This window comes from Trichococcus sp. ES5 (assembly GCF_900067165.1).
Taxonomy (GTDB): domain Bacteria; phylum Bacillota; class Bacilli; order Lactobacillales; family Aerococcaceae; genus Trichococcus; species Trichococcus flocculiformis.
In genome coordinates this window covers 1-57,671 of the sequence record NZ_FJND01000013.1, presented here as the reverse complement: position 1 = coordinate 57,671, position 57,671 = coordinate 1, and the positions used below count along the sequence as shown (strand labels likewise).

The 57,671-nt window shown below is 39.2% G+C and carries 60 protein-coding genes and 3 pseudogenes (1 of these 63 running past the window's edge); 33 read left to right on the top strand and 30 right to left on the bottom strand.

Annotated features, from left to right (window positions below):
• The 6 genes and pseudogenes from TES5_RS10455 to TES5_RS10430 form a co-directional block, all read left to right on the top strand.
• On the top strand, positions 1 to 151 hold the 3' end of the coding sequence (locus tag TES5_RS10455) for a helix-turn-helix domain-containing protein (RefSeq protein WP_068561820.1). It extends 461 nt beyond the left edge of the window; the window shows 151 of its 612 coding nt (coding positions 462-612); its start codon lies off the left edge, out of view; it ends in the stop codon at positions 149 to 151.
• Positions 152 to 299: 148 nt separating this feature from the next.
• Positions 300 to 557 (top strand): helix-turn-helix domain-containing protein, encoded by a 258-nt coding sequence (locus TES5_RS10450; protein WP_068561819.1) that lies wholly within the window; start codon positions 300 to 302, stop codon positions 555 to 557.
• 193 nt (positions 558 to 750) lie between these two features.
• Positions 751 to 2,082 carry a PDDEXK family nuclease gene (locus tag TES5_RS10445; protein ID WP_068561818.1) on the top strand — a complete coding sequence of 444 codons (1,332 nt, stop codon included), beginning with the start codon at positions 751 to 753 and terminating at the stop codon, positions 2,080 to 2,082.
• A 398-nt stretch (positions 2,083 to 2,480) separates the two neighbouring features.
• A pseudogene (locus TES5_RS14995) lies at positions 2,481 to 2,642 on the top strand (toxin zeta); the annotation flags it as partial.
• Positions 2,643 to 2,900: 258 nt separating this feature from the next.
• A complete protein-coding gene (locus TES5_RS10435) occupies positions 2,901 to 4,238 on the top strand; it encodes a PucR family transcriptional regulator (RefSeq protein ID WP_068561815.1) in 1,338 nt (445 codons plus the stop codon).
• A 72-nt stretch (positions 4,239 to 4,310) separates the two neighbouring features.
• Positions 4,311 to 6,248: an oxidoreductase gene (locus TES5_RS10430; protein WP_068561814.1), complete on the top strand. Its 1,938-nt coding sequence runs from the start codon at positions 4,311 to 4,313 to the stop codon at positions 6,246 to 6,248.
• Between the two features lie 556 nt (positions 6,249 to 6,804).
• Here TES5_RS10430 and TES5_RS10425 read toward each other — a convergent pair.
• The gene (locus tag TES5_RS10425) at positions 6,805 to 8,055 is read right to left on the bottom strand and encodes an IS110 family RNA-guided transposase (protein WP_198143338.1); all 1,251 of its coding nucleotides are present in this window, start codon (positions 8,053 to 8,055) and stop codon (positions 6,805 to 6,807) included.
• A gap of 300 nt (positions 8,056 to 8,355) precedes the next feature.
• On the opposite strand from TES5_RS10425, the pseudogene TES5_RS10420 reads away from it, so the two are divergent.
• Positions 8,356 to 8,646: pseudogene (locus TES5_RS10420) on the top strand (DnaJ domain-containing protein); the annotation flags it as partial.
• 36 nt (positions 8,647 to 8,682) lie between these two features.
• Here TES5_RS10420 and TES5_RS15600 read toward each other — a convergent pair.
• Positions 8,683 to 8,796: an ATP-binding protein gene (locus TES5_RS15600; protein WP_274875485.1), complete on the bottom strand. Its 114-nt coding sequence runs from the start codon at positions 8,794 to 8,796 to the stop codon at positions 8,683 to 8,685.
• Between the two features lie 222 nt (positions 8,797 to 9,018).
• On the opposite strand from TES5_RS15600, the gene TES5_RS15230 reads away from it, so the two are divergent.
• The 4 genes from TES5_RS15230 to TES5_RS10410 all read left to right on the top strand — a co-directional run bounded on the left by TES5_RS15230 (position 9,019) and on the right by TES5_RS10410 (position 11,198).
• Positions 9,019 to 9,195 carry a hypothetical protein gene (locus TES5_RS15230; RefSeq protein WP_157080409.1) on the top strand — a complete coding sequence of 59 codons (177 nt, stop codon included), beginning with the start codon at positions 9,019 to 9,021 and terminating at the stop codon, positions 9,193 to 9,195.
• Positions 9,196 to 9,198: 3 nt separating this feature from the next.
• A complete protein-coding gene (gene tnpB, locus TES5_RS10415) occupies positions 9,199 to 9,555 on the top strand; it encodes an IS66 family insertion sequence element accessory protein TnpB (RefSeq protein WP_068561810.1) in 357 nt (118 codons plus the stop codon).
• Between the two features lie 101 nt (positions 9,556 to 9,656).
• Entirely contained in the window at positions 9,657 to 9,884 is a 228-nt protein-coding gene (locus tag TES5_RS14990) for an IS66 family transposase (protein WP_083546565.1), read from the top strand.
• Complete coding sequence (locus tag TES5_RS10410; RefSeq protein WP_083546564.1) at positions 9,885 to 11,198, top strand: IS66 family transposase; 1,314 nt, start codon at positions 9,885 to 9,887, stop codon at positions 11,196 to 11,198.
• A gap of 201 nt (positions 11,199 to 11,399) precedes the next feature.
• Here TES5_RS10410 and TES5_RS10405 read toward each other — a convergent pair whose 3' ends face one another.
• The 17 genes from TES5_RS10405 to TES5_RS10325 form a co-directional block, all read right to left on the bottom strand.
• The gene (locus TES5_RS10405; RefSeq protein ID WP_068561808.1) at positions 11,400 to 11,951 is read right to left on the bottom strand and encodes an ECF transporter S component; all 552 of its coding nucleotides are present in this window, start codon (positions 11,949 to 11,951) and stop codon (positions 11,400 to 11,402) included.
• Positions 11,930 to 12,352 carry a DUF4430 domain-containing protein gene (locus TES5_RS10400; protein WP_068561806.1) on the bottom strand — a complete coding sequence of 141 codons (423 nt, stop codon included), beginning with the start codon at positions 12,350 to 12,352 and terminating at the stop codon, positions 11,930 to 11,932. Before TES5_RS10400 ends, TES5_RS10405 begins: the two co-directional genes overlap by 22 nt.
• A gap of 168 nt (positions 12,353 to 12,520) precedes the next feature.
• Complete coding sequence (locus TES5_RS10395) at positions 12,521 to 13,234, bottom strand: MIP/aquaporin family protein (RefSeq protein ID WP_342746128.1); 714 nt, start codon at positions 13,232 to 13,234, stop codon at positions 12,521 to 12,523.
• 515 nt (positions 13,235 to 13,749) lie between these two features.
• A complete protein-coding gene (locus TES5_RS10390; protein WP_068561804.1) occupies positions 13,750 to 14,181 on the bottom strand; it encodes a GlcG/HbpS family heme-binding protein in 432 nt (143 codons plus the stop codon).
• 27 nt (positions 14,182 to 14,208) lie between these two features.
• Entirely contained in the window at positions 14,209 to 14,724 is a 516-nt protein-coding gene (locus TES5_RS10385) for a cob(I)yrinic acid a,c-diamide adenosyltransferase (RefSeq protein ID WP_068561802.1), read from the bottom strand.
• A 17-nt stretch (positions 14,725 to 14,741) separates the two neighbouring features.
• Positions 14,742 to 15,092, bottom strand: coding sequence for a glycerol dehydratase reactivase beta/small subunit family protein (locus TES5_RS10380; protein ID WP_068561800.1), 351 nt, complete (start codon positions 15,090 to 15,092; stop codon positions 14,742 to 14,744).
• Positions 15,082 to 16,932, bottom strand: a complete 1,851-nt coding sequence (locus TES5_RS10375; protein WP_068561798.1) for a diol dehydratase reactivase subunit alpha — start codon at positions 16,930 to 16,932, stop codon at positions 15,082 to 15,084. The genes TES5_RS10380 and TES5_RS10375 overlap by 11 nt, the downstream gene beginning before the upstream one ends.
• 26 nt (positions 16,933 to 16,958) lie before the next feature.
• A complete protein-coding gene (locus tag TES5_RS10370; RefSeq protein WP_068561797.1) occupies positions 16,959 to 17,381 on the bottom strand; it encodes a diol dehydratase small subunit in 423 nt (140 codons plus the stop codon).
• 21 nt (positions 17,382 to 17,402) lie between these two features.
• Entirely contained in the window at positions 17,403 to 17,978 is a 576-nt protein-coding gene (locus TES5_RS10365) for a propanediol/glycerol family dehydratase medium subunit (protein ID WP_068561795.1), read from the bottom strand.
• Between the two features lie 18 nt (positions 17,979 to 17,996).
• A complete protein-coding gene (locus TES5_RS10360) occupies positions 17,997 to 19,661 on the bottom strand; it encodes a propanediol/glycerol family dehydratase large subunit (RefSeq protein WP_068561794.1) in 1,665 nt (554 codons plus the stop codon).
• Between the two features lie 429 nt (positions 19,662 to 20,090).
• Positions 20,091 to 20,735 (bottom strand): dihydroxyacetone kinase subunit DhaL, encoded by a 645-nt coding sequence (dhaL, locus tag TES5_RS15375; RefSeq protein ID WP_072763841.1) that lies wholly within the window; start codon positions 20,733 to 20,735, stop codon positions 20,091 to 20,093.
• A 69-nt stretch (positions 20,736 to 20,804) separates the two neighbouring features.
• Positions 20,805 to 21,797 carry a dihydroxyacetone kinase subunit DhaK gene (gene dhaK, locus TES5_RS15370; protein WP_068561851.1) on the bottom strand — a complete coding sequence of 331 codons (993 nt, stop codon included), beginning with the start codon at positions 21,795 to 21,797 and terminating at the stop codon, positions 20,805 to 20,807.
• Positions 21,798 to 22,091: 294 nt separating this feature from the next.
• Positions 22,092 to 23,261 (bottom strand): iron-containing alcohol dehydrogenase, encoded by a 1,170-nt coding sequence (locus tag TES5_RS10345; RefSeq protein ID WP_068561793.1) that lies wholly within the window; start codon positions 23,259 to 23,261, stop codon positions 22,092 to 22,094.
• 31 nt (positions 23,262 to 23,292) lie between these two features.
• Positions 23,293 to 23,667, bottom strand: a complete 375-nt coding sequence (gene dhaM / locus TES5_RS10340; protein WP_068561792.1) for a dihydroxyacetone kinase phosphoryl donor subunit DhaM — start codon at positions 23,665 to 23,667, stop codon at positions 23,293 to 23,295.
• A complete protein-coding gene (gene dhaL, locus TES5_RS10335; protein ID WP_068561791.1) occupies positions 23,664 to 24,245 on the bottom strand; it encodes a dihydroxyacetone kinase subunit DhaL in 582 nt (193 codons plus the stop codon). The genes dhaM and dhaL (TES5_RS10335) overlap by 4 nt, the downstream gene beginning before the upstream one ends.
• Positions 24,246 to 24,291: 46 nt before the next feature.
• Complete coding sequence (dhaK, locus tag TES5_RS10330) at positions 24,292 to 25,281, bottom strand: dihydroxyacetone kinase subunit DhaK (protein WP_068561790.1); 990 nt, start codon at positions 25,279 to 25,281, stop codon at positions 24,292 to 24,294.
• 38 nt (positions 25,282 to 25,319) lie between these two features.
• Entirely contained in the window at positions 25,320 to 26,459 is a 1,140-nt protein-coding gene (locus tag TES5_RS10325) for a glycerol dehydrogenase (protein ID WP_068561789.1), read from the bottom strand.
• Positions 26,460 to 26,695: 236 nt separating this feature from the next.
• Here TES5_RS10325 and TES5_RS10320 point away from each other — a divergent pair, with 236 nt between their 5' ends.
• Positions 26,696 to 27,244 (top strand): TetR/AcrR family transcriptional regulator C-terminal domain-containing protein, encoded by a 549-nt coding sequence (locus tag TES5_RS10320; protein ID WP_068561788.1) that lies wholly within the window; start codon positions 26,696 to 26,698, stop codon positions 27,242 to 27,244.
• 84 nt (positions 27,245 to 27,328) lie between these two features.
• Positions 27,329 to 28,834: a glycerol kinase GlpK gene (gene glpK / locus TES5_RS10315; protein WP_068561787.1), complete on the top strand. Its 1,506-nt coding sequence runs from the start codon at positions 27,329 to 27,331 to the stop codon at positions 28,832 to 28,834.
• 815 nt (positions 28,835 to 29,649) lie between these two features.
• Here the strand turns inward: glpK and TES5_RS10310 are convergent.
• The gene (locus tag TES5_RS10310; protein ID WP_068561786.1) at positions 29,650 to 30,366 is read right to left on the bottom strand and encodes a Fic family protein; all 717 of its coding nucleotides are present in this window, start codon (positions 30,364 to 30,366) and stop codon (positions 29,650 to 29,652) included.
• Between the two features lie 1,153 nt (positions 30,367 to 31,519).
• Between TES5_RS10310 and TES5_RS10305 the strand changes: the two genes are divergently transcribed.
• Together TES5_RS10305 and TES5_RS10300 are read left to right on the top strand one after the other, a co-directional pair.
• Complete coding sequence (locus tag TES5_RS10305; protein WP_016172615.1) at positions 31,520 to 32,338, top strand: ParA family protein; 819 nt, start codon at positions 31,520 to 31,522, stop codon at positions 32,336 to 32,338.
• Positions 32,339 to 32,368: 30 nt separating this feature from the next.
• Complete coding sequence (locus TES5_RS10300) at positions 32,369 to 32,779, top strand: hypothetical protein (protein WP_016172616.1); 411 nt, start codon at positions 32,369 to 32,371, stop codon at positions 32,777 to 32,779.
• 927 nt (positions 32,780 to 33,706) lie between these two features.
• On the opposite strand, the gene TES5_RS10295 is transcribed toward TES5_RS10300, so the two are convergent.
• Positions 33,707 to 34,903: an ATP-binding protein gene (locus TES5_RS10295; protein WP_068561785.1), complete on the bottom strand. Its 1,197-nt coding sequence runs from the start codon at positions 34,901 to 34,903 to the stop codon at positions 33,707 to 33,709.
• Between the two features lie 407 nt (positions 34,904 to 35,310).
• Between TES5_RS10295 and TES5_RS10290 the strand changes: the two genes are divergently transcribed.
• Both TES5_RS10290 and TES5_RS10285 read left to right on the top strand, forming a co-directional pair.
• Positions 35,311 to 35,622: a BRCT domain-containing protein gene (locus tag TES5_RS10290; protein WP_068561784.1), complete on the top strand. Its 312-nt coding sequence runs from the start codon at positions 35,311 to 35,313 to the stop codon at positions 35,620 to 35,622.
• A gap of 267 nt (positions 35,623 to 35,889) precedes the next feature.
• Positions 35,890 to 36,342 carry a DUF305 domain-containing protein gene (locus tag TES5_RS10285; RefSeq protein ID WP_068561783.1) on the top strand — a complete coding sequence of 151 codons (453 nt, stop codon included), beginning with the start codon at positions 35,890 to 35,892 and terminating at the stop codon, positions 36,340 to 36,342.
• A 169-nt stretch (positions 36,343 to 36,511) separates the two neighbouring features.
• On the opposite strand, the gene TES5_RS10280 is transcribed toward TES5_RS10285, so the two are convergent.
• On the bottom strand, positions 36,512 to 36,748 hold the full coding sequence (locus TES5_RS10280; RefSeq protein ID WP_068561782.1) for a hypothetical protein: 237 nt from the start codon (positions 36,746 to 36,748) through the stop codon (positions 36,512 to 36,514).
• A 135-nt stretch (positions 36,749 to 36,883) separates the two neighbouring features.
• Positions 36,884 to 37,420 carry a hypothetical protein gene (locus tag TES5_RS10275; protein WP_068561781.1) on the bottom strand — a complete coding sequence of 179 codons (537 nt, stop codon included), beginning with the start codon at positions 37,418 to 37,420 and terminating at the stop codon, positions 36,884 to 36,886.
• Between the two features lie 307 nt (positions 37,421 to 37,727).
• Here TES5_RS10275 and TES5_RS10270 point away from each other — a divergent pair, with 307 nt between their 5' ends.
• The 4 genes from TES5_RS10270 to TES5_RS10250 all read left to right on the top strand — a co-directional run bounded on the left by TES5_RS10270 (position 37,728) and on the right by TES5_RS10250 (position 43,532).
• Entirely contained in the window at positions 37,728 to 38,183 is a 456-nt protein-coding gene (locus tag TES5_RS10270) for a CopY/TcrY family copper transport repressor (RefSeq protein ID WP_068561780.1), read from the top strand.
• Positions 38,184 to 38,198: 15 nt separating this feature from the next.
• Positions 38,199 to 40,658: a heavy metal translocating P-type ATPase gene (locus TES5_RS10265; RefSeq protein WP_068561779.1), complete on the top strand. Its 2,460-nt coding sequence runs from the start codon at positions 38,199 to 38,201 to the stop codon at positions 40,656 to 40,658.
• Positions 40,659 to 41,010: 352 nt separating this feature from the next.
• Positions 41,011 to 41,214: a heavy-metal-associated domain-containing protein gene (locus TES5_RS10255; RefSeq protein WP_068561777.1), complete on the top strand. Its 204-nt coding sequence runs from the start codon at positions 41,011 to 41,013 to the stop codon at positions 41,212 to 41,214.
• Positions 41,215 to 41,435: 221 nt separating this feature from the next.
• A complete protein-coding gene (locus tag TES5_RS10250; protein WP_068561849.1) occupies positions 41,436 to 43,532 on the top strand; it encodes a heavy metal translocating P-type ATPase in 2,097 nt (698 codons plus the stop codon).
• Positions 43,533 to 43,706: 174 nt separating this feature from the next.
• Here the strand turns inward: TES5_RS10250 and TES5_RS10245 are convergent, their stop codons facing one another.
• Together TES5_RS10245 and TES5_RS10240 are read right to left on the bottom strand one after the other, a co-directional pair.
• A complete protein-coding gene (locus TES5_RS10245; RefSeq protein ID WP_232309358.1) occupies positions 43,707 to 44,345 on the bottom strand; it encodes a TIGR01906 family membrane protein in 639 nt (212 codons plus the stop codon).
• Between the two features lie 13 nt (positions 44,346 to 44,358).
• Complete coding sequence (locus tag TES5_RS10240; protein ID WP_068561776.1) at positions 44,359 to 44,568, bottom strand: adhesion protein; 210 nt, start codon at positions 44,566 to 44,568, stop codon at positions 44,359 to 44,361.
• 260 nt (positions 44,569 to 44,828) lie between these two features.
• Between TES5_RS10240 and TES5_RS10235 the strand changes: the two genes are divergently transcribed.
• The 4 genes from TES5_RS10235 to TES5_RS10220 are packed head-to-tail and all read left to right on the top strand — an operon-like array spanning position 44,829 to position 47,740.
• Positions 44,829 to 46,145: a M23 family metallopeptidase gene (locus TES5_RS10235; protein ID WP_068561775.1), complete on the top strand. Its 1,317-nt coding sequence runs from the start codon at positions 44,829 to 44,831 to the stop codon at positions 46,143 to 46,145.
• Between the two features lie 43 nt (positions 46,146 to 46,188).
• The gene (gene lgt, locus TES5_RS10230; protein WP_068561774.1) at positions 46,189 to 47,031 is read left to right on the top strand and encodes a prolipoprotein diacylglyceryl transferase; all 843 of its coding nucleotides are present in this window, start codon (positions 46,189 to 46,191) and stop codon (positions 47,029 to 47,031) included.
• Positions 47,032 to 47,066: 35 nt separating this feature from the next.
• On the top strand, positions 47,067 to 47,300 hold the full coding sequence (locus TES5_RS10225) for an SHOCT domain-containing protein (protein ID WP_068561773.1): 234 nt from the start codon (positions 47,067 to 47,069) through the stop codon (positions 47,298 to 47,300).
• 23 nt (positions 47,301 to 47,323) lie between these two features.
• The gene (locus TES5_RS10220; RefSeq protein WP_369813493.1) at positions 47,324 to 47,740 is read left to right on the top strand and encodes a NusG domain II-containing protein; all 417 of its coding nucleotides are present in this window, start codon (positions 47,324 to 47,326) and stop codon (positions 47,738 to 47,740) included.
• Between the two features lie 66 nt (positions 47,741 to 47,806).
• On the opposite strand, the gene TES5_RS10215 is transcribed toward TES5_RS10220, so the two are convergent.
• Both TES5_RS10215 and TES5_RS10210 read right to left on the bottom strand, forming a co-directional pair.
• Positions 47,807 to 49,210 carry a sensor histidine kinase gene (locus TES5_RS10215; RefSeq protein WP_068561772.1) on the bottom strand — a complete coding sequence of 468 codons (1,404 nt, stop codon included), beginning with the start codon at positions 49,208 to 49,210 and terminating at the stop codon, positions 47,807 to 47,809.
• Complete coding sequence (locus TES5_RS10210) at positions 49,207 to 49,893, bottom strand: response regulator transcription factor (RefSeq protein WP_068561771.1); 687 nt, start codon at positions 49,891 to 49,893, stop codon at positions 49,207 to 49,209. The genes TES5_RS10215 and TES5_RS10210 overlap by 4 nt, the downstream gene beginning before the upstream one ends.
• 331 nt (positions 49,894 to 50,224) lie before the next feature.
• On the opposite strand from TES5_RS10210, the gene TES5_RS10205 reads away from it, so the two are divergent.
• Entirely contained in the window at positions 50,225 to 50,791 is a 567-nt protein-coding gene (locus tag TES5_RS10205; protein ID WP_068561770.1) for an adenylate kinase family protein, read from the top strand.
• A gap of 135 nt (positions 50,792 to 50,926) precedes the next feature.
• Here the strand turns inward: TES5_RS10205 and TES5_RS15225 are convergent, their stop codons facing one another.
• Positions 50,927 to 51,103 (bottom strand): hypothetical protein, encoded by a 177-nt coding sequence (locus TES5_RS15225; protein ID WP_157080408.1) that lies wholly within the window; start codon positions 51,101 to 51,103, stop codon positions 50,927 to 50,929.
• A gap of 313 nt (positions 51,104 to 51,416) precedes the next feature.
• On the opposite strand from TES5_RS15225, the gene TES5_RS10200 reads away from it, so the two are divergent.
• The 7 genes and pseudogenes from TES5_RS10200 to istB all read left to right on the top strand — a co-directional run bounded on the left by TES5_RS10200 (position 51,417) and on the right by istB (position 56,561).
• Positions 51,417 to 52,106 (top strand): hypothetical protein, encoded by a 690-nt coding sequence (locus TES5_RS10200; protein WP_068561769.1) that lies wholly within the window; start codon positions 51,417 to 51,419, stop codon positions 52,104 to 52,106.
• A 20-nt stretch (positions 52,107 to 52,126) separates the two neighbouring features.
• On the top strand, positions 52,127 to 52,366 hold the full coding sequence (locus TES5_RS10195) for an SHOCT domain-containing protein (protein WP_068561768.1): 240 nt from the start codon (positions 52,127 to 52,129) through the stop codon (positions 52,364 to 52,366).
• Between the two features lie 198 nt (positions 52,367 to 52,564).
• Positions 52,565 to 52,846 (top strand): hypothetical protein, encoded by a 282-nt coding sequence (locus TES5_RS10190; RefSeq protein ID WP_068561767.1) that lies wholly within the window; start codon positions 52,565 to 52,567, stop codon positions 52,844 to 52,846.
• A gap of 282 nt (positions 52,847 to 53,128) precedes the next feature.
• A complete protein-coding gene (locus TES5_RS10185) occupies positions 53,129 to 53,728 on the top strand; it encodes a YdhK family protein (protein ID WP_068561766.1) in 600 nt (199 codons plus the stop codon).
• A gap of 176 nt (positions 53,729 to 53,904) precedes the next feature.
• Positions 53,905 to 54,108: pseudogene (locus TES5_RS14980) on the top strand (TIGR01906 family membrane protein); the annotation flags it as partial.
• 123 nt (positions 54,109 to 54,231) lie between these two features.
• Complete coding sequence (gene istA / locus TES5_RS10180) at positions 54,232 to 55,797, top strand: IS21 family transposase (RefSeq protein ID WP_068561765.1); 1,566 nt, start codon at positions 54,232 to 54,234, stop codon at positions 55,795 to 55,797.
• Positions 55,794 to 56,561 (top strand): IS21-like element helper ATPase IstB, encoded by a 768-nt coding sequence (istB, locus tag TES5_RS10175; protein ID WP_068561764.1) that lies wholly within the window; start codon positions 55,794 to 55,796, stop codon positions 56,559 to 56,561. Before istA ends, istB begins: the two co-directional genes overlap by 4 nt.
• 348 nt (positions 56,562 to 56,909) lie before the next feature.
• Here istB and TES5_RS10170 read toward each other — a convergent pair whose 3' ends face one another.
• Both TES5_RS10170 and TES5_RS10165 read right to left on the bottom strand, forming a co-directional pair.
• A complete protein-coding gene (locus TES5_RS10170) occupies positions 56,910 to 57,200 on the bottom strand; it encodes a hypothetical protein (protein ID WP_068561763.1) in 291 nt (96 codons plus the stop codon).
• Between the two features lie 210 nt (positions 57,201 to 57,410).
• Positions 57,411 to 57,671: transposase (locus TES5_RS10165; protein ID WP_068561762.1), on the bottom strand; the 261-nt coding region annotated here is incomplete at its 5' end.

Sequence of the window (57,671 nt, the reverse complement as noted above, 5' to 3'; positions counted from 1 at the left end):
TTTGGGAGACTATTATAAATTAGCCAATCTGATTATCAGTAAAGAAGAATTGTCTGATTTCATGAAAGAAATGGATTTAGAGGGTGCCAGTCTTTCAGATGTTTTCGCGCACCTTTATCTTTACTATCTAACCTCGGGTAAAGTAAAGTAAGAAATACTTCCATCGATTCAGACAAAACGGGGTTTTTGGGACGTTTTATCCTTCTATTCAAAAAAAACAAATCCGAAATAACGCATTTTGAGGTGATTTCAGATTTTTTTGCCGGTAAGCCATCATTAAGAAATGAAAGGGTGATTTCATGATTGACTATCGTTACCAAACATTCCTAGTTTTAGCGGATTCCTTAGACTATGCAAAGGTTGAGGAAGAACTGTGCCTATCAAAACCAGCGATTACGCAGCATATCCACTATCTCGAAACGGATTTGGAAGTTAAATTATTCCAGAACCAGGGTGGCAATTTGGTGCTGACTAAAAAGGGGCAATTATTGAAAAATCGTTTGGTTATCATTAATGATCACATTGATGATTTATTACGCTCATTGGCTACCAAATAACTACTGAGTAGTCACAGTTACCTGAATTTCGTCATTATAAACATTTTTGTTTAACAAGATACGGTATAATCTAGCTCGAATTTGATTATGATCATTTATAACTTTAGTAACTGGAATCCTATGAATGAAGGTAGGATTTTTTTAATAACTGAGCAAAAAGCTGACACATATTCAAAATTATAAGGAGATAAAAATGGTAAATTCACTTTCAATTGAAGATATGAAGGAAGCCGCTAGATTGAGAGGCGGGTGGTGCTTGTCAGAAAGATATACTAATCAGCTAACAAAATTAACTTGGAAATGTGCTGAAGACCACATTTGGGAGGCTCTCCCAAAGCATGTTAGGAAAGGCTCTTGGTGTCCTGTGTGTGCTCGAAAACGAGAAAACCGGAAACAACATCCGGATTTAAATATAGAAAGTATGAAAATTATTTCTGAAAAGTTAGGGGGGGTATGTTTATCAGATCGTTATGTAAATAAATCGACGAAACTAAGATTCAAATGTGAAAAAGGCCATGAATTTGAGACGAGACCAGCAGAAATACAAAGAGGGACATGGTGTCCGTATTGTTCGGGAAAATATGAATATTCAATCGAAAAAATGCATAAGATTGCCGGAGAAAGAGGCGGAAAATGTTTGTCGACTTCTTATGTAAATGTTTTTACTCACCTATCCTGGGAATGCGCAAATGGCCATCAATTCAACGCTATTCCTAAACATGTCCTCAATGGTCATTGGTGTCCAAATTGTACTATATATTTAAATGAGCAATTGTGTAGGTATATATTAGAGACATTATTCGATGTTAAATTCATCAAAGATCGTACTGTATTAAATGGTTTTGAACTTGATGGCTATAATTCAGACTTAAAATTAGCTTTTGAGTATAATGGAAAGCAACACTATGAAGAAATAGATTTTTTTTATTCAAGAGGCGATACGAATTTATACGATAGAATACAAAGAGACAAATTAAAAGAACAGATGTGTAAAGAGTTAGGAATTACGCTTCTTATTATCCCTTATACTATTGACTCTAAAAATCTTGTTTTCTTTATAGCAGAAGAACTTACTGACAGGGGTTTTCAGTTTAAAGTTAGCCCTAAAGATATAAATTACGATAATTATTATCCTACTAAACAAGAATTAGAGGAAATACTAAAGATAGCAAAAGATAAGGGAGGAGAATGCTTATCAACCGTCTATATAAATGTAGATAGTAAAATGGAGTTCATTTGTAATAGAGGACATTATTTTGAAAGTACAGCATATTTAATAAGAAAAGGTCAATGGTGTAAAAAATGCTTCTACCTTGATAAGGCCGGTGCTTCTCAGCGACTTGACAAGAATGAGATGTATAAAATTGCAGAACAAAAAAACTGGGAATGTCTTTCGACAGAATATAAAAATGCAAGAAAAAAGCTAATATGGAAGTGTGAAAAAGGCCACCTCTTCGAAAGATCTTTGTCTCATGTTAAAGAAGGAAGAGGATGCCCTATTTGTAAGAAAAAAATCAATACGTAGATTATTCTATACAATAAAAACCTGCTTCAGCAAATACTGATAGAAAGATAAGTTAGTAAACACTATATTATTTTAATATGATCTTTGATAATTTCAGTATTTGGAATCCTATCAAAATAGGATTCTTTTTAGTTTCAATTTAAAGAAGGGGTGAAACGCATGATAAAAGGAAGAAAGTTAGTGTGGGCTATGAGCAGTATGATGTTGCTCAGCGCTTGTACCCCAACCGAAGCAGTAACTGAAGAAGAAATAACACGCCAAAAGCTTTTACAGAGGGTACACTTTTAACAGCTATGAAAACGGCGAATAAAACGGTTGATGATGAAGAAGCGATAAAAATTTTACAAGAAGTTGAGGGGATTGGAACAGAAGCAACCTATCACTATCACGTGAAGCAATTCGGGAAAGAAATTCAACCGACTTTGGAGAGAATAGAGCAAAAAATGGTTCAAAATCAACACCAAGAAACCCCTGAATTTAAAGCAATTCAATAAAAAATGGAAAGCTTGCAGCCACCTACACCACCAATACCTAAGACACCTAAACTTCCAGGACTTTAAACCTTAAAAAAGGGGTTCTATAATATTTGGTGTTGTTACTCAATGTGAGTAACAACACCAAATATTATAGAACCGTAATTCCTTACTATGTTACTTGCTTTTTTTTATGAAACTTACGATACTAACGAGTTGACTTGGTTTTACGAGATGTATCTGGACATTCACCTTTACTGCTAAACTAACTCCTTTCTGTGTTCACAAGCGACGTGTGATTGTGATATAATGAACGATAGAAAACTCAAAAGAGAGGCGTTCTTGATGGAAGATCTTATTCAAATGAAAGCTGGCATGCTAGACGTGTATCTGGGTAGTCCGACGATAAATGAATTTTTGGAAAAAAGTGCGAATGTATTGGGGAATCCCTTGGTATTACTGGATAATTCCTATAAAATCGTGTCTCATTCGAATGCTGAAAACATTACTGATCCTTATTGGCAATCCTATGTGAACAGAGGGTTTTGTTCAGTTGAATATGTTTTTAAAGCAAAGCAGTTAGCTCATGTGACGGTTAGTGATGAATCGCCTTATTTTTTTCCATGTCAGATTTCTCACGACACGAAATTAGTGAACGTTGTTAAGAATAGAGGAGTAGAACTAGGCTTTTTACTTATGTTTGACTCTCAACGCGAATTGACATCAGATGATAAAATACTGATTGATATTTTAGGAAAGATGGTCTCAGAGCTACTATCCAAGAATGAGCGAAATCGGTTATCCACTCATAATACTGAAATGATTGTGATTGACTTATTAGACCAATCCATTCATTCATCAAAGGAACTAGCTGAACGGATAGAAAATAAGCAACTATTACAAATTAGTAATTGGCGACTACTAATCATTGATTTTTGGCAACAGTCGCATTCAACAAGCCGTTCACGTATGACGTTGAGAGAGATTCAGGCTAGATTTCAGGAGTTACTTCAAATGAAAACAGCGGCTGTCTATCAAGAGAAAGTAGTGATTCTTTTTGATAGTATAAGCTTTCAGACCAACAAAGAAAGCCTATCTGCCTTTGCAACAAAGCACGGACTCAAAATTAGTGTCAGTGCGGATTTTTCGGATTTATTACAGACAAACCAAGCGTATATAGAGGCATTGGAATGCGATCGACTGGCACGATTTTCACTACCGGTTAAGCCCCTTACAGAGTACTATGAGGTCAATCTTTATGCACTGTTGCCAAGTATGCCAATTGAACAAGTGAAGCAAAAATATTTCCATCCAGTACTTCAAAAGTTAATCCACTATGATTTGGCACATCATACAGACTTATTTGAGACGTTGTATACGTATTTATTGCAACATGAAAATGTCAATCATACAGCTATTTGTCTGTCCATCCATAGAAATACTGTCCGTTATAAGTTGAAACGAGCGAGCGAAATAGGTGAATTTTCCTATTCTAATTCCGTCATCCTTGCGCAATTATTGATTTCCTACCAAATATTTTCTTATTATGTCGTCTGTTATCAGGACGAATATAAAAATTTTGCTAAAAATCAACTTTTACAATTGGCTTTTCACGCATTTGAACGCATCTCTAGTACGAAGTGTGCATCATGTACAATTCAGGACTGTGATTTTAGACTTTAGCACATAGTCAGATTTCCTTGTATTGTGATAAAATGAACTTGTTGAAGTTCTATTTTTTTAGGAGGAAATCGTATGTATGAAAAACTATTTGCTACTGGAATGATCGGATCAGTAGAAATCAAAAATCGAATTGTTATGCCGCCTATGGGTACAAGTCTTTCAAGTTTTACCGGTGAGGCGACGGATGAAGTCATTCGTTATTATGAAGAACGTGCCAAAGGGGGATGCGGCTTAATCATTACTGAAATCGCTCGTATTGATGATGTGACTGGTATTGGTGAACCTGGACAGTTGAGTGTGACATCAGGTAAATACATTCGTAAACTGGTTCAATTAACTGAGGCTGTGCACAAATATGATAGTAAAATCTTTTTGCAATTGCATCATCCTGGTCGCCAGGTGTCAAGAAGTTTATTAAATGGTGTTCAACCTGTCGCACCCAGCGCGATTCCTTGTGGGGTAGTAAAAGAAATGCCTCGTGCATTAACAACTGAAGAATGCGATGACCTCGTTGAGAAGTTTATTAGAGGAGCAGTGGTTGCTAAAACGGCGGGGTTCGATGGTGTAGAGCTTCACGGAGCACACGGCTATCTAATTAATGAATTTTTGAGTCCTTATACAAATAAGAGAACGGATAAATATGGCGGTGATTTCTTTAAACGACTAACGTTTTTAACGAGTATTGTCAAAGGGATTCAAGCTGCATGTGGTCCTAAGTTTCCTGTATCAGTCCGCATAAGTGCCGATGAGTTCATCGAAGGTGGCCTAAAGCTTGAAGATACCATTCAAATCGCAAAAATACTAGAAGCGCAAGGCGTTGCTGCCATTGATGTAAGCGCAGGGACTTACGAAACTGGGTATGCAGTCATCGAACCACAATTTTTACCAGAAGGCTGGAAAAAACATTTAGCAAAAGCTATTCGTGAAGAAGTATCGATTCCTGTTATTGCAGTAAATAATTTAAAATATCCGAAAACAGCTGAACTGTTCTTAGAAGAAGGAATTTGCGACTTTGCATCATTTGGTAGAGCCTTTTTAGCTGATCCATACTGGCCTAATAAGGCGAAAGCACGTCAAGAGGAACTCATCCATAAATGTATTGGTTGTTTGGAATGTTTTAAAGCGGTCTCTAATGGTAAGCCAATCGAATGTACGGTCAATCCGATTGTTGGAAGAGAACTACGGTACAACGACCAAACTCTGATAAAAGATGGGGATGGACGTGAGGTAGTTGTTGTCGGTGCAGGGCCTGGTGGAATGCACGCAGCTATTGTATTGGCTAAGCGGGGGTATCGGGTGACGTTAGTCGAAAAAACTGACTCACTAGGTGGGACATTAAAAACAGCTGAACAACCACCAGCAAAACAAATGATTGGTGAGTTAATTAAGACTCTAGCCGCAGAAATAAGAGATGCTGGAGTGACAGTTATATTGAATCAGGAAGTCACAATCGAATGGTTACAAGAGATGAATCCATTTGGTGTTGTCGTTGCGTGTGGAGGTAGCCCAATTGTTCCTCGAATCGAAGGTGTCGAACAAGAACATGTCGTTACTGCTGAAGATGTTCTATTAAAAAAAGTGACAATAGAAAATCAAAAGGTCGTCATCATCGGTGGTGGTGTGACAGGGCTAGAAACAGCCGAAGTCATGGCAATGAATAATCACGTCACCGTGGTTGAAATGTCAAATAGTGTAGGTAACGCGTTGTATACAAGTAATAGAATGATGCTTTTAAATCACTTGAAAGAAGCAAATGTTTCTATTCAAACCAATCGGATGTTAGATAAAATCAATGGCAACCATGTATTGCTCAAGGAGCCTGATATGGGATTTGAACATGAGTTGCCATGTGACTCAGTCGTCCTCGCTCTCGGTGTGACTCCTCGTAGATCATTTGTAAAATCAATTCAAGAATCTTTTGCTCATGTAATGGTGGTCGGAGACGCTAACAAACCAGGGCAAATAGTCGATTCGATGAAAGAAGCTAATGATAAAGCGTATGTTTTTTAAAAAATAGTAGTTACTAGTGGTATATCATGCATCATAAGAAAAGAGTAGTTACCAAAAAACGGTAACTACTCTTTTTTTATAAAAAAATTTCCTCATTTTTTAAAAGCAGATCGAGAAATAAAGCACACAACAGCATTCTTTCTTTTTTCAGTTGCTACATTTTGCATTCTGTAACGTGTCATTTACTGTTTGTTACCTTAACATATCCAGTCGAAAATACAAGGGTATATAAACGAGCAAGCTCGCCCTTGTGTTTTCTTTGTGTCTATGTTGCGTTCTCGTCACAGCAAACGACACGAACAGACTGGCGAAAATGAACCAACTAAACGAAAAAAGAAAGGAACATACACTGTAATTTATTTCTAGCTTTTAAAACATGAGGAAAACAGCTTCACTTCCTCAAACGCCTAACAAAAATGGTTGTCAAAAAGCCAAAAATCAAAAAGAAAAGGAATGATAAGTTTGAAAATAATAATTAACAAGATAGAGCTTATATCGTATAAAAAGGTATTCCAAATAAACCTATAAACACTTACGAAAAATAAGCGATAGGTTTTCATATAACGGATGTAATTTTATAGCCCTGTCTCTTAATTAATTTAAGAGCTTGTTCTGTGGTTATTTCTCGTGAAGTAGGGATATCGATCATATCGGAAAACAGTTGAGCCTGATAAACTTCCTGGTTTTTCAACATATGATAGATAGCCGTTAAGAGTTTACGGGCTATAGCGATGATTGCTTTTTTATGGCCCCTTCTTTTTTTGATATTGAGATATTTATTTCTAATTTCAGGATATTTTGTACTTTTGACAACGGCATTGGCTATTTGAACCAGTAATGGTTTGAGATAGCAGCCAGCTTTGGAAATCCTTACGGATTTTTTCTTCCCTGCACTTTCATTATTTGTGGGTGCTAATCCTGCCCAAGAACAGAGATGTTTAGAGGAATGAAATTCAGACATATCAACACCAATTTCCGAAATTAATGCGACTACGGATAGTTCATTTTTAAATCCAGGAGAAGTTTGAATGAGTTGGATTTCATTTTGGTAAGGCTGGGCGAGTTCGAGGATAGTTTCTTCTAAGTGTTTTTTGCATAGTGTTAATGCATCAAAGTGTTCTTTAATGATCTTCAGCTTTATCTTTTGTTCCGGTGTAATAAAACCGTCCACTGCTAATTCAAGTTCGGGTAATTTCTTTATTAGGCGACCGTGAATCAAGCTCTCTAATTCTTCTGCCGTAAGCATGGACTGCTCAGGATCTTCTAGGATGCGTTCGATAATTTTCAACGCACTTTTTCCGAATGTGTCGGAAACAACACTAGCGATCTGAATATTGGATACGGTTAGAGAATTTTGAAATCTGTTCTTTTCACTGGACGCAAAATTGGTTAATTTGAACCGGTAGCGCATTAAATCACGCAATTCACGAATCGCTAGTGGTGGCATGAAACTACCTGCAACCAAATCGTGTTTGAATAACTCAGCTATCCATTGGGCATCCTTTGTATCTGTCTTTTTTCCGCGAATTGCTTTCACATATTTCGGATGGGCAAGGGTAATATTAACCGAAGGTTCCAGAATATTGTATACAGGGATCCAGTATTTCCCCGTAGATTCCATACAGACATCAAAACAAGAGAATAACTCTAGCCACTGTAACAGCTCTCTCAATCCTTGTGTGAATGTCGAGAAGCGATGGCGTTTGTAAGTTGTGATTCCCTTGTTGTCTGTGATGGCAATACAGGCTACCACGAACGTTTTGTGGACATCTATTCCACAACAAATAGGATAAACAATTTTCAACATCAGTTTTTCCTCCTTTCTTTAAGGATAGTAGAGTGTTGCAGTGACTATTATTCCTAAATATATGGATCGCTTTTGCAAAGATAAGTTTACGTGCTCACTGTCACACTTATTTGTACTTGAAGGAATAATGACACATATAAAAATGCAGTCCTATAGAATGTCAAATAGGGCTACTCACTCCTCCGTGATTTGTAGTGTACAACTACTCTACAGGGGAAGAATACAATAATATACGCCGAAGGCGCAACGATTTTCATTTCGTTTTGTGCCTTGAGCGAAGCGAAAGGAATGCTTATAAAAATGAAATACATTAAAAACGTTGAAACATTGGAAGAATTGAAAAAAGCCTATAAAAAGTTAGCTTTGAAGTTACACCCCGATTGTGGCGGTAATGAAGAAGAAATGAAATTTTTGAACAATGAATATGACGAACTGTTTAGCAAACTTAAAAACACTCATAAGAATAAAGAAGGTGAAACTTACACCAAAGAAACAACAGAAACACCCGAACAGTTTAAGGATATTATTAATAAATTGTTCAATCTAAAAATGGAAGGTGTAGCAATCGAAGTAGTAGGAACATTTATATGGTGTCAGCGTCAAGTAGAATTGAACAGTTAACGCCAATTAATTTTGAACACTTTCGCTCACAAACATGCTCTGGCGATGTTTCATACGGTAGCTAGCTTCATTCATGTGAACGACCTCCGCTCGATGCAGAATACGGTCTAAGATAGCCATTTTTTATTCATACATGAAATTAGATAAAATCATGTATCCGGAACCCTATACCTATAGGGTTATTTTTTTATGAAGGCTATGAACACACGATTATATGGTAAACTCAAATGAATTCGTGTATAGAAAAGGTGGGAGTAATGTAAGCGCCAAATAATCAGGTAGATTTTCGGGAGGAGTTTTTCCATTTATACTTCAGTTATCATATATAACGGAGGTACCCAAATGGAAAGACAGCCGGACATTGTTCCTATTCAGTTAGATAATCAAATTGATTTTGATCCAATACCGCACGAACGACAACTTGCTTTTGAAATAAAGGATACAGTTCGAAACCGAACGGTTTCAGTATATCAAGGCATTGAAAAATACATCCTGTACGCTTTGTTGAAGGAGCTGTGACGGATGATTGTTGATTACACCAAGGTTAAGCACATTTACCTTGTTTGCGGAAAAACCGATATGCGTAAGTCAATTGATGGCCTGGCTGCTCTTGTTCAGGATCAATTTGATATGGATGTATTTGATGACTGCCTCTTCCTATTTTGCGGAGGTGGCAGGAATAAATACAAAGCACTCCATTGGGATGGAGACGGGTTTATATTGCTGTACAAGAGTTTAGAGAACGGCGTCATTCAATGGCCGCGATCGAGCTCAGAGGTGAGAAATATTTCTCAGCAAGAGCTGCGGTGGTTATTGGAGGGGTTATCCATAGAACAGCCGAAGGCAATTAAAAAGGTAACCCCCGGATATTTCCATTAAAAATAGCCACAACTGTTGATTAGACAACATTTGTGGCTGTTTTCAGTGTCATTTCTTGGTATAATAAGGAGGCTATGAATCGGAATGGAGGTGTGTTGGGAATGACTGAGATGGAAAAAATGTTGCTTGAGCAAAATAAGCAGTTGGTTACGCAAATTGCTCTATTGACTGAACAAGTCCAAGTACTAACGCAGAAACTTTATGGTCATTCCAGCGAAAAAAGCACGCCTGCCGATGAAAATCAAATCAATCTATTCAACACTGAAGAACTCAATATTTTCAATGAGGCCGAAATTGTAGCCGACAAGTCTGCAGTAGAGCCCAAATAAGTGGAACAGTTTGGGCGTAAAAGAAGAACTCCTGGGCATAAAGCGCGATTGATCAAAGATCTGCCAGTGATAGAGGTCGACTGTATTCTCCATAAGGATGATTCCAACTGCGAATGGTGCAATACCGACTTGCGACCAATTGGTCGCGAATACATCCGCGAAGAGGTAGAATTCATCCCGGCACATCTAAAAGTTAGAAAAATCTATCGCCATGCCTACGAATGCCCTTGTTGTAAAAAAGACGGTGCAGACGCCATCGTTAAGGCAGAGTTGCCGAGACCTGTCATTCCTAAAAGTTTGGCCTCCGCTAGTTCGGTGGCTTGGCTATTTCATCAAAAATATGAAATGTCCTTGCCGTTCCATCGTCAAGAAAAAGAATGGCAAAATTACGGTATTGCCTTGAGCCGAACTACAATGGCCAATTGGGTAATCAAAGCTGCCGAACTTTGGCTGAAGCCGCTCTATAACCTGCTTCACCAGAAATTATTGACCGCCAACTGCCTATTTGTTGACGAAACAACCACGCAAGTTTTGAACGAACCCAATAGGAAAGCCACTTCAAATTCGTATATGTGGCTCTATCGGAATAGCACGGATGTCGATCAACAAATCATTCTTTACCAGTATTCGCCTACGCGTGCAGGGGAAAATGCGGAGAAATTTTTATCGGGGTATACGGGTTATATCCATTGCGATGGCTATGAGGGGTATAACAAGGTAAAGAATGTGACGCGTGTAGGTTGTCTTGCGCATATTCGGCGAAAATTCCACGAAGGAGTTCCTAAAACTAGTACCGGCAAAAAGTCACAATGTGAAATTGGACTGGATTATTGCAATGCTCTTTTTAGTATTGAAAAAGAGATTGCACATCTGCCACCTGAGGAACGCTTGAAGAAAAGGAAAAAGAAGGCGATTCCGGTACTTAAGGCATTCTGGGGATGGGTTGAAACGACCAACGCGCTGCCAAGTTCCGTTCTTGGAAAAGCTCTTAGCTATGCCAAGAAACAGAAACCGTACCTGATGAATTATCTTTTGGACGGTGAATGCCAAATTTCGAACAATTTGGCCGAACGTAGCATCAGACCATTCGTGGTCGGCCGTAAAGCCTGGAACTTTTATGCCAGCCCTAAGGGCGCTGAATCAAGCAGCATTGCCTACAGCATCATTGAGACTGCCAAAGCAAATAATCTGAATGTATTCAAATACCTGACGTATTTGTTCAAGGAACTTCCGAACACTCCCTTCAAAGAGGAGCCCGAACTTCTTGAGGATTATTTGCCATGGAATGAAAATGTCCAGGTAAACTGCAAATAACCCTACTACGATATGATATCCATATTGTAGCAGGGTTATTCGTGTTGCAGTATATACCTGATTATTTGGCGCTTACTTCATATCACTGTCTAGTAATAAAAACTATCACTAGTGATAGTTTTGGATGGTAAATATCATGATACCTTAAAAATACATAGAAGGTTCTCTTAAACGAGAACGCTCTCCTCATAGGATTTTTGTTCAATATCTTTTTTTATATGCTGCTAACAAGGGCACCAAAATCGGCTCCAGAATCAGATAGAATCCGGCATTCCCCAGTCCGTGAAGGAGATCGAAAGGAATGCCGGCGATGTAATAGGCCCAAAAACTATTGATACCCATCAATTTTACGGAAATGACAGAGATGACGAATCCGTACAGCAGTCCTCCGAAAAAGGCAAACAGTGCAAATAGGATTCTGTGGATCTTTTTTTGATTTGTGCAGTAGAACGGCTTGACGAACACACCCGTGACCACGATCAGAAAGCCGAAACTGGCGATCTGTGCAATCGTCCACGGTCCCATTCCCAGCAGGAAGTTGGTCAAAACAATCGACAGGATGGCTACAATAAACCCATCCGCCATGCCCAATGTAAGTGTCAGGATGATCAGCACGGCTGTCACCGGCTGCACATTCGGGATGAACTGGAACACCATCCTCCCGACGTAGCACAAAGCCGTCAAAATCGACAACAGTGCTAGCCGCCTCACCCCGAAACCCACAGTCTTCTTTACATTTCTGTCAGGTTCCACACGATTACGTCTCCTTCTTGGAGCGCCACATCAGCGGCTCCGACCATCGAAGACTCGCCATTTACATCAAACAACCAATATTTGGCTTTTGTTTCGGCTGTCTCTTCCACTTGTGTTTGGCCGTCGATGGCAGTGATAAATCCGTCAGCTTCTTCGATTGCATAATTTTCTCTCATGACAGCCAACAAGTTTGCGCCTGCTTCGACCTCAACCGTTTTTTCAGATCCTGCGATGACTGTGCCGCCATCCGTCAAAGAGATTGTAACACTAACTGTCTCCGCTGCTTCCGAGCTGACTTCCTCGGATAAAACGATTCCTTCAGATGATGTGTCTAATGTCTCTGTTGTTGAACAGCCGTACAAAACAAAACTTAAAGATAATACAAGTAATAATTTCTTCATATTTTACACCCCTATTATTTTCCCATACTGCCAAATTTTAGCTCTGACAAATGTCTATTTTTATATTTTTTGTTTCTATAAAAGGATTATCGAAAAAACAACTTGCCCCTTTAGGTTTTGGACAATAAATCGAAATCCATTTTTTAATCTGCATAAACGTTGTGTTAATTAAAAAATATTATTAAAAACTACCGCTGCAGTCATTCCTCCAATGACAGGGCCGATTACTGGAATCCAAGCATACCTCCACTCTGAATCTCCTTTACCACGTATAGGTACAATATAGTGTGCCAGACGAGGACCAAAATCTCTGGCTGGATTTATTGCATAACCTGTAGTTCCCCCTAAAGAAATTCCTATTGACCAGACGATAAGACCCGAAGCCACAGGTGCTAGTCCATTGACCATTGGTGTATTATTAAGACCTAACGAAGCAAAAACTAATAAAAATGTACCAATAAATTCGCTGAAAAAATTTGATAACGTATCATTGATTGCTGGTCCTGTACAAAATACAGCAAGTTTTGCACCTTGATCATCACCTTCATTAAAATGATTTTTATAAAATAACCAAACTATTAATGCACCTAAAAATCCACCTATAAGCTGAGCAGCAATATACCCAGGAACACTGCTCCAAGGGAATTTCCCTATCATTGCAAGCCCAAGTGTTACAGCTGGATTAATATGAGCTCCACTGATAGGACCAAATATAAAAACTGCTATAGTAACACCTAAACCCCATCCTGTTGTAATTACAATCCACCCGGAATTTTGCCCTTTTGTTTTATCTAATAATACGTTAGCAACTACTCCATCTCCTAGGATTATTAGAACCATAGTTCCTAACATTTCCGCTAGATATTTTGACATCCTTGTCATCCTTTCAATTCTGAGGTAAATATTAATTTTCTTCTTAGCACAACTTTTGCAGCTGAGAATATAAGCTACCTCGTTGCTGTATTTGATTCTCTGAATGTGTGATCTACAAAATATGTGCAAAAAGACACCTCTCTTTAAATAAATGTAATCATTACATAAGAATTGTTAAGGAGAGATGCGCTGTGGCCACTATATTTACAAAATAATCATACAAATCAGGAATTGAGTTCTTCTGCGATTCATTTTTTTGAGCAGATATTTGGTATTTTACTAAGTCAGTCAAATTTTCATAATGGTATCGGGATTTCGCACGATATGTTATGATTGACATCCGTATTAGCGAAAATAACGATTCTCCGATATTCTACTGTATTGTAATTAACTGGAAAACATTCTTTTCGCATAAAAAACCTTGCTAGTGTTGGATTGGCGGAAACTAACCCTTACGGCTTATCCAACCGCTTCAAAAAAAATGGTCGATTCGTTTTTTTGAATGCAAACGTGAATTTTTAATATTAAAACTGTTTTTCAAAAACCTCTATAGCGGCCTTTGCTATCGCCATATCTTCTTGAACGGTTCCACCACTTACTCCAACTGCACCTACAACTTGTCCATCAACTATTATTGGAAGGCCTCCACCAAACGGTACTATTTTGCAGTTATTTGTTAACTGCAGCCCATAAAGACTTTCTCCTGGTTGAATGTCTGGAGTCACTTCATGCGTTCCTTTTTTTAAGGCCGCTGAAGTAAACGCTTTATTTATAGCTATTTCTGTACTTGTTATAAAGGCATCTTCCATCCTATGCATAAGCATTAAGTTAGCACCTACATCTACTGCCGCAAATACTACTTGTACATTTATGTCACCTGCTTTTGCTTCTGCTGCTGCAGCCATCTCCTTCACAATCTCCAAGCTTAATTGTTTCATTTCTCTTAACTTTTTCATGACTCTTATCCTCTCATAAACAGATTTTTACTTTTCTTCTTCAAATCTGGCCATAGCATATAAGGCATCTGTCAGGCGATTTACATATTTTTTTATTTCTTCTCTTACCTGATTTTCTCTGTTCAAGGTTATTATTGCTCTCTCTGCCCTTCTTGCAACAGTTCTTGCTACATGGAGCATTGCTGATGCGGTACTCTTACCAGGAGTTACAAATCCTTTAAAAAGCCCTGCTTTCTCCATATATTTATCTATAATTTTTTCTAACTCATCTATATCGTTCTGCTGAATTATTTCCTTTAGATTCTTTAGACCTTTTTCATCACTAGCGAGTTCTGCACCTAATACGAATAACTGCTTTTGGATATACGCTATTTCATTTTTAAGTTCTTCATCCTGTATAAAGGAATAGGCAACTCCCATGGAAGAGATAACTTCATCTATAGTTCCGTAGGCTTCTACCCTTAAATTATCTTTTTCTACTCGACTACCTCCAAATAATGCTGTCGTACCCTTATCTCCAGTTCTAGTATAAATCCGACTCATACAATCCCTCCTGAAATTTATTTAAACGATATCCCCTTAACCAACCTTCCTGCATTCGCACCTAAATTTCTCAGAATGTTTTCTCCAGAGTTCAGATGTGCGCTAAATAAAGGTTCGTCCTTTTTCAGCTTATTAAAAGTTAATGCTATTTCTCCACTTTTATGGATTCCTATGCCAACAGCTAACCTTGACTCTTGTGCAGCTCGATAGCTTAACTCAGAGGCATCCGACTCTTTTTTCCTTTTAATTTCATACGGAATACCTTCTTCTTCTATACCAAAGAACAAATCACTAAAATTTGATATGTCCTTGATTTCCGAAGAGCAAAAAATACATATACTTGGTTTCTCGTACTTATTATTTTTCATCAGCTTTCTGCCTACTTCCGTTTAACGCTAAAACAAGTCCTGTTGCTACAGCATTTCTTGGCCCCTCTATTCCTCTTATGTTGCCTCTTCCCGCTACTATTCCATACTGAGAGAGGGCATCGGTAACTAGATGAGGCACCTCAAAATCTAGAGAAGATCCTCCTACCAATACTACAAACTCTATATCTCTTATATTTCCAGTTGGAGACACTATATTTAGTGCTCTGATACAATTCTCAACAAATACTTTCTCTTTGGCTGATTTTCTTATGGTTCTTATTTTTTCTAAAGAGCTCTGTCCATCTATTGGAATCAGCATGCCATCTTTTAATATAACAACTTTTGCAAATTCAGAAGGCTTTAGTGGATTTTCAAAGAACTCTACAGTACCATCTTCATGCCTTATATGGAACAAACTTTCTACCTTTGCTAGCGGATATTTCTTAATATCTTCTGCTAAGTCAAAATCTTCTAACCCTAATTCGGATTTGATCAGCATTGTTACCATGTTACCAGCTCCAGCCAAATGGATAGAAGATATTTCTCCTTGTTTATTTATGACAGATGCATCTGTAGAACCTGCTCCCATATCTAGGATTGCAAGGGGAGAGCTAGTTCCTGGTGTAGTGAGAGCCCCTCTTATGGCCATGTCCGCTTCCACTCCTCCAACTTCTACCGCAACCTTTAATTTATCCTGGAGTTTGTCCGCAATCATCTGCATCTGAAGCTTATCAGCCTTAACCATAGCAGCTATCCCTACTGCATTTTCCATAGAGAACTCTTCTGCTAGACCGCCCTTTATTTTCTGAGGTATAAAAGTATCTACGGCTAAAAGATCCTGAATTTTTATATCCGCTATTTTCTGATTTGTTAGCCCAGCCATCACTTGTCTTACTCTCTCAAGCATGCCGCCAGCATTTGTACCAGCTTCACCCTTTATATCTTGCACAGGAGCACATAATTTAACTGATTCCATTATTTTTGAAGCTCCATCTTGCACATCTGCCATTTCTTTACGCCTTAATCCGTCTATATAGATTTTACCTGCCGGAATTCTTTTTTCCTGTACATCTCCTTTGGGAGTCCTTATAACCACTGCAGATCTGTTTCCAATTAGAGCTCTAGATACAGGAACTATAAGTTTTGTTTGTTCTGATGATAGTCCGAAGACGGTAGCAATACCATAAGGATTTGATAAAGTTTCTACTACGCCTCCTTGATCTGCTACCTCTACTGCTGCTTTCATTGCTATTGGAACTCTTTCTAATAATGTCACTTCGTCAACAATAGGTATTTTTCTTTCTAATCTATTACTTATTAAAACCCCATCATCTTTCTGAACTACAGCTGCTGTTATATTTATTCCTCTTTTTACGCCTGCATTTATCCGTGCAGCAGCCTCTAGAAAATTTATATCCTTCAATATCAAAACTATAAATTGATCATCTTTAGTGAGATTTTCTACCTGAATTGAGTCTAAATCTTCTATGTATATAGTATTCCCTATTCCAAGGCCTACTCCCCCTGGTGTAGAAGGATTATGCCCTATCATAGTAGATTCAGTTATTATCGTTTCAGTTATAGTTTCCATTGCTACATCCCCAATAACCGGAGCAGCTTCATTGACTCGCACTAGATCAAGATCTTTAAGCTCCATGGAAACTTTCTTTAAAGCCTGCTCTAAGGAATTGAAAACTCCTTGTGTATTTTCTTCTGTACCCTTTATTCCTGTTGTTGGAACTATTCCACTAGAAAGGAATTCTATCTTGCCATTATCCAATTTAGACAATGCAACTTCTGTTGTAGCATTCCCAATATCAACTCCTGCAATAATTTCCACATGTTTCTCCTTCCCTTAAAGCTTGCTTACTCTTGTCGTAGCTTTCCTCTTTGTTCATAAACCTCTGCCGCTTCTCTTACGAAATGTGCATTCACTTTTGCGTTGTATATATTTTCAAGTTCTTCTGCTATAACCAAAAGTTCTTCTTTTGTAGAACGATATGGCCTTAAGCAGTTGTATATCACCAATAACCTTTCATCTGGAACCGCTATCAGCTCTGATGCTCTTCTGAAGTTTCTAGCTACAGCATCTCTATTCATTGATTCAGCAATCTGTGCTTGCATTTCTAATGTTTCCCGAGATATTCTCACGTCTTCAGGTTTAATTTCTCCATTTATCACCTGTTCCAGCGTTATGTCTTCCAATTTCTTTCCAGTTGGCGTTTTTATAAATTGAGGACTTTTAGTCGCTAAAGGATAGTCTTGCGAATTCATATTTCTTTTTTCCATTAAATTTTTCCTCCTTCCAATTTAAAATTTAACTTCTATTTCTATAGGTTTTCTGCCCACCATTACGTGCTTGGTTTCTTTTATATGAAGCAATGCTGCTTTTGCCATAAACTTAGGTCTTGCCATTTGATCGTTTACAATTGGAACTGGGGTTGGTGATTCACCTTTAGCATATTTTGCTGCATTTTTTCCTATCAACCTATAAGTCTCAAGTGTTATCAATGGGGCCTGTGAAAAAAGCTCCAGATTATTTAAAGGAAGTAAGTCTTTGTGGTGTATAACCGTAGTTCCTTTTGATTGAATCCCTATGCCTATTCCTGATCCACTTAATTTGGCTGCATCATTAGCTATAAATGACACATCCGATGTTCTAATTATTCTGACTACACGAGCATTTAATCCTTCTTCCTCAATTCCTGCTATAATTTCTTTCAGTACATCACTGTGAGGGATACTAACTATCGTTTTATTCTGGAACTTATGGAAAGCTGGAGCAAGTCCTATAACAACCTCACTTTCTTTTGTACCAGCTTTTGCTTCTCCTACTTCTAAGAGCTCAAGCTCTGGTATAGCATATTTATTTTCTGTATTGTTCATAATTTTCACCTCCATTACTTACTCAATATCTTCTGGTCTTATTATGTTGGGAATGTTTTTAATCTCTTCCCATCTCTCTTCACTGATTCTATACCCCGTTCCAGGTCCCATATAATTATTTATATCGTTAACTGCGCTTATAACATCAAAATTTTTATCCAATATTGCAGATGTCTGCAAATAGTCTCCAGTCACTCTCTGCTTAAGCATATTTAATACGTTATTTGCTACATCATCAAATCCATTTCTACTTAATGCTTTAACTATATCCAGACCAGTAATTCTCTTTTTAAGCATCTCTTCTGCAGCTTTCAAATCTTCAACTACATTTCTAGCCGGCATATCTTTACTGCCATGAGCGTACGTTGCTGCTTCTACCTCTTCATCAGTAATAGCTGGGAACCCAAGGTCCATAAATACTGCTTGTATTGCTTTTGCAGCTTTATTCCTTATTGCAATAGTTTCTTCTTCTGAAACTGGTCTTAATCCGCCATCTACCTTTAAATCTCTTTGGAGCACATTATAATCATCAAAATCCTCTGCATCAAAATTTGACCCAGCGAACATATTGTCGTAGTTTGGAACTGCACTGTATCCAGAGAATATAAAATCTGTTCCAGGAAGCATCTGCATAAGCGTCCTGGCAGTTCTCCTTATATCTGAATGCGAGAAAGTTTGGTCATTTGCTGAAGCTACTTCTAAGTCAAGCATAGTAGTTATAAGGTTTTCGGCAAGTACTGCTCTTATTCCAGATGGAACTGCACCTGTCATTCCTATACAGCTGACTGCACCATTTTGAAGCCCCTGAACGCCAGCTCCTTTTGTTAAATATATACACCTTGCTTCCAAGTAAAGCATTGACTTTCCTTCTGAATATCCCATTAGTGCTTCTGAACCTGTCCCTGATGTAAATCGCATTTTAAGTCCTCTTGAAGCATAGGCTGATGCTAAAAATGCTTTTGACCACGGAGTGTCGTCTCCATCTGTAAATGCTTCTTCAACTCCGTATACTGAAACGGTTTCTGCGTAACTTGTAAGCCCTCTCATACCTAGGTCAAGTTCTGTAGCTTCTTCAACAGAACATTGGGTTAAAATCCCTCCACGACCTACTTGAGAACCTACAAGAAGCGCTAATGCATTAAATGGCGCATATCTTACTATCCCAACTGTCGTTTCCTGTTCCGAGAAGCCTCTGATGCCTGCTTCTGCTGCATCTGCTGCAATCTGCACTGGGTTATCCTTTAAATTTGTAACGTGACACTGATTTGATGGAGTTTTTCTAGCCCTCATTTTTTGAAGAGCCATCATCATTTCTACTACATTCATGTGTGATACAACTTCTACTATTTTAGCTGGAGTTACAGATGTTGTTATTTTTATAATTTCAGCTCTACCAACATTTATATCTACAAGCATCTGCGCTATTTTAAGCGATTCTAAGCTCATAGACTTCTCAGCATCTTTTAGATTAATTGCATAGTCAGCTATAAATCTGTCTATGATATCGAAGTCTTCTCTTTTTTTTCCATCAAGTTCAACTATTACTCCATTTTCAATCTTTATAGATGCGTCAGGATCGTTTGGGCTTCCCATAGCTATTAAGCCCTCTTCTGACCATTCACCTATAAGACCATCTTGATTTACAGGCCGCTGAGCCAACACTTCAAATCGCTTTGATCTCATCATTATTCCCCCTTTTTCTAAAAACTGCTTTTTGTCTATTGTTAAATCCTAGTTATGCAATGATGGTAATCAGAAGATGCTATCTCTTCATAATTATTTTCAATCTCACTAAGATAGCTTTTTTTACAATAAATTAAAACCCACGATACTCTTAATAAATACCTACTGAATAATTTTAAAACCCTATCGTAATAGTTTTTTTATTTATTTTTATATAGAAACTTGAAACAGATCAGAAAGCTACACTATGAAAAAATATGATCCATAATTATTGGCCCCATCACTTTTGTCCGTTGTGTGGGAATTTTTATACTTGCCCTCACACATTGGGCTTCAGAAATAAAATTTCTACATGATACCGAACTATTGTATTAAATGAATACAATAAAATTTGAAATGTATTCAATGGCATTGATTACTAAAAATATACTATGCTTCTTCTGCTTTAAATTTTTGTATTACTTCGTTAAATATAACCCCGATAGCAGTAGCTCCAGCATCCGGAAAATTAATGCTTCGCTCACCGACATAAGTGGCCCTACCTTTAGAAGCTATCATTTCTTTTGTTTTTTCAGCACCCTTTACAGCTTCTTCTGCACTATTTCTAGCCGCCTCTACGAAAGGCTCTCCCTTTTCAGCACTCAGTTTCAAGGACTCAGTTGCTGGAATTAAAGCATCAAGCAACGTCTTGTCACCAAGCTTGGCTCCTCCACGTTTCTGTATTCCCTCCACAGCACACTGGAAAAGTTCTGCAATCTCTTTTAAATTTAATTCTGTTTTACCCTTTGCATATTTTGCTGCACTTCTAAAAGCCGAACCCCATATAGGACCGGAAGCACCTCCGCAGTGCTCGGTGATAATCATTCCACACGCTTTAAGAAATGCCCCAATATCTTCCTTAGGAAGCTCTTCCCATTCGTTCTTTAATACTTTGAATCCCTTAGCAACAGACATCCCGAAATCGCCATCTCCTGCAATCGAATCCAATTCACAGAAATAAACTTCATTTTCAATAATTACATCGCTCATATAATCCACAATTTTCACTACATTTGATACTGATAAATTTTCCACTATATATTCCTCCCAAGAAGTTGAACTATCTTTATTTAATTATCACTCACGAATATCTCACCTAAGCATCTATACCTTAAAAGCAGGAGCATCCGATGGATAATCCAATAACTCTTTCAGCTCTTCATCTAATTTCATAAGGGAGATTGATGCGCCACTCATATCAATTGCTGTCATATAATTGCCCACAAAAGTTTTGTACACATTTATATTCTTATTTTCCAAAATTTTGTTAACCGAATTATTTAAAAGATATAATTCTTGTAATGGAGTCGATCCAAATCCGTTTACCATCAGCGCTATGTCGTCGCCAGATTCATAAGGCAAATCTACAATAATTCGATTAAGCATTTTTTCCGCAAGTTCATCTGCTGATACTATTTTTTCACGCGCTATACCAGGCTCCCCATGAATTCCTACACCAAATTCCATTTCATCGTCACCAAGGGTGAATGTAGGTGATCCTTTTGCTGGAACAGTGCATGAGGTAAAAGCAAATCCGATGGATCTTACATTTTGTATCGCTTTTTCTGCTGCAGTTTTGACTTTTAAAAGTTCATGTCCCTTTTCAGCAGCTGCACCTGCTATTTTATGAACAAATACAGTGCCTGCAACACCTCTTCTTCCAATGGTATAAAGGCTGTCTTTTACTGCTACATCATCGTTTACATAAACCTTTTCAACCTTTATATCATCATCTTCAGCCATTTCTGCAGCTCCATCAAAGTTCATGCAGTCTCCAGAGTAGTTCTTTATAATCAAAAGTGTTCCTTTATTTGATTCGGTTTCTGTAATTGCATTATAAACCTGTATCGTTGAAGGAGAGGCAAACACATCTCCACAAACTGCAACGTCCAGCATACCTTTACCTACAAATCCACCATGAGCTGGTTCATGACCACTACCACCACCGCTAATCAAACTTACTTTATTTTTATTTAACTCTTTTCTTGTTATAAGTTTATATTTTTTGTTGAAACTTAATTGTTCTGGGTGTGCTTTAACCATACCTTCACACATTTCTATTACAATATCTTCAACTTTATTAATGATTTTTTTCATTATTCGCTCTCTTTTCCTTTTAATTCTTATTTCGTTTATCTGATATTTCTTAAAAAATTGTTGGAAATGACATAGCATAAATACATTCTATTTGAATGCGTACTTGATTAATAACTCCCTTTTTTGTAAAAATAATTAAAAAAAACAACAAGAATGAAAGTCTTTGAACTCGTATTACTTAATATACTGAATAAAATTATAGGTAAAAATAAATATAAAAGGAGGCTAGGATGATTGTATTCCAGCCTCCTTTCATACATTTATTCAAGTCTGATACCTGAAATAAGTTAACCTTTACGCATCGTATGCTTGTTGGTACAATTTAATAATATCTTCTTTTCTACCGACCCTAGGATTAGAAAATGCATTCCCATCTTTCAAAGCATTTTCTGCCATCATATCAAAATCTTCAGGTAATGCACCCAGAGATTTAATGTTCGTTGGAATACCGACATCTTCGGAAATACGAACCATTGCTTGGATAGCTTTCTCAGCAGCTTCCATCACTGTTAACCCCTCGATATTTTCACCTAATAATTGAGCAATATCAGCAAACCGTTGCGGATTACTGATAATATTCCATTTTTCAACAGTCGGCATTAAAACGGCACAACAAACACCATGAGGAGCATCATACTGACCACCTAATTGATGAGCCATTGCATGAACATAACCTAAGTCTGCATTATTAAAGGCCATTCCAGCCAAAATTGAAGCATACGCCATATTTGTTCTTGCTTCTATGTCATGTCCATTAGCTACTGCACGTCTCAAATACTTAGCAATTAATTTTATCCCTTGAATTGCTTGAGCATCAGTAATAGGATTTCGATTCACAGATACATAAGACTCCACACAGTGCGTCAGTGCGTCCATACCTGTTGCAGCTGTCAAAGCAGTCGGGACATCTAGCATTAGCATTGGATCATTAAATGATACCAGGGGAACATTCCGCCAGGAGACAACAACGAATTTTAGGTGTGTTTTTTCATTTGTGATTACAGCATGTCGCGTAATTTCTGAAGCTGTTCCAGCCGTAGTATTTACAGCCATCAATGGTGGTAAAGGATATTCCAATGTTTCAATCCCTGCACATGCAGCTAGGTCGTCTCCATTTGACAAGACAATACCGATTCCTTTCCCACAGTCATGAGCTGACCCCCCACCGATTGTAATAATTGAATCACATTGATTTTTAAGGTATAGTTTCTTCCCATCCTCAACATTTCGGATTTTTGGATTTGGTTCTACACCATCAAAAATCACATAGTCAACATTGGCCGCTTTAAGAGAGTCTTCTGCCTGCTTAACGGGACCATTAGCCAATTCTCTTAAAAATTTATCTGTAACAATTAACACTTTGTTCATATTCAACATTTTGGCTCTTTCTCCGACCTTTTTAACTACTCCAGGTCCAAAGAAATTCACATTAGGCATCATAAAATCATAGTTTTCTTTTGTCATATTTATTCCTCAGTTCTGTAAAATCCTTTTTTTACTTATAAATATGTAATTCTTTTAATTGTTGTTCGATAACATTGTTAGCCACATCTGCCTGCAAAAGTGCTGCTGCAGTGTATGAACCTTCAACTATTGGTACATCGTAAATTGTAATCGACTTTTCACTGAGCTCTCTCGCCATTTCCAAATTCATCTTTGCACTGCCTAAATCATAAAATGCCAATAAATTATCAGACGGATGTTGCTCAATCAATTGAAGAATATTATCAAAACTAGTACCAATTTCAACTTCAGATATGCCACCGACCACTTCAATATTGACATCACTGGCGACTTCTTGGAGTAATCGATTGATTCCTTTTGCGATTTCATAAACGTGAGAGACAATAATAATTCCTGTTGTCATCATTCGGCCTCCGCTTCTAACATAGCGTGAAATAGCAATGCAGAGGAATATGCCCCTGGATCGATATGTCCAATGGAACGTTCACCGACATATGAAGCACGACCTTTTTTAGCCTTTAGAGGTTTTGTTGCTTCAACTGCCTCATCAATAACCTCATCTGTTAATCCATCATTTTCTAATGCCAAAACAACTGGTGCCCAAACATCGATCATTGTTTTATCACCAACTTCGGCTTTCCCACGTTTTTGAATGCTTTCTAAGCCACCCTGTAATATTTTTCTCCATGATGATTCACCTTCTTGATATGTTTTCAACATACCCATAAATGCTGAACCATATAATGGGCCTGACGCACCCCCGACCTTGCTTAGTAAATTAGCCGTAACTATCTTCAAAAGCGCTTCTAGTGAATCGGGAGATTGTGTATCGATTGCTTCGACAACGTGGATCATACCTCGTGACATGTTATTCCCATGATCGCTATCCCCAATTGGTGTATCAAGCTGGGTTAGATAGTCTTTTTCCTGTTGAATTTTCTCATTAAATAATTCCATCCAACGAATTCCTGTTTGTATATCCATTATGGGTTCGGACCCCTTTCGTATGACCTACAATCTGATATAATATTTACCAACTTATAGTCGTAACTGGTGCTTTTAATGCTTCAATATAAAAATCATTTTCCAAATGGAGTAAAGTTAAGGACAACCCTTGCATTTCAAGTGATGTCATAAAGTTGCCTACCTTGTAAAAGTCAACAGATAATTCACGATTGCTCAAAAGCTGTTGGACATCATTTGTAAAGACATATTGCTCCATTAATGGCGTTCCACCTAGCCCGTTGACTATCACTGCAAAACGGCCTTTTTCCTTCGCGCCAAATTCATTTACTAATTTCGTTAATAGTTCATTTGCAAGATCCTGAGATGTTTGTAATTTTTCCCTGCGATATCCAGGCTCACCGTGAATTCCTACTCCGTATTCAATCTCATCTTCGGCCAATACAAAGCTTGGCTGATTGCTTCCTGGTGTAGTTACACCAGTCAGTGCGAGTCCGATCGATTTGATACTCGGAATTAAATTCTTGGATAATTCTTTGATCTCTGTGATCGACTTTCCTTGCTGAGCTGCGTAACCTAATATTTTATGAACGAGAATCGTTCCGGCTACTCCCCGTTTTCCTTGGGTATATAAGCTATCTTCAACAGCGATATCATCATCTACAACTACACTCGCTACTTCGATACCTTCCATTTCAGCTAGTTCTTGAGCCATTTCAAAATTCATAATATCTCCAGAATAATTCTTGATCACCAAGAAGACACCAGCACCTTCATCTGATACCTTGATCGCCTCTAAAATTTGATCTGGCGTTGGGGAAGTAAATACTTCACCACAGATTGCAGCAGATAACATGCCTTTGCCGACGAATCCAGCATGAGCCGGTTCGTGTCCGCTTCCGCCTCCAGAAATAATAGCCACTTTTCCATTTTTTTCCTCTTTACGTTGGATAATCCCAGTCTCAGGTATCCTTTGGATTAAGTCAGGGTGGCTCACAATCATACCTTGTAACATTTCATCAACAATATTACTGGGATTGTTCATGATTTTCTTCATCTATTTCCATCCTTTGATCCATATTTTTAGAATTATTTTTATTTTGCTTGTTTGCGTAGTTTATAATTGCGTCCCAGTGCGTCAGCTACCATGATGGCTGCTTTTACTTGTTCAACATCAACTGTAAATGGCATAGAATGAATTGATTCTTCTGGAATGCAAGATTTCTCTGCTACTTCAGTTAATTGCTCATCAGTGATGCTCTTAACTCCGATGTCTTCTAGACAAACTGGTAATCCAATCGATAACGAGAAGTCTAATACTTCGTACAACTCTTTCGATGGTGCATTTTCAAGAATCAATTGGCAAATCACACCAAAAGCAACCTTCTCACCATGAGTAGCTCCATGAGCATCATGTAGAATGGTAAGTCCATCATGAATCGCGTGAATGGCAGCTAAACCGCCACTTTCGAATCCAAGCCCGGACAATAAAATATTTGCTTCAATAATATTTTCTAGTGCAGGTGTAACGATATTTAGATCTGAAGCTTCTTTTGCTTTATGACCATCCTCTAATAAGGTTTCATAGCATAATTTAGCAAGGGCTAAAGCTGTATTTGTACTTTTAGCAGGCGGACATACACCTTCTCGTGCACCACAGGGTAGTCCCGCGTTTACATTTGCGAATGCTCTGCTTGTTGCTCTAGCTTCAAAGTAGGTAGAGAGTGCGTCTCCCATACCAGAAACCAAAAATCGTGTAGGTGCTTGGGCAATAATAGTCGTATCGATCAAAACAACTGAAGGACTTTGCATAAAATATGCATAATCATCAAATTCACCAGCTTCTGTGTAGAGTACTGCAGAGTGACTGGTAGGTGCATCTGTCGCTACAATAGTCGGCACGATAATCAAGTTCTTCCCTTCAGCTACAACCTTAGCAGTGTCAATAGCTTTGCCTCCACCAAGACCGATAATACAGTCACATGACTCTTTCTTAGCTAGCTCTTGCAAACGAGAAGCCTCCACCCGAGAAGCCTCGCCGTGAAAATTAGTTTCGATAAATTCGACACCAAATTTTGCTGCCGTCTTTTCTAGTTTTTCTCGTACGCGGTTTACATCGTCTTGATTAGCAATCAACAAAGCTTTTTCCCCAAATGTCTTTACAAAGTAACCTAAATTCAATAACTCATTTTCCCCTTGGACATATTTTGTTGGACTAATAAACGCTTTTCTCATTTTTATTCCTCCTAATTTTTGTTGAAATACAATAACTCATTGAATTACTAACCAAGTAACCCCTTACATAATTCAGATGATTCCCTTCCTTGAAACTAGAGTCATCTTAACAAGTAAGCGTTATCAACTCAACAGACAAACAACATCATTTGTCCGATTCAATTGTTTTAAGGATGATGTATAATGAAAAATAATATAATATGATAGTTAATACGTTTTCGAAGGGGCCACAAAGCATGAACCGACAAAACGCAACGAAGGAAATCATTGCTTATTCCTTCAAATATCTCGCACGTGAAAAGGATATTGATAAAATATCAATTACAGATATAATGGACCAGACAGATTTCCGCCGTCAGACTTTTTATGATCATTTTGATGACAAGTACGATTTAATTACTTGGATTTTTTCATATGAAACCTCTAAATTAATTCAATCACTTACGGTTTGGGAAAAGTGGCAAGAAGGATTACTCTATCTATTGAATTATCTTGAAGAAAACAGTAATTATTATAAGAAGGTTTTCTCAAACATGAAGTTCGATTCATTTAAGGAGTATTTTGCGTATTATATTAGGCAAATTGTTAAAAAAGTCGTGAATGACTATTTTCGAATACACGTTATTTCTAATAAGAACCAAGCTATTATTGAGACAACAGCTGACTTTTATGCTTATGGATTGTCAGAAATGCTATATCGCTGGGTTCTCGGAGGCTGCGAGCTTAATAGTGAAATATATCACAAAATAATTATCCAAGTGATTGGCTATAGAATTCAGCCTTAAATTGCTTTATTATTATGTATATAACTTACAACATATTAATGAAAAATATTGACTATGCACTGCTTACGAAGGAAGTGATTGGTTATGCAAGAATATATTTTAGCTATTGATCAAGGAACATCAACAACTCGTGCAATTATTATTGACCGCCAAGGAAATTATATTGGCACTGCATCTCAAAAATTTGAACAACTTGTTCCACAATCTGGCTGGGTGGAACAAGATCCGAATGTGATTTGGCAATCAGTCTGTACTGTGATTCATAAAGTTATGGAGGGGTCTTGTATATCATTCCATCAAATTAAAGCTCTTGGAATTACAAATCAACGCGAAACATCTATTGTATGGGATCGACAGACTGGGCAACCAATTTACAATGCCATTGTGTGGAGCTCTAATCAATCACTAGATATCATTAACAAATTTAAACAAGATGACGTTGAAAATTACATACATGAAAAAACTGGATTAGTGCTTAGTCCCTACTTCTCTGCTAGTAAAATTCGCTGGATCCTCGATCATAAATTAGGTTCACAAGAAAGAGCAGAACGTGGAGAGTTAGCTTTTGGAACAGTTGATAGTTGGCTTATTTGGAAACTTACAAATGGGAAATTACACTGCACCGATCACACAAATGCATCACGGACGATGTTATTTAATATTCACACCTTGGAATGGGATGATTACTTACTAAATCTATTTAATATTCCAAAAAATATGTTGCCGGAAACTTATCCAAGCTCTTATGTTTATGGACTGACCGATTCAGATATTTTTGATGGAGTGAACATTCCAATTGCTGGCGTTGCGGGAAATCAGCAAGCAGCGTTATTCGGTCAATTAGCCTTTCATCCTGGCCAAGTAAAAAGCACTTATGGTCAAGGAACTTTTATTGTCATGAATACCGGATCTGAACCGAAAATGTCTAAACACAGGTTACTCACCACAATTGGTTATTCGATTGACAATCAAATAACTTATGCACTTGAAGGATCTGCTCTTATTTCAGGTAGTGCAATTGAATGGTTGAAAGAAGGCTTGAATTTATTTGAATCAATAGCGGATTCAGAAATTTTTGCACTTGAAGCTGAAACTAATTCCGGAGTTTACGTTGTCCCTTCCTTTCGAGGAATAGGTGCTCCATATTGGGATTCAAGCGCACGAGGATCTGTTCTGGGAATCAATGAATTCACAAGTCGACGAGAATTGATTCGAGCAACTTTGGAATCCCTTGCCTATCAAGTCAGTGATATTATTGAATTAATGGAATTAGATACTGATATCGTAATAGATATCCTTTACGTTGATGGTGGAGCTGCACAAAATAATCTATTAGTACAGTTTCAAGCAGACATTCTCGGAAAAACAGTCGAGCGTACCGAACGCTTAGAGACCACTGGATTAGGGGCTGCTTACCTTGCTGGTTTAGCAGTTGGTTATTGGCGTAATCAAAACGAACTTGCTGCTTTAGTATCTGCAAACGAACAGTTTAAGCCTAATATGAGTATTAAAGAACGTCAAGAACGACTGCACGGTTGGCATAGTGCTGTTAAAGCAACACTCTATTATGCTAAGTTATTACACAAATAATTATTTTCATAGAAAAGTTATATACTCTCGCTGAGTACTTTTAAATACGGATTTACCGGCACACTTTAGTTTCAGTTCGCACTCACAAAGCGTAATCAAGCAGGCTGGGTCATAACTAGCTGAAAAAAGGTTCCAATCACCAAATTTGGTGATTGGAACCTTTTTTTGAGAACCAAGGTACAGATTATTTTCTAAGGTTAGCTCTCCAAGGAATGCATTTTCATGTTCACTACAACAAGAGCAAATCTCAATTCATTGCGCACTTCTTTTTCCTCTGCCTGAAAAATGAAAAAGAAAAGTATTTGCACTAATTTATTCACCAAAATATATGCCTCCACAGCTAATCACCATAATAATCAACTACAAACAAATCTAAAAGAGGAAAAATATCAAAACTACCTTAAGCAATCAAGAAACTATAAGTCTTTTAAAATATATATGGCTAACCTCGTATCACGATTAGCCTATTAGAAAAAAATAAAAATAGGATTGGGTATATCAGTGAGTGTCCTTAATAAATGAGATGAGATATATTTCACATATTTTACGTATTTGCAGTTAGGCGGTGAAAAAGATGCACTCTTATGAAATGTATGTTTAATTAGAACCAGCGTTTGAAAATTTTATTGAAACAATTAGTATCTATTTGATAAACAACTATCATATTACCGCAACGTACCAAGATATTATAGAGAACGCAGCGATAGTTTTATAATAATAATTACATAAATAACACGAAATATATGAACAGTATTCTCACAAGGTCTTGAGTCACTCCGCCAACGAATAAAACCTACTAAGTTGTTTAGTAGGTTTTATTCATATAAAATTTTCTCTTGATCCATATTTTGGAATGCCTGCATACGCTTCTGCTCTTTTGCTAAAATTTCTTGTGCAAAAGACATAAACCCATTTAAATCTTGTTTTGCAAGCAATTCGATATAAGTTGCTTTGGTTTCTTTCTCAATAATCAAAGGTGGAAATCCTTGCTGTAACAAGGAGTAATTCAAGATCATACGCCCTGTGCGTCCATTCCCATCAGAAAATGGGTGGATCCCCTCGAGTTGAATATGTGTATCTAAAATACTCTCTAACTGCTCTTCTTCAGTAGCTGCATTCTCCAACCCGTATTCTAGCTTATCCACCAACTGTTGAATAAGAAATGGCGCTTCCCCTGGTGTAGCTGTTTGGAATTCTGCACCTATAATCATGTTTTCTTTCTTTTTGAATTGGCCTTTATCATATTGAAGGCGATCGGTTAAATCAGCATGAATCTCTTTGATAATGGCCACAGAAAGTTTATCATTATTCTCTAAATGATCCAATAGATTAAAAAAAGCTATTTTATGATTTTCAATTTCGTAAAATTCACGTACAGTCGCCCCACCGCTAACTGGCAGTATGCCATTCAAAATAATTGAGACTGTCGCAGGCAATGATATCGTATTTCCTTCGATCCCTGCTGAGTGGTGAGCAAGACGCACCAGCATATCATCTAAATAATCTTGTGGTATTTTTTTCAAACAAATCATATGGCCTCTCCAATAATAAAAATAAGTTTCTACTGTCAAATAATATAAAATAAAGTTGACTAAACACACTAAGTATACTAGCAGAGGAGAGGGAATGAGCAAGTGAGCAGAGTTGTACCCTAATATCACTAAAAAAATTTTTTTGAGTGAATTAGAGTACAACATGCTTATGCAAGTCCGTTCTAGCGTCGGATCGGTCAGTCGCGTGTTTCGCATCTGTATGCGTTGGTGTCTTTTCAACACACCTGAAACCCTCTTAAAATCCTCCCTAAGAGCATTGTTTCCGGTTACCGGGCTTTCGGCCCAGGATTACCACCCCCGCCGTTTACGGCCGCGGACGCCATTCGGGGAGAGCACGCATACAGTAATGCCCTTAATCCCCTAGCATTAGTTATTGCAGCGGCTAATGCTTAACCTTTCCACTTGGTTTCTAAATTAATAGATCGCTGCTTGGCTCCAACGATGTTAAAAAAGCCTTTGCCATTTGTCCAGGTGCTTGGTATAATGACAGTACATAAATGCTAAGTTATGTTTTGTCCTGCGAACGTCAATTCGTGGGGCTTTTTTGTATTCAATTTTTAACCTCTATCAGGCTCTATAGGATACTCACAGAAAGCTTCTTCAATATTTTAAATACTTATAAAGTTACCTTAACCTAACTTATTTTGTAAGTAAACCCTTTAATGCTCTTCAAAACTACACAAAAGTATACTGGTATACCAAAAATACTACGCAGAAGTATACCAGTATACTTCTGCGTAGTATTTTTAGGTTCAAAAACGTCTATAAATAACTACGCAAGAGTATACCAGTATACTTCCGCATAGTTATTTATAGGTCAAATCACGCTTATGAAATTTAAAATCGCCCATATAACTTGTTTTCATTTCCTTTCATTCCGGAATATAAAGTACACATAAGTATACTGGTATACTTACGCACCAGTATACCAGTATACTACGCACTAGTATACTGGTATACTGGTATACCAAAAAAACTATGCAAGAGTATACTAGTATACTCTTGCATATATTACATTTTTGTTACATCCTTACAAAAGTATCTTTCAAATGAGTATACCGTTGCATAGTTTTTTATGAATGGTATAATCTATACATGAGTATACTATTGAATATTTTTCGGAGGGACATACATGGACGGAAAAGTATATGTTGTAGGAAATTTTAAAGGTGGCGTAGGAAAAACAAAAGTCGTCACAATGTTAGCGTATGAAGCAGCTACACAATTTAAAGATCGCACTTTAGTAATCGATTTGGATCCACAAGGGAATGCCACACGTGTCTTAGCCAAAACGGGTAATATTGATAATATAGATAAATCTATTACTGACGGATTTCGTGTAGGTAATTTAGAGAATGAAGTCATATCCATTATGCCTAAACTTGATTTGATACCAGCCAATACTTCCTTCAGGAACTTAACAAAAGTATTGTTCGAAAAGTTTCCAGAAGATGAAATTTCTCAAATTTCTTATTTAAAAGAGTTAATCAAACCGTTGAAAGGAAAATACGATCGTATCTATATTGATGTTCCACCAACCATTTCGGATTACTCAGACAATGCAATGATGGCAGCAGACTACTGTATCATTGTCTTACAGACGCAAGAATTATCACTAGATGGTGCGCAGACATATATCGCTTATATGCAGTTTCTCTCTGAAAAGTACAACGCACATTTGCAAGTACTGGGAATCATTCCTATGATGTTACGACAGGGAGGACGTGTTGATACAAAAGTCCTCGATCAAGCAAAAGAAATGTATGGGAATAATGTATTGGGAACAATTGTAAATTACCAGGAACGCTTGAAAGTTTATGACGTGGAAGGTATCCATGTAAACAGAAATATCAGTGGAACAATAGAAATGTGGGACGGAAAGGCACACCAATTATTCATAGATGTTTTGACAGAGCTAGATGAACACGAAAGGTACTTGGAAAGCATTTAGATTATTATCGTGTAGGAAAGGAGTCGTTTTATGAGTAAATCATTTGAACCACTTATCAAAAAGAATAAGAATAGCCTACTAGAAAAAAATGTCAGCATTAAAGGAACCAATGAATTCGATCGGACACCCCTTCGGCCTATTATAACGCCCTCAAAAATAGACAGACCTTCTGAACAAAAAATAGAACAACAATCACAAGAAAAAAGTATTCCAGATAATTTTTTTAAGGCTACAAAAACCGCAAAGTTATCACCCGACGTATTACTTCGATTAAATACTTTGAAACCATTTATTGAAGAGTTAGAAGAGACAGATAAGTCTACAGTTAATGATATGATGCAAATGCTGATTGAATGTTATGTGAATACACGACTCACTACTCGTCAAAGAGAAGGATATAATCAAATGTATGCTCACCTTTTTGAGCACTCAAAAAAGTAAAGCTTCTGATAAATATGCCCTGCATTTAATGAAAAGCATGGATAACTGTCAATAAGCACCTTATGATACGCAGTGCTCTTATTTAAGAGTATCCGAGACAACGGAAGTTTGAAATTCTTTATTCCTTAATACGTATTTAAAAGTAAACATTTTATCACTACTAATGACTAACTTATGATTCTGTAATTCAGTGAAAAAAATATTTTTGACTCAGCCTAATTCGTTAAAGGTAAGTCTAAAGTTATTTTTCCATGAGCATAAGGAGGTCACTCCGCTGCGGTTTTCTCAATCTCTCGAAAACCGCGGCAGATCAGGCAAAGCCTGATGCGTCCTCTACTCCGCTCAAAACGACCCAAAAAGGCCTATTTTAATAGTTTTTAATAGGAATTAATAGTTTTTAATAAGACTAAAACACATTTTTAATAACAATTAATAAGAGGATGGAAGTCACCTTAATCAAGAAGTTCTCCCCTCGCTCTACATAATTGAGTAAAGAATGCCGCAGTCCATTCCTATTCTTGCTTTGCTTAAGAATAGGATAAAAGATTAGAGACTTTTCATATCCAATAGTCTATTGAGACAAAATTTTGTAGGATATACTTTGAGGAAATTTGAATTTTCTTGATAAATCGTAGACATATCCGATTAAGAACATACATTCAATAAAACAAATATCTGCTGCAAAGAAAACACACAGGTACTATTATTTGCAAACAGATTTCCTTTCCTTTGATTGAGTATATGAGTAGGTTGTTTTCTTGATTATGAACTTCTAGTTCGTCGTTTTCCTACTTATATTAATTTCAACAGGACTTATTTCACGCTAATTATCATAAGAAAGCGACTCTTTCTACTAGACCAGAAAGAGTCGCTTTTCATTAACGGAAGAAAGAAAAGAAGTGTTGTTCACGGGTTTATACGTGGCCGCTATTCTTCCAGTAGAAAATCAAAAACATTTTTGTGTAGAATCCCATTTTGGGACATATCCAGTCGATCCATCGTGATCAACCATTTTGGATAATTGTCTGTAATTTTGTCAAAAGCTTTAAATTCTCGCTCTTTTGTCTGCTCGTCCATCACCGAAAGAGAGACTTGAATATACATTTTTGTATCCGATCTTTCCGCAATGAAATCAATTTCGGCGGTCCCATTTTTCCCAACAAAAACCTGGTATCCTCGTCTGATTAACTCTAAGAACACAATATTTTCAAGATCATGTCCCATATTGGAAGACTTATAGCCGATCAATTGATTGCGTAACCCCATATCGATAATATAATACTTTCCGTTTGTTCTTAAGAGCTCTTTCCCGCGTATATCATAACGACTGCACTGGTAAAGAATATAAGCATCACACATCAACATCAAGTAATTATCCACTGTGTCATGGCTGATTTTTGATCCCTCAGAACGTAACGTATTGGCTATTTTATTGGTAGACAGACTATTGCCGATATTATCAAATACAAATTTTGCGACCTTGTAGAAGCCACCAATTTCTCTTATTTCACCGCGGCTAATAATATCTCTTGAGAAAATAGAATCAAAGAGTCCTTGGTTAATCGTTCGAATCAAATTTTCGTCTTCCACCAGGTTCACTGCGGGGAAGGACCCGCTGCGGATATACTGTTGATAATGTTGTTCTAGGTTATTTACCGTATCGTACTGTTTAAACTCCAAAAACTCACGGAAAGACAAGGGGTAGACCTTTATTTCAATATACCGTCCGGATAAGTAGGTAAGATATTCTCCAGAAAAAAGACTGGAGTTTGATCCTGTCACATAAATATCCGCATTTAACGTCACCTTGAGACTATTAATAACCTTAGCCCATTCCTGAATTTCTTGCGCTTCGTCAATCAGCAGATACACCCGCTTCTGTCCTGGAATCCGTTCCCTCAGATAAGCATGGAGGCGGTGGCCGTCTTTCAAAGGTTCATTTTCCATCTTCTCATAACTGATTTCGACAACTTGGTCTTCTTGGACGCCACGCTCCAGTAGCCAGTCTTTATACAGCATTAAAAGGGTTGATTTCCCACAACGCCGGACACCAGTCAATACTTTCACAAAATCGCTGTCTTTTACCTGAATCAATTTATCTAAATAACTCTGACGATTAAACATACTGTTCCTCCTAAAATCCTGTGACATAAGCGAAATATGTCTCATTTCCAAATATTTATTCGAGCATACGCTAATAATTTTATTTTTATGCATATATTTCGATTATACTCTAAAAACTTATTTATTTGTTTGGTTTTTCGATTATACTCGAGGAATTTTTTTTTTGTCGCTAAATTTAGTAGATTTGAATGGGAGTCGTCCATTCTTCAATCTGAAAGTGTCTTGAAACCCTTTATTTTCCCACCCACTTTAAAGTAAAAAGGGGTCTAAGGTTAGGTTGAGAGCAATATAAGGCCTTTTTCTGCAAAAAGAATACACGTTCGCTAATCGTTCTTGATAAAAGTCTTTCGAGAAGGGTAAAATAGAGAAAAGAACACTTCCAGCTGAGGGGAAAGGCAGGTGATACTATGTTGCGGGGCGAAAAAATTGTATTTACAGGTAAATTGGATACGTTATCTCGGAAACAAGCGCAGGCATTAGTCACTGCCTTAGGAGGCAAGCCGCAAGCAGCTGTCACCAAAGATACCACCATCCTTGTGGTCGGAAAGGCGAACACCAATCTCTTTCAAGAAGATTCGCGAAGTCTGAAGATGCAAAAAGTGGAAGCTTTGCAACAAGAAGGCCACGCTGTTTGTGTTTTGTCCGAGCAGGCATTCTTGGAGAAAGCCCTGTTACACCTAAATCAAGTGGTGGGGATTATGAGTGGATCTAGAAGGTAGGATGAACCCACCTCTTCTGTTTCAGAAGGTCTAAAAAGAGAGGGCACTGAATGAAAATCAACTTAAAAGTAAATGTATTTCAAAATTCTCGAATATAGGGATTAGTCAAAGTTTCTAATTTTTACACGCCTACTAGACCTAGAGGCGTTTGATGGATTGACGGGCGACCTCCTCAAAATTGAAATAGAATTTTTGACTCGTCATCCGCGTGTGGCTATAATGGAGATAGGAGATGTAAAGAGTAATTACAACTAGGAGGAGATTGTTATGAAGAAGTATGTACGCTTTGGAATTATGATTTTGGTCTCTACGGTAATTATGTATTTTTTGATGTTCTTGAATGTATTTCAGCTAAATCATATTTATTTCAGCGAGATGCGGCTCTTAATGACGTTGATTATGGGATCCGTGATGGCGGTTGTGATGCTATCGTTTATGTGGAAGATGTATGATAATAAGAAATGGAATATTATCATACTGGGAGCGAGTTTTTTAATCTTCGGTGTTTCTTTATGGTTGGTGCGCAGTCAGGCGACGATAGATGATGTGGATTACATGCAAGCTATGATTCCACACCATTCCATTGCCATCTTGGCTAGTGAACGAGCAACGATAGAAGACGAGCGTGTTCGAAAATTAGCAGATGAGATCATAGCTGCACAGGAGCGAGAGATCGCGGAGATGAAAATTTTAATTGAGGAAATTCAGCAAAGAGAGTAACAGATATTTTGATAGAGACGAATTAATTGCGGGTAGAGGGTACGACTCTGAAAAAAGCCTCCTTACAGACGAAAAACCTCGGAACATTAAAGAAGGAACACAGCTAATAAAATATAGCTTTGTTCCTTCTTTTAGTATAGAGATTCTCTTCTAAATAAGAGGTCACCTTCTACAGCTGACTCAAGTGGTAGTTTAGTAATTCTGATTGCAGTATTCTCAGTGCTTCTTTCAAGCCATCGAGTCTACCTGTCTCAATGTCTATGATTGCATAATAATCAGATAGGTATTCTTCTGATACACCGGCATTCAACTGCATATGTATATATGCTTCTACTATCTTAATAGAAGATGTTGTAGAAGTTACTCTGGATTCTAGTCTTTCAACTACTCTCGCATAATATTCCAAGAATTCTTCCCCCTTAAAATTAAGTATACGCTTTCTTAATCAGGAAAGAAATAGTTCAAAAACTAGAAAAAAACGCTGAACAGCCGTACGCTACATACCTATTTCTGAGATGGCTAGATATCCCAGGTGCCTCGACTACTCTATCCACTCCTCGCTCTGATTGAAGTCCTCAATCCAGGTAATTTCCGTATCCAAAGTATCATTTTCTTCAATAGGGGAAACTGTTGGAGTAGGATTCTTTCCGGCTATTTGCATTCGATTACTTGTAAAGACGTGAATCTGGAACCATTTTTCCTCTTGTAAAAGCTGTATATTGCGAATAGATTCCAGTGAGATCCATTGATTGTTAATGAAGATTTTATTTCCCGTAAGAGAGCCTCTGAAATACCCTACTATCGATTCAGTTTGACGCCCGAGGTAATCTTTTTGATTCAATTGAATGGATACGGGTCTGTTTTTCTGCAGAGACTCCGTTAATACTTCGTCAATTTCACTTGCATTCATTTGAGCGAGGATAGGGATAGCCTTCAGAGCCTCTTCTTTTCCGGCAGAAATGGACCGTGTCAGTTCTTCCATTGAGAATGCCGTTAACCACTTCACCATGCCCCTATCCTGGTAGTCGTTGTATTCTTCAAATACTTTCTCTGTTCGCTTTCTGGTTTCCTTTATCATATTTTCACCTTCCTATAGCACTGCTATTCTGTTTGTTTGGATTTAAATCCTTTATATTCCCAATTATACGAACGTATGTTTGTTTTTGTAAAGCGAACACGCTAAATATTTACAAATGAAGGTTAGAATCTCGTATTTCAGTGCATTGTTAGATTAGCATACTTCCTTGATACCGCGTCGCTATCGACTCGGTATATCTTTTTATAAATTCAGAAAAAAGTAGTTGACAAATAATGTTTACAAGTGTAAATTATAAGCATAGAAACGTTTACGTTTGTAAACGAATAACAGGGAAGAAGGGGTAAAAATGAAGACAGGAACGTTAACTCCCCATATAACTGATGCCGAATGGGAAGTCATGCGTGTTGTTTGGGCAAACCATCATGTCACGAGTAAGGAAGTTATTTCGATCCTGGAAGATAAGATGAACTGGAAGGCAACCACCATCAAAACTCTGTTGGGTCGTTTGGTTGAAAAGGGCGCGTTATCGACTGAGCAAGATGGGAAAAAGTTTATCTACACGGCACGTGTTGCTGAGGAAGTTACTGTCCGAAACTACACAGGCAATATTTTCAGCCGTATTTGCAACAAAGATATAGGACATGTGATTGGGGAAATAATCAAGGACAACGTATTGAGCTTTAATGATATCCGCTACTTGGAAGAGATTTTGGAAAAGAAAAGAACTTCCGCTGTGGAAGAGGTTAGCTGCCGATGTCTACCTAGGCAATGTCAGTGCAACCTACACCAACATGGAAAATAGGGAGGAAAAGCAAAAATGGAGAATAAAGTATTCAGTATAGACGGCATGACCTGTGCATCCTGTGCACAAACTGTAGAGAAAGCTGCTCAGAAATTACCAGGAGTAAAGACTGCGAACGTTAATCTCGCAACCGAAAAAATGAATATCCAGTTTGACAGTTCAGCATTGACGGAAGCGGACATTCAAAAAGCAGTGGCAGACGCAGGGTACACAGCCATTTCAAATACGGTTAAGAAAACATTCAATATTGAGGGGATGACATGTGCTTCATGCGCCCAGACGATTGAAAAGGCAACTCAGAAACTACGAGGAGTAAATCTTTCCTCCGTAAATCTGGCCACGGAGAAACTGGTAGTGGAGTATGATCCGGGTATGGTGAACCTTACCGATATCATAAAGGCGGTTATGGATTCAGGTTATGAGGCACATGAAGAAGTAGCAACTGCTGATACGGTAGACCAGGATAAAGAAAAAAAACAGAAAGAAATCAAGAGTCTCTGGAACAGGTTTCTAATATCCGCGCTATTTACAGCTCCGTTACTCTATATCGCAATGGGGCATTTGGTAAATGCGCCCCTTCCTGATTTCATTAACCCGATGATGAACCCGGAAGCCTTTGCTATCGTTCAACTCGTTTTGACACTCCCTGTGGTTGCGGTAAACAGTAAAATATATCGCAATGGGTTCAAGGCATTGTCTAAAGGGCACCCTAATATGGATTCGCTGATTTCTCTAGGAACTAGTGCAGCTTTCCTTTACGGGGTATTTGCAACAGTGATGATTTTCCGTGGAGAAGTAGCCTATGCCAATGAACTGTACTATGAAACGGCAGCTGTTATTTTAGCTTTAATTGTCCTAGGGAAATATCTCGAGACCTTAACAAAAGGAAAAACTTCTGAAGCCATTAAAAAACTTATGGGATTGGCACCTAAAACCGCACTGGTGGTAAGAAACGGAAAAGAGTCAGAGATTTCCATTGATGAAGTGGTGGTTGGCGACATTATCGTTGTGAGGCCAGGTGGGAAAATGCCGGTAGATGGCGTGGTTATCGAAGGATTGACGTCGGTAGATGAATCCATGCTCACAGGTGAAAGTATCCCCGTGGAAAAATCTGTGGGAGATGCTATTATTGGTGCGAGTATCAACAAAAATGGGACGATTCGGTACAAGGCGACAAAAGTGGGAAAAGACACTGCGCTGTCCCAAATTATCAAGCTAGTGGAAGATGCCCAAGGATCCAAAGCCCCTATTGCTAAGATGGCTGATATCATTTCCGGGTATTTTGTTCCGATTGTCATTGCGATTGCAATTCTTTCCGCGATAGCGTGGTACTTTGCTGGTCAAACAGGTGTATTCGCCTTGACTATAGCCATTTCGGTACTGGTGATTGCGTGCCCATGCGCGCTTGGTCTGGCTACTCCCACAGCGATTATGATCGGGACAGGAAAAGGTGCAGAGCATGGCGTGCTATTCAAGAGCGGGACAGCGTTGGAGACGACCCATAAGCTGAACACCATTGTGTTCGACAAAACGGGTACGATAACAGAAGGGAAGCCAAAAGTAACGGATATTATCACCGCTGAAGGGATTTCCGAAACGGAATTACTGACTCTTTCTGCTTCCGCCGAAAAAGGCTCGGAGCACCCACTTGGTGAGGCAATCGTGAATAGCGCAGAAGAGAAGGGCCTAGCATTCTTGAAAACAGAAACGTTTAATGCTATTCCAGGACATGGGATTGAAGTGACAATCAATGGCCAAGACCTCTTGCTCGGAAACAAGAAGCTGATGGACGAATGGCATATTGGTCTGGGAAATTTGGCATCTGCCTCCGATGCATTAGCAAGCCAAGGTAAGACGCCTATGTACATTGCAAAGGATGGTAAAATCGCTGGAATCATTGCGGTAGCGGATACTGTAAAAGAGAGCAGCTTACGTGCCATCAAGAAGCTGCATAAGATGGGAATCGAAGTAGCCATGATCACCGGAGACAACAAACGGACCGCTGAGGCCATCGCCAAGCAAGTGGGCATCGATCGGGTGTTGAGCGAAGTCTTACCAGAAGATAAAGCTAATGAAGTGAAGAAGTTGCAGGATGAAGGCAAAAAGGTAGGGATGGTTGGCGACGGAATCAATGACGCTCCAGCTCTTGCCCAGGCAGATGTAGGGATTGCAATCGGTTCGGGTACGGATGTAGCCATAGAATCAGCAGATGTCGTCTTAATGCGGAGTGATCTCATGGACGTACCTACTGCTGTTGAATTGAGTAAATCCACCATCCGAAATATTAAAGAAAACCTGTTTTGGGCATTCGCGTACAACATACTTGGTATCCCCTTTGCGATGGGTGTTGTTTATGCATTTGGCGGTCCTCTGCTCAGCCCGGTCATTGCAGCAGCAGCAATGAGTTTCAGTTCCATTTCTGTTTTGTTGAATGCATTACGTTTAAAAGGATTTCAACCTTCTGTTATGAAATAAAAACTGGGGATGGTAGAATGAGGATGGAGTTAACTATAAGTTTATCTTGTTTCAAATGCTTAAACATAATAGCGGAAAAGACAAAAAAATTCCCTGCAGTGGAGAGCGTGTCTATTGATGAAAGCAAGAAAATTGCACTCGTTCAAGGTAATAAAACGAAGCAAGATGAGTTTCTGGGAGCATTATCCGATATTCCCTATCTTTTAAGGGAGATCAATGAAGCGGAGAATTGCGACTGTTGCACACAACCCCATTTTAGTTTTCATTAATAGTTGACTGACGGTTGAAACATTTCTTTCAAAAAAGGATAAAGAGAAATTTAATAATAAAAAAAAGAAATGAGGAAAAATTTATGAAACAAGAAGTATTCGTAGAAGGCATGAAATGTGAAGGTTGCGCCAAGGGAGTAAAAGAAAAATTCGAATCCATAAAGGGAGTAGAATCAGTGTCTGTTGATTTGAAAGGCAAAAAAGCTACTATAAATACACGATCTGTTATTGATAAAGCAACATTTGTCGCAGTTTTAGAGGACACAAAGTATTCAGTAGTGGAGTAAGGTAGTTTAAAAATTTTGTAAGTTAGGTAATTTTTTGTATTCAGATTCTATTCGGGGAGCCTCAGTTTTTATCCTTCATGAAGAAACAGGGAGAACAGCTGAGGCTCATTCTTTAATCGAGGTAAGAGGAGGATAAGTTTATGAACAACAAGCAACAGAACGGTTCGAATAAACCAACGGACCACAGCAAGATGGACCATAGTGCGATGGACCATAGTCAGATGGACCACAGCAAGATGGATCACAGCAAGATGGACCATAGTCAGATGGATCACAGCAAGATGGATCACAGCAAGATGGATCACAGCAAGATGGATCACAGCAAGATGGATCACAGCAAGATGGATCACAGTGAAATGGATCATGGCGCAATGGGAGGGCATGCCCACCACCATCACGGTAGCTTTAAGGAGATTTTCTTGAAGTCACTCCCATTAGGAATTGCAATCTTACTCATTACTCCTTTGATGGATATTCAGTTGCCTTTCCAAATTATCTTTCCGTATGCAGACGTTGTAGCAGCTGTATTGGCAACAATTCTATACATTTATGGCGGAAAACCATTCTACATGGGTGCGAAAGATGAGTTTAATTCAAAAGCTCCAGGCATGATGTCCTTGATTACTTTGGGAATAACGGTTTCTTATGCCTATAGTGTTTACGCAGTGGCCGCTCGATATGTGACCGGAGAACATGTTATGGACTTCTTCTTTGAGTTTGCAACGTTACTCTTAATCATGTTATTAGGACACTGGATTGAAATGAAGGCATTGGGTGAAGCAGGGGACGCGCAAAAAGCTCTAGCAGAATTAGTGCCAAAAGACGCTCATGTTGTTTTAGAAGACGATTCGATTGAGACTCGTCCTGTGTCTGAACTTCAGGTTGGAGATGTTATCCGTGTTCAAGCAGGAGAAAATGTTCCAGCTGATGGTATCATTATTCGCGGAGAATCCCGTGTAAACGAGGCCCTCTTAACAGGTGAATCTAAGCCAATCGAAAAGAATGTTAAAGATCAAGTCATTGGTGGATCAACAAATGGTAGTGGTGTCCTATATGTAGAAGTAACAGAAACAGGGGATAAGTCCTTTATCTCACAAGTACAATCATTAATTAGCCAAGCACAAAGCCAACCTTCTCGAGCAGAGAATGTGGCTCACAAAGTAGCTGGCTTGTTGTTCTACATTGCGGTTGTAGTAGCTTTAATCGCCCTACTAATCTGGACGATCATTGCGGATCTGCCTACAGCCGTTATCTTTACTGTGACTACGTTAGTTATTGCCTGCCCACACGCTTTGGGTCTTGCTATTCCCTTGGTAGTATCACGTAGTACTAGTTTGGGTGCAAGCCGAGGATTACTGGTTAAAAATAGAGAAGCTTTGGAATTAACTACTAAAGCGGATGTTATGGTATTGGATAAAACAGGTACTTTAACAACTGGTGAATTTAAAGTGTTGGACGTCACTGTTTTGAGTGATAAATATTCTGAAGAAGAAATTACAGGCTTGTTGGCGGGTATAGAGGCGGGCTCCAGTCACCCGATTGCCCAATCGATTGTGAACTACGCTGAAGCGAAAGGCATTAAGTCAGTTTCCTTTGACTCCATTGAAATCGTTTCGGGAGCAGGAATAGAAGGGGAGGCGAACGGCCACCACTATCAATTAATCAGCCAAAAGGCATACGGAAAAGCATTGCGTATGGATATTCCGAAAGGCGCTACTTTAAGTATCCTTGTAGAAAATAATGAAGCAATCGGCGCTGTCGCATTGGGAGATGAACTGAAAGAAACCAGCAGAAACTTGATCGAGGTGCTGAAAAAATACGGAATTGAACCACTCATGGCTACTGGTGATAACGAGGAAGCTGCACAAGGAGTTGCAGAAGTTCTAGGTATTCAATACCAAGCCAATCAATCTCCGGAAGATAAGTACAAGCTGGTCGAGTCCATGAAAAACCAAAACAAGACGGTTATCATGGTGGGAGACGGGGTCAATGACGCACCTTCCCTTGCCTTGGCAGACGTAGGTATTGCAATCGGAGCTGGAACGCAAGTAGCTTTGGATTCTGCGGATATTATCCTTACTCAGTCTGATCCAGGGGATATTGAATCCTTTATCGAGTTAGCAAACAAGACAACAAGTAAAATGAAACAAAATTTGGTATGGGGAGCAGGCTACAATTTTATCGCGATTCCAATCGCTGCTGGTCTCCTCGCTCCTATCGGCATTACCTTGGGGCCTGCATTTGGAGCCGTCCTCATGTCCCTCTCCACGGTTATCGTTGCCATCAATGCCATGCTTTTGAAATTAGACCCTAAATAAAACGAAGCAGGAACGAAAAAAGCACTGGCTGGTTTGACCCCCTTCCAGAATCGGGTCAGACCAGCCAGTATGCTGTATAAGGAAAATCATAGATCGATAAATTTTCGATAAAAACAGGGCTCCCATGCTTTCGATGGAGAGCCCTGCTTTTCTTATGAACCATAACCTTTTTAATCAACGGCTTGGGGCAGAGATTCGATATTTAGTAGTGAAGTACCCCAGGATTAGGAAGACTTCGATTAATCCAAAGGCCAAGAGGAAACTGTGCATAAAGAACTCCGCCGGCAGCGCTAAGATGATGGGATCAGTTGCGGGATTAAATAGCCAAGCATCATTGTTAAAGAATACCTGATGGAATAGCACAAACAGCACATCAAAGTTGATCAATAGAGCCAAAACAACACCCAGCGGAAGCAAGATTCCCCACTGGAAGTATCGAAGAAGTCGCCAGTATTGCCCTTCTCTGTTTAGATACTGCATAAACCAGAAGGAGCCTATCCCTGAAGTAATCAGAATCAGGTAGTCCAGCATAAACAACTTCTTCACTTCAGTGAAGTGGAATAACCCGCTAACTGAGCTAGGGAAATCCGGCATATCCAGTTTCGCTATCCATGGGGTATTCAGGTAATCTAGCAGAATACGATAGTTCATTAAGATTTGCTCTTTCGGCATGTCTACATATTCCGATATATTCAAGTAACCAATGTCAAACGAGTAGAGGAAGGTAAAGTTGATGGTTGCTGCGACCGAAAGGGATAAGATGAAAAAGGTAATGAAAATAAACCCTGAAATTTGAATAATTTTCTGCTTCAATGTGGAATGGCCCTCACAATTCATTTTGATTTATTTTTGATTTTACTACGTTCAATTCCTCTTTTAACCGTTTGTTTTCAATTTCCAACTTTTTCTTGTCTTCCGATTCGGGATCCGCGTGACCATGTCCTTTATGATTATGTCCGCCATGCATACCCGGCATAACAAACATCATGAGTATGTGCCCTGCCACCATCAAAACAATAAATAAGATTGATTCCATGTTCAACTCTCCTTTTATTTTTTCGCCAATGCTACAACTAACACGTTAGTAAAGAAATGGACGATAGATTAAAAAATTACGAAGAACCCAATTCCATTAGTGAAGCAAATAAGATTCAGAATAACTTTCTAAGACAAGAATAGAGTAAAACTATGTAGGTTTTATGGAGATTAACAACTCCATAAAACCTACATAATTCCTTGGTATAGTAAAATAAGCAAAAGAAAGGGGAAAATTTTGCCGACATTTAAGGAGGATACATGAATAGAAAGCAGATGTTCAGGATTTTAGGAATTCCCACGCTTTTAAGTTTACTGGTGGTACCTTTGGATGTGAAAGCTGATACGCTGGAAGAGCTCAATCAACAAAAAACGGAATTGGAAAGCAGAATCCAAGAATTGGATGAGAATTCTTCAGGGCAACAAGAGCTATTGGACACATTGGAGGCAAAGAAAGAGCAACTTGGGGTTGGAACAATCACCCTGCAAAAGGAAATCGACAAGCTCACCCTACAATTAGTTGAACAGCAGGGGAAATTGCAGATTTCTGAGGAAAAAATAAAGGAATTGGGTAAAGAAGCAGAAACGCTGGAAGAACAGATTGAACTAAGAGGGGAAAAACTTAAAGTGCAAGCCAGAGCCGTCCAAACAGATACAAATCCACGTACTCTCCTGGAAGCAGTTATCAACTCGGAGAACCTTGCGGAAATGATAGGGAACATAGGCTTAGTAACTTACATTATGAACATCAACAAGGAAATACTCGTCCAGCAGAAAAATGACAAAATGGATCTGGTGGAGAAAAAGCAGGCAGCTGAGGACGAGCAGGAAAACCTCGAAATACTGAGTGCGGAAATCCAAGTAGCCAAAACCAATTTGGTGACACAGAAAGCAGGGCTGGAGAATCAAATCGAGCAGCTAGCCCAAGAGTATGATCTTACGGTGGAACAAAAAGAAGCGATTGCTCAGGAGCAACAGAATCTTGCCGGAACGGTGAGCACCCTCTCCGACCAACTGAAGGAGGAGCAACGCCGGATCGCTGATGAAGAAGTAGTACGACAACAGGCTGCACAAGAGGTCGCGGTTGCAATGGCGGGTGAGATTGTTCCTGAAAGCTTCTTCGAAGAAAGCAAGGTAGTGGAGTATGCCTCTGCGGGGGAAACCCTGCCTGAAGCGAAGAGCGTTACCGCGTCTGGTTTCATTCGTCCGAGTAATGGGATTGTAACAGATCCTTTTGGATACAGAATCCATCCTCTTACAGGGGAGTGGAAATTGCATGCGGGCATGGATTTTGCCGGATCGGGACCGATTGTCGCAGCCCAGGGGGGAACCGTTCTAGTAGCCGGGTACCATAATTCATGGGGCTACTACGTGAAAATCGACCATGGAAACGGACTCCAAACTTTATACGCTCACATGGAAGCGGGCAGCCTTCGGGTTGCTCCCGGACAAAAAGTATCCCAAGGACAACAATTAGGGATAATGGGAACAACGGGGGATTCAACAGGTGTCCACCTGCATTTCGAGGTTTATGAGAATGGGGTTCAGGTTGACCCAGAACCTTACTTGGGATTGTAAAAGCACTATAAAATAAACGTTTTTTTCTTATAAGGAGGAAAGTATGGAAACAATAGTAGGAACAATTGATCGCGTAGCTTTCTCATTTGGCCCATTCACCGTCTACTGGTATGGGATTATCATTGGGGCTGCTATGCTATTGGCAATCTCCTTGGCGTCCAAGGAGGGCACGAAAAGAGGCTTAGGAGAAGATACCGTTACAGATATGACAATGTGGGCGATTCCCATTGGGCTGATTGGAGCCAGAATCTACTACATTCTCTTCGAATGGCAGTACTATCTGCAAAATCCGGGCGAAATCGTCCAAATCTGGAATGGTGGAATTGCCATTTATGGGGGGTTGATTGCAGGGGGATTCACTGTCTATTGGTACACCAAGAAAAAGAGGATTCCCGTTGCCTTGATGTTGGATGTGCTGGCTCCCTATGTCCTTTTGGCCCAATCCATCGGTCGATGGGGCAACTTCACTAACCAGGAAGCACATGGTGGAGAAGTGACTCGAACATTTCTGGAGAACTTGTACCTTCCGAAGTTTATCATTGATCAGATGCAAATTAACGGTGTGTACTACCAGCCCACCTTCCTCTACGAGTCATTATGGAGTCTCCTCGGATTTGGCGTAATCATTGCCTTGCGAAACCGCAAGGGGTTGTTGCGGCAAGGCGAAGTGGCCCTCAGCTATACTATCTGGTATTCAGCGGGCAGATTCTTCATAGAGGGCCTGCGCACGGATAGTTTGTGGATTGGTGATTTCTTGCGGGTGTCACAGGGATTGTCCTTGCTCTTGTTTGTGGGTGCGATTGGTATTTGGATTTACCGGAGAAGGGATTATCCGCCCAAAACCTACTATCTAGAAGGATGGAACCTCAAAGGAGAAAGAGATTGAAGTAAAGACGGATAACAGGAAAGAGTGTGAGTGGCATGTCGAGTTATTGGAATCTGCTGAATCATGACGGATTGGGATCCTTAAGATTGATGGGGTTGCTTTGGATTGTAGTGCTGTTTATGGTGGCGTACCTCCTTATCAAGATTCTTTCCGATCGAACAGATAGTCGAATTGCGAATGAGACCTCTTTGGAACAGATTCAAAAAGAATTTGCCAGAGATAATATTACGGAAGCAGAGTACTTGAAGAGAAAAAAACAGTTAGAGTAAACGAGAGAAAAAGGGGGAGAATCATGATTAAAAAGTATCGCAGAATGGTGAAACCTTTTGATATTATTATTGTCTCTTTTCTGTTTGTTCTATCTTTTTTACCGACAATGATCTTCGCCGTTGAAACTGCGCACATAGAAAAGAGCAAGCTGTATGCAGTTATCTCGTTCAACGGCGAGGAAGTGGACCGCTTCCTCCTGACCGGAAATGAGAAACAGCGGCTTATCACCTACTATCCTGCTCCCGGGAAGTATAATATTATCGAAATTGATGGGGAGCGGATTCGTGACAAATCGGATAACAGCCCCCAGCAAATCGCCGTGAGGACAGGGTGGATCCAATCCCTTGGACAAACCAGTCTAAACTTACCCCACCGCATGCTAATTGAGATTGTATCCGATAATCCGACAGAGGTGGAGATTGATGTCCTTGCACGATAAGAGAATAGATCACTGAAAAAAGTACTCCAACCCTATTTAATTAGTTGGAGTACTTTTTTATAAACCCTATTTTATTTTTGCCATGGGAAGATTGATTGTAAATGTTGTGCCTTTCCCATAAATACTATCTACGGAAATAGTCCCTTGATGCGCATTCACAATGCCCTTTACAATGGAAAGGCCTATTCCTTGCCCCCCTAGTTTACTGTTTCGGGAGGGCTCCGCCATATAGAACCGTTCAAATATTTGGCCCACTTCGTCCGGAGGGATTCCTTGTCCGTTGTCGATTATCCGAAAGGAAGTAGTGCCTTTACTTTGCGAAACGTAAAGGTCGATTCTTCCTCCCGAAGGGGTAAACTTAATGGCATTTGCCAACAGATTAGTTAAGACCTGATGAATTTTGTCCCGGTCCGCGGAAATGAAAACACGATCACCACTAACGGAGCAGTTAAGTTTATTTTCAACCAGCATGGGTTGGAAATTGTCCACGATTTGTTGGGCTAGTTCCGTAAGATCAAAGGTGTTTTTCTGTAGCTGAGACTCCTGACTTTCGAGTTCGTTGATCCGATCGATTTCTCCAATCAGACGCGTAATTCGGCTTACCTCTTCGTAACAACGATAGAGCCGCTCTTCAGATATTTCCCAAACACCATCTATCATGGCTTCAATATTCCCTTTCAAGGTCGTCAAAGGCGTTCTGATTTCATGGGCAATATCGGAGGACAAACGGTTTCGGATCTTCTGTTGGTATTGAAGTTGCAAGGAAAGATCATTCACTGATACCAGCAGGTCATCAATCTCCCGGATTCCTGTTTCTTCCAGAGAAAGACTGCTGTAACGCCCTTTGGCAATTTCCTTGGTGAAATCATTGATTGTGACGATGGGAGAACTAAGCTTTTTGGCCACCAATAGCGCAAAGAAGAGGGGAATGAGGAGCGAGAAGAAGGCCACCAAAACCAATTTACTTTCCATATCGGAAATAAAGAGGGCGTCATGTTCTGTGTAAGCATAGGGACCCACGGATTGAATCTCCATCATGCCAATTTCTTCGGTACCATCATAAAGGGGACTACGACTTTGCACGTAATCACTCTCCATACCTCCCACCATTTGCTCCATATGCAGGAGATGATCCTGAACCTTGTTCTTCGCATCTTCTTCCTCAGAAGCGGATGGGCTCCATAACAGTTGCCCGTCCTCGTCGAAAATCCTCACAATCACTGACTGTTGGAGAGCATTCCGCCCAACACGCTGAATTGCTTGCGAATTTTCTTCCCAGGTACCGTTTTGTTGATAGAGATTCTCTAAGTCAGTGCTGTATTCTTCCAACTCTGACTCCTGTCTCTCCCTGACATAGTCAGCAAAGTGGCTCTCCAGTAAGTTCAGCGTTATCCAGCTAAAGGCTCCTACCAGAATAAAAGAAAGCGAAACGAAGGAAAGGAGAAGTTGCCACTTTATTGTTCGCTTCATTTTTGACCACCAAATCGGTATCCCTCTCCATAGATTGTCAGGATATAGTAGGGGGTTCGCGTATCATCATCTTCTATCTTTTGTCGCAGGTTCTTAATATGGACATCAATGACTCGATCTGTTCCGTCAAAATCTAATCCTTTTACGACCTGCAAGAGCTGTTGCCTAGGGAAAATCTGCTGAGGATGTGACGCCAGAAGAGTCAGCAACCTGTACTCAGTTGGCGTTAGTCCCACTTCTACGCCCTTTTTGAATACTTGCTTGTTATCGGGATAGATTTCCAATAAACCACCTTCGAAGGACCATTTCACCTCTTGGGGTTCCGGATGTGAGCGTCGCAGTACAGTCTGTACTCGGGCCACCAGTTCTTTGGGGCTGAAGGGTTTCGTCATATAATGGTCCGCGCCGATTTGCAGTCCGCTCAGGATATCCTGTTCCGTTGTTCTTGCCGTCAGCATGATCACAGGGACGCTGGAGGATTTTCTTATTCTTCGGCAGACCTCAAGACCGGAAATATCCGGCAGCATGAGGTCCAGAACGATGAGATCCGGCCGGATGGTTTCGGCTTTCCGCAAGGCTTCTTCTCCGTCCATGGCTCTGAATACTTGGTAGTTTTTAGCAACCAAGTACGCCTCTACAATCTCCAAAATGTTTTCCTCGTCATCTACAATCAAAATTTTCATATATTTTCCCTCCATCATTCACATGATTGATTATGTACTACTAAAAATTGTCCCACCGCACCATCTTTCCTGAGCAATGCACGATGGTAGTTTTCCAATATTGCTGAATTGAGTTTACCTTTTCATTGTGTGGGTTTTATGGAGTAGAAGATGTCCTATTGTTTTTAAAGAAGCAGTAGGAAAAGTTCTGTCGGCCTATTAATGCCTTTAGAACTACTGCAAATTTTTGTTTTTTTTTCTCCATACTCCCTACACAATCATGTGCTATCTTAGTAGTGAATGGTTGTGTACGATCCGATAGAGGCATAATGCAGATAAGGAGTGTTAGAAAATGAATATCGTTATAATGGGAATGCCCGGCGCTGGAATAGGAACCCAAGCGAGGGAAATCGCAGTTACCTATCAGATTCCGTATATCTCTACCGGTGAAATCTTCCGATCTTTCGCTGAGATGGGTAGTCCGATCGGTCTAGAAGTCAAAACGTTCATGGATATGGGAAAACTAGTCCCCGATAGATTGGTCAATAAACTCCTCTGGGATCGCATGGGAGAGGATGACATGAAAGAGGGTTTCATTTTGGATGGATATCCGCGAACGCGTCAGCAAGCGGAAGCGTTAGAAGCATATCTGGAAAGCAAAAGACTGTCGCTGGATGTTGTCCTCTATCTGGCTGTTGGGAAAGAGGTCTTACGGAAAAGATTAGAAAAGAGGATTGATTCGCCCTGGTCAGAGGATAAATCAGAAGTCATAGAAAGACGGCTACAAGTAAGTGAGCTCGAAATGGAAGCACTGACGGGTTTCTATCAGGAAGCGGGAATCGTTTCTATGGTCAATGGCGAACAAAAGCCCGACATTGTATTCGAAAAGATACAAGAAGTTCTTCAGTTTCATTCTTAATGTGGGGTCGTTCTAATCCAGAAAATAATCTTCCTATTGGGTGAATGCCCTGATGAAAAGGTAGAAATCAAGAAAAAAAAGCATGGAGACTCTTGTCGGCATGCTTTTCCTTAAGGTTTATTTTTTTTACCACTGTTAAACATATTCGATGATGCCGCGTTTAAGAAGCTCTTTCCTCAAAGCCTCATTTTCCACCCGCAATCGTTTTACGTCTGCTCTTAAAACAGAATTATATTTACGAACTGCACGTGCGATTACCATCGTAAAAACAGGAACCAGTAGTATTAAAATGATAAATAGAGTTGTTTGCATAGTCTATGTCCTTCTTTCTGGATTGTTTTTTTTAGATTTCATAGTCATAGTATAATAGGTGATTATGTAGACCGTATGAAGAAGCGAATCTCCATTAAATCTACACATTGCTCCGGTATATTAGGGTTAACAAATTCTCAAAGCATGGATAGGTAGTAAGAATTGGCGTTTAGTAAGTGAGGGTACTATAATTAAAAATGTAGAGGTATACTTGATGCCATGGATTTCAGTAAGCACAATTTATCCAATTTTCTAAAGACGAGGTGCCGATTCAAAATCGCTTTAAGGCTTACCGAAGAAAGAAGGCAGGGATATGAAAAACAAGCATCAATTAGTGTGGGGTGTGATCCTGTTTGGTGCGCTTGCTGTATTGATTGTTTACAGCAGCGGGTTGTTTTTTCTGGCAAAAAATGCGGGAACAGACGTTTATACGCAAGGGTTTTACAACAGCGGCATGATGGGTGGCAGAGTCAACAGCAACCAGAACAGCAGTGGCGAGAAATTGACGCCGGATCAGATTTTGTCGGATGTCGAAAATTATTTGAAGGGCTATGGAAATAATCTTCAAGTGGCAGATATTTTTGTCTTCACCGATGCGGATTACTACGTTTCGGTGGAAGAGAAAGATACCGGCAGAGGGGCCATGGAACTCTTGGTCAATCCTTATACGGGACAGATCTACCCCGAGCCGGGTCCCAACATGATGTGGAATGAGAAATACAGCATGATGATGGGAGGATCCTTCCGCTACAATGCGAATGCAACGGATACGGCAACTGTGAACCGAACAGAAGCAGTCAAAATTGCGGATGATTTTGTGAAGAGTCAGTTGGGCGAAGCTTTTTCGGTTCCGGGTGAGGGGCACGCATTTTATGGTTATTACACTTTTCATATCAAGGAAGACGACAAAGTAATTGGGATGCTCAGTGTCAATGACCTTACCGGAGAAGTCTGGTACCATGATTGGCATGGCGATTTGGAACAAGTGATTTCTGAACATTAACAGAAAGAGGAGTGGGAAAAATGATGAATTATTATGGTTATGACATGATGGGCGGTTGGGGAATTTTCATGATGATTATCCTGGTAATCTTAATCGTTATTATCGTATACGCGGTGATGAAGCTAGTCCAAGGAGGCAATAATGCTGGCACAACTTCAAATGGCCGGGATGAGGCACTTGAAATCCTTGATCAGCGTTATGCAAAAGGAGAATTATCAGACGAAGAATACCAACAAAAGAAGAAAATATTGAAAAGTTAGTTGGGTAAGTCTGAAGTTTCATGCTCGAACTGAGTTTTCTCAAAAATATATTCCGGAAATGAACTATTCATATCAAAAAGCCAAGATCATATACAAATCTTGGCTTTTTGATATGATTTTTTTCTACATAAAATCAACACATTCATATATTATTATAAAAACAGAAACATAAAATAAATCAAAGCAAGGGGATAAATTATGCACCACCATGAAAGTAAAGAAGAGAAATCAGGAACGCATAAACACAGTCCATTACATCATATGATCCATATGATTATTTGTTGTGGCCTACCAATACTGATTATAGTATCAATACCATTTATTGCTAAATATAATCTCGGACTTGCTACTATATTAGGAGTTATTGCGCCATTTATATGCCCCATTATGATGGGAGGAATGATGCTATCAATGCTAGGTGGTAAGAAAAAGGAAAACTGTTGTTCGAAAAAAGAAAGTGATACTGTACCGGAAGAGTGAGCGATTTTTTTGTAGGAAGCCATTAAAGCATCTAAAAATTGAAGGAATAGTTTTTAAATAAAAAAGTGGGGCCCAAATAATGGCTACGAATTAATGCGACATTTTTTTGGATACCGATTGTATGCATCTGATTGTGCTGTACTTGACTACTAAAAATGAACCTATAGCCCTGACTAGGTAAATTGATTATAAGACTAATTATTTGACTATTGAAAAAAGGAAGGACAGAATGTGTAATGTAGAGTACTTTCGATAATAGTCAATAAAGGAGGGTAATGAAACATGTATAAGAACCGATTGATAAAAAGTATCCTAGGTCTTTCTACATTAGTATTATTGGCCGCATGTTCTATTGATCAAGATGGAGACGTAGATTCTGAGTCCGTGGGAAATATTTCATCAGATATAGAAAGTATTGCTTCTACTTCGAATATGGGTGAAATGATGCATGATGATTCTGGAGAAATACCAGAAGGATTACTAGCAGCAGAAAACCCAACATATCGGATAGGGGACATTGTTACCATCAATTCAGACCATATGACAGGAATGCAGGGTGCAGAGGCTACTATTGTAGGGGCATTCGACACTACAGTTTACGAAGTATCCTTCAATCCAACTAATGGTGATCCACGAGTAACAAACCATCAATGGGTTATCAAGGAAGAAATAGCTGAAGCAAAAGATGTCGAAGAACCACTGGAACCTGGCACAGAGGTTACGCTGGAAGCGAGTCATATGGAAGGCATGCAAGGTGCAACTGCCACGATAGAATCATCAGAAGTTACCACCGTATATATGGTTGACCTTGATCCGACTACAGGGGAAGAAATGGTTCGGAACCATAAATGGGTAACAGAGGCTGAACTATCGCCCAATTAAATGTTTACCTTTCCAGCATTGAGGAGATAAGGATTTTCTGTAACTTAAATCCATTCCATACCCAAATAAATCTTATGTTAAACAAACCCTGGACAAAAAATAAAGGTCACGATTCACATAAGTGAGTTTTGGCCTTTATTTTTGTCTAAAAATTAGGTTGTCTTTATTATATGTAGATTTTTGTCTTGTTCCATAAAATCTTTTTTAACAATGATGCTTGGTTATTCAATCCTAGCACCGATCCGATTATATTAGCTTTACCTGAAGCATTCTTTATGCATAGTTTTATATTGGCATTTGGAGTAATCGAATTTTTGTTTATAATAGGGTATTTCATTTCAAAGAAACAATGGGTAAAATACGAAAAAAAGACTCCTTGAATGTATTGTCAGTGCTAAACTAAATTGAACAGTTTTCGATGAATAAGATTGAACACTTTCGCCAAAAAATATCTCCAATCCTGTATACTTTTAAAGGTATCTTAGGTTATTGGAGGACGAAAGGTGAAGAAGAAGTTAATGTTATATTTGGAAATTCAACAGATGAAGGAGCGGGGCTTTTCCATCCAACAAATCGCAAAGCAGTTGAAGGTATCCCGCACAACGGTTTATAACTACATGGAGAAGACACCGGAAGAAGCTTTCGAATGGGTCAATTCATTAGGTTCGAGGAAGAAGAAATTGGATCCATACAAGGATTGGATTGTTGCTTGGCTTCAAGAGTATCCGCATCTGAATGCGTCTCAAATACAGGATTGGCTGCTTGAGAAATTCCCCGACTTCACCGTTGGTGAACGTACGATGCGGTTATATGTGAATCAAATACGCGAAGAATATCAGATAGCTAAAACTAAAGTTGTGAGGCAATACGAGGCGGTCGAAGAGCAACCGATGGGAAAACAGGTGCAAGTCGATTGGGGCGAAACGCGTCAAAAGACACAGGATCAAAGAGAAATCAAATTATACTGCATTTGTTTCTTACTTTCCCATTCACGCTACCGCTATGTGGAATGGCAAAACCGCCCCTTTACGACTCGTGATGCCATTCGAAGCCACGAGAATGCCTTTGAATTCTTTGGTGGCATGCCGGAAGAAATCGTTTATGATCAGGACCACCTCATCACTGTGAGTGAGCACGCTGGAGACATGATTCTGACCGCTGAATTTCAAGCGTACAAACAGCAACAGAAGTTCAGAGTCCATTTATGCCGCAAAGCCGACCCCGAATCCAAAGGAAAAGTGGAGAGTACGGTAAAGTATGTGAAACGAAATTTCGCCGATAGCCGGATTTATACGACAATCGAGAACTGGAATGAGCGCTGTTTAGCCTGGTTGGAAAGAACGGGCAACCGAAGGGTTCATGGAACAACAAAAAAGAGACCGGTAGAAGTGTTTCTCCTCGAAAAGCAACACTTAAAACCAGTCTCTAAACTACTCTCAACCGAGAGTATCACCGGTTCAAGTATAACAAGAACGGTAAACAAGGACAATACGGTTTTTTATAAATCAAACCGTTATTCCGTACCACTAGGCACTTACAGACCGAAAGGCCTGAATACAGTGGCTATTGAAATCAAGGAAGATACGAACGATCAAAAACGGCTTATTATCAGAAAACAGCCCGATGGGGAAATTCTGGCGAACCATCCTCTGGAAACTTCAACTGGCAAACTGATCAAAAATAAAAACCATGGGCGCGATCGTTCGAAGGGCATTCAAAGCTATAAGGAAACCGTTGCGCAGCAGTTCAAAGATTTGGAGCTTGCCTCACGATACATTGATATCTTGATGGAGAAGTATCCGCGCTATAAAAGAGACCAACTGGCCGTTCTACAGAAAGCGGCCCTCGAATACCCCACTGTCATTGATGAGGCCCTACAGAAGTGTATGTCTGAACATCTGATGAGTGCGAATGACTTTACGGATGTGGCTAAATACTTGGCTGCCCCTCGGAAAGAGACGCCGCCTGTTCCACCCGTACAAGCAGTCCGATCGGATTGCGCTGATATCAACGTGGAGACGCATCCGATGAGTACCTATACGGAAATTCTGGGAGGTGCCGCCTCATGAATGATAGCATGGACGCGCTGCAAAGCCAGTTCAGACAGTTGCGGTTGGTGGAAACTGCGAGCGAGTTGCCCGAGCTGTTACGTAAAGCCGAACAAGCCTCCTGGACCTACCGGGAACTGGTGCAGGAGATTGTGTGCTTCGAATTAAGGAAGCGCGAGGAAAAAAGTGTTCAGAAACGATTGAGATGGGCTAAGTTCCCGTACCACAAAACACTGACGGAATTCGACCTATCAGATCAGACTTCTCTGAGCAAACGGCAGCTTACCCAGCTCCAAGAGCTTACTTGGCTTGAGCAGCAGTATAATCTCATCTTTTTGGGTCCGAGCGGTGTGGGGAAAACGCACTTGTCCATTGCCTTAGGCATGGAGGCCATCCAGAAGGGGTTTCAGGTAACATTCGTGACAATGGGAGAACTACTCTCCCTTCTGAAAACTGAAGAATTCACGCGGAAATCGCAGGTCCAGCTCAATCGGATCCGAGCATCTGATTTAGTGATTATTGATGATTTGATGTATATGGCAATGGATCAAAGGGAAGCTACCCTGTTTTTTCATTTGATCAATCATCTATATGAACGGAGTTCAATCATCTTGACCTCCAATAAGAGCCCCGACCAATGGGGAGAATTATTGGGCGATGAGGGAGTCGCAATGGCTATCTTAGACCGTATTCTGCATCGAGCGGAGGTCGTTCACATGAATGAAGCTAGCTACCGTATGAAACATCGCCAGAGCATGTTTGTGAGCGAAAGTGTTCAAAATTAATTGGCGTTAACTGTTCAATTCTACTTGACGCTGACATGTATCAAGGAGTCTTTTACACTGGTTTCTATGCGTACGAATTTATTACAAGTATTTTTATCAAAAGAATTAATTGTGCTATTAAGTTGATCAAACAAAAAGATTACACCTAGAAATCACTCTATAATTGTAGTGTCAAAACCAACATTAAGAAGAAACAAGATGTACTTAGTCGTATCATTAAAATTTCAAATTTTGAAAACTTCTTACTTATTTTCCAAGCGTATTTGTTATTGATTTAAAAGTCGTGGATTCACTTAGATGGAACAGCCTTTACATATTGTTTTTGCATCGCTGGATATCAGTAAAGTATCACTGAACCATTAAGCCCTCTATATGTATAGAGGAAAAAATAGATTTGCCCATCATAGATAAATGCAGCTCGTTCTTCCTCAAAGGTAAGCCTTTATCAAGATAAATAAAAAGGCCATTGTGTTGAGTCAACATATAGTTATTATTTTGAGGGTTTTTATATGAAATATCCACATCTTCTGCACCCACGCAACAGGTACGAGTTGCTCTAAGTGAAACAGTTATTATCGTACGACCTTTCTTCTTCATCCATTCCTGTACTGCCTCATCCACTTTAATAGATATAGCCATTTTTCTATCACTGTCCCTTTTTTAGAATAATCAGGATTTTATATCATTAAATCACAAATAACACCACTTTACAACTTTTTAAGTAATGGAGGACATAAAAATACAAACAACCCTGACTTTTTTGTATGATTGATTTGGAGAAAAAACCAACAAAAAAAGGGGTTGTTTGCGTGGTAATAACTTTATACTATATAGGTTGAATTAAATACTTTACATCCGCACGCACAGTCGGTCAATCACCTCAAGGGGACGCCCGTTCACATCGGCTAAGAAACCGCGGACCGCCTGTTTGATTTTCTGGACGTGGTCAAAAAAAACATTGTTGATGACCGATTCCTTGAGCCACTTCCATACGCCTTCCATTAGGTTCAACTGAGGGCTGTAGGGAGGGAGGAAGATGAGTGCCAGGCGCCCAGCGTTTTCTTTAAGAAAAGGCTGGATCAGCTTGGCGTGGTGGATACGGGCATTATC

Coding starts and splice junctions, on each gene's coding strand:
- TES5_RS10380 (WP_068561800.1), bottom strand. CDS start 15,092: ATGAAAAATAATAAGTACGAGAAACCAAGTATATGTATTTTTTGCTCT.
- TES5_RS10265 (WP_068561779.1), top strand. CDS start 38,199: ATGGAGAATAAAGTATTCAGTATAGACGGCATGACCTGTGCATCCTGT.
- TES5_RS10345 (WP_068561793.1), bottom strand. CDS start 23,261: ATGACAAAAGAAAACTATGATTTTATGATGCCTAATGTGAATTTCTTT.
- istB (WP_068561764.1), top strand. CDS start 55,794: ATGAATGATAGCATGGACGCGCTGCAAAGCCAGTTCAGACAGTTGCGG.
- glpK (WP_068561787.1), top strand. CDS start 27,329: ATGCAAGAATATATTTTAGCTATTGATCAAGGAACATCAACAACTCGT.
- TES5_RS10450 (WP_068561819.1), top strand. CDS start 300: ATGATTGACTATCGTTACCAAACATTCCTAGTTTTAGCGGATTCCTTA.
- TES5_RS10240 (WP_068561776.1), bottom strand. CDS start 44,568: ATGGAATCAATCTTATTTATTGTTTTGATGGTGGCAGGGCACATACTC.
- TES5_RS10325 (WP_068561789.1), bottom strand. CDS start 26,459: ATGAGAAAAGCGTTTATTAGTCCAACAAAATATGTCCAAGGGGAAAAT.
- TES5_RS10310 (WP_068561786.1), bottom strand. CDS start 30,366: ATGATTTGTTTGAAAAAAATACCACAAGATTATTTAGATGATATGCTG.
- TES5_RS10225 (WP_068561773.1), top strand. CDS start 47,067: ATGTCGAGTTATTGGAATCTGCTGAATCATGACGGATTGGGATCCTTA.
- TES5_RS10305 (WP_016172615.1), top strand. CDS start 31,520: ATGGACGGAAAAGTATATGTTGTAGGAAATTTTAAAGGTGGCGTAGGA.
- dhaK (WP_068561790.1), bottom strand. CDS start 25,281: ATGAAGAAAATCATGAACAATCCCAGTAATATTGTTGATGAAATGTTA.
- TES5_RS10170 (WP_068561763.1), bottom strand. CDS start 57,200: ATGGCTATATCTATTAAAGTGGATGAGGCAGTACAGGAATGGATGAAG.
- TES5_RS10445 (WP_068561818.1), top strand. CDS start 751: ATGGTAAATTCACTTTCAATTGAAGATATGAAGGAAGCCGCTAGATTG.
- TES5_RS10215 (WP_068561772.1), bottom strand. CDS start 49,210: ATGAAGCGAACAATAAAGTGGCAACTTCTCCTTTCCTTCGTTTCGCTT.
- TES5_RS10255 (WP_068561777.1), top strand. CDS start 41,011: ATGAAACAAGAAGTATTCGTAGAAGGCATGAAATGTGAAGGTTGCGCC.
- tnpB (WP_068561810.1), top strand. CDS start 9,199: ATGATTGTTGATTACACCAAGGTTAAGCACATTTACCTTGTTTGCGGA.
- lgt (WP_068561774.1), top strand. CDS start 46,189: ATGGAAACAATAGTAGGAACAATTGATCGCGTAGCTTTCTCATTTGGC.
- TES5_RS10210 (WP_068561771.1), bottom strand. CDS start 49,893: ATGAAAATTTTGATTGTAGATGACGAGGAAAACATTTTGGAGATTGTA.
- TES5_RS10200 (WP_068561769.1), top strand. CDS start 51,417: ATGAAAAACAAGCATCAATTAGTGTGGGGTGTGATCCTGTTTGGTGCG.
- TES5_RS10360 (WP_068561794.1), bottom strand. CDS start 19,661: ATGAGATCAAAGCGATTTGAAGTGTTGGCTCAGCGGCCTGTAAATCAA.
- TES5_RS10430 (WP_068561814.1), top strand. CDS start 4,311: ATGTATGAAAAACTATTTGCTACTGGAATGATCGGATCAGTAGAAATC.
- TES5_RS10275 (WP_068561781.1), bottom strand. CDS start 37,420: ATGATAAAGGAAACCAGAAAGCGAACAGAGAAAGTATTTGAAGAATAC.
- TES5_RS15600 (WP_274875485.1), bottom strand. CDS start 8,796: ATGGCTATCTTAGACCGTATTCTGCATCGAGCGGAGGTCGTTCACATG.
- TES5_RS15230 (WP_157080409.1), top strand. CDS start 9,019: ATGGAAAGACAGCCGGACATTGTTCCTATTCAGTTAGATAATCAAATT.
- TES5_RS10270 (WP_068561780.1), top strand. CDS start 37,728: ATGAAGACAGGAACGTTAACTCCCCATATAACTGATGCCGAATGGGAA.
- TES5_RS10435 (WP_068561815.1), top strand. CDS start 2,901: ATGGAAGATCTTATTCAAATGAAAGCTGGCATGCTAGACGTGTATCTG.
- TES5_RS10395 (WP_342746128.1), bottom strand. CDS start 13,234: ATGACAAGGATGTCAAAATATCTAGCGGAAATGTTAGGAACTATGGTT.
- TES5_RS10190 (WP_068561767.1), top strand. CDS start 52,565: ATGCACCACCATGAAAGTAAAGAAGAGAAATCAGGAACGCATAAACAC.
- TES5_RS10205 (WP_068561770.1), top strand. CDS start 50,225: ATGAATATCGTTATAATGGGAATGCCCGGCGCTGGAATAGGAACCCAA.
- TES5_RS10390 (WP_068561804.1), bottom strand. CDS start 14,181: ATGAAAAAGTTAAGAGAAATGAAACAATTAAGCTTGGAGATTGTGAAG.
- TES5_RS10250 (WP_068561849.1), top strand. CDS start 41,436: ATGGACCACAGCAAGATGGATCACAGCAAGATGGACCATAGTCAGATG.
- TES5_RS10385 (WP_068561802.1), bottom strand. CDS start 14,724: ATGAGTCGGATTTATACTAGAACTGGAGATAAGGGTACGACAGCATTA.
- TES5_RS10195 (WP_068561768.1), top strand. CDS start 52,127: ATGATGAATTATTATGGTTATGACATGATGGGCGGTTGGGGAATTTTC.
- dhaL (WP_068561791.1), bottom strand. CDS start 24,245: ATGGATATACAAACAGGAATTCGTTGGATGGAATTATTTAATGAGAAA.
- TES5_RS10320 (WP_068561788.1), top strand. CDS start 26,696: ATGAACCGACAAAACGCAACGAAGGAAATCATTGCTTATTCCTTCAAA.
- TES5_RS10370 (WP_068561797.1), bottom strand. CDS start 17,381: ATGGAAAAAAGAAATATGAATTCGCAAGACTATCCTTTAGCGACTAAA.
- TES5_RS15225 (WP_157080408.1), bottom strand. CDS start 51,103: ATGCAAACAACTCTATTTATCATTTTAATACTACTGGTTCCTGTTTTT.
- dhaK (WP_068561851.1), bottom strand. CDS start 21,797: ATGAAAAAAATCATTAATAAAGTTGAAGATATTGTAATAGAAATGTGT.
- TES5_RS14990 (WP_083546565.1), top strand. CDS start 9,657: ATGACTGAGATGGAAAAAATGTTGCTTGAGCAAAATAAGCAGTTGGTT.
- TES5_RS10295 (WP_068561785.1), bottom strand. CDS start 34,903: ATGTTTAATCGTCAGAGTTATTTAGATAAATTGATTCAGGTAAAAGAC.
- TES5_RS10290 (WP_068561784.1), top strand. CDS start 35,311: ATGTTGCGGGGCGAAAAAATTGTATTTACAGGTAAATTGGATACGTTA.
- dhaM (WP_068561792.1), bottom strand. CDS start 23,667: ATGATGACAACAGGAATTATTATTGTCTCTCACGTTTATGAAATCGCA.
- TES5_RS10400 (WP_068561806.1), bottom strand. CDS start 12,352: ATGAAGAAATTATTACTTGTATTATCTTTAAGTTTTGTTTTGTACGGC.
- TES5_RS10285 (WP_068561783.1), top strand. CDS start 35,890: ATGAAGAAGTATGTACGCTTTGGAATTATGATTTTGGTCTCTACGGTA.
- TES5_RS10365 (WP_068561795.1), bottom strand. CDS start 17,978: ATGAACAATACAGAAAATAAATATGCTATACCAGAGCTTGAGCTCTTA.
- TES5_RS10425 (WP_198143338.1), bottom strand. CDS start 8,055: ATGTTGAAAATTGTTTATCCTATTTGTTGTGGAATAGATGTCCACAAA.
- TES5_RS10220 (WP_369813493.1), top strand. CDS start 47,324: ATGATTAAAAAGTATCGCAGAATGGTGAAACCTTTTGATATTATTATT.
- TES5_RS10300 (WP_016172616.1), top strand. CDS start 32,369: ATGAGTAAATCATTTGAACCACTTATCAAAAAGAATAAGAATAGCCTA.
- TES5_RS10235 (WP_068561775.1), top strand. CDS start 44,829: ATGAATAGAAAGCAGATGTTCAGGATTTTAGGAATTCCCACGCTTTTA.
- TES5_RS10185 (WP_068561766.1), top strand. CDS start 53,129: ATGTATAAGAACCGATTGATAAAAAGTATCCTAGGTCTTTCTACATTA.